The organism is Desulfobacula sp., assembly GCF_030145145.1.
Lineage (GTDB): Bacteria > Desulfobacterota > Desulfobacteria > Desulfobacterales > Desulfobacteraceae > Desulfobacula.
This window is the reverse complement of sequence record NZ_JAQYWD010000034.1, coordinates 1-57671: the sequence shown is the minus strand read 5'-3', so window position 1 is coordinate 57671 and position 57671 is coordinate 1. Positions and strand designations below refer to the sequence as shown.

General features: G+C 45.1%; 53 protein-coding genes (1 of these 53 running past the window's edge). 23 read left to right on the top strand and 30 right to left on the bottom strand.

Going from position 1 to position 57671, the window contains the following annotated elements; genetic code table 11:
- A protein-coding gene (locus tag Q1Q15_RS18550; RefSeq protein ID WP_300463343.1) for a GspE/PulE family protein crosses the window boundary here: on the bottom strand, nucleotides 1-690 show its 5' end (the start). The gene continues 1134 nt to the left of window position 1, outside the view; the window shows 690 of its 1824 coding nt (coding positions 1-690); the start codon lies at nucleotides 688-690; its stop codon lies beyond the left edge, outside the window.
- Nucleotides 691-866: 176 nt separating this feature from the next.
- Here Q1Q15_RS18550 and Q1Q15_RS18545 point away from each other — a divergent pair, with 176 nt between their 5' ends.
- Nucleotides 867-1745, top strand: a complete 879-nt coding sequence (locus tag Q1Q15_RS18545; protein ID WP_300463341.1) for an EamA family transporter — start codon at nucleotides 867-869, stop codon at nucleotides 1743-1745.
- A gap of 205 nt (nucleotides 1746-1950) precedes the next feature.
- Here Q1Q15_RS18545 and Q1Q15_RS18540 read toward each other — a convergent pair whose 3' ends face one another.
- The 3 genes from Q1Q15_RS18540 to Q1Q15_RS18530 form a co-directional block, all read right to left on the bottom strand.
- Entirely contained in the window at nucleotides 1951-2139 is a 189-nt protein-coding gene (locus Q1Q15_RS18540) for a 4Fe-4S binding protein (protein ID WP_300463339.1), read from the bottom strand.
- Between the two features lie 110 nt (nucleotides 2140-2249).
- Complete coding sequence (locus Q1Q15_RS18535) at nucleotides 2250-3218, bottom strand: hypothetical protein (protein ID WP_300463337.1); 969 nt, start codon at nucleotides 3216-3218, stop codon at nucleotides 2250-2252.
- Nucleotides 3215-5500: a cysteine synthase gene (locus tag Q1Q15_RS18530; protein ID WP_300463335.1), complete on the bottom strand. Its 2286-nt coding sequence runs from the start codon at nucleotides 5498-5500 to the stop codon at nucleotides 3215-3217. Before Q1Q15_RS18530 ends, Q1Q15_RS18535 begins: the two co-directional genes overlap by 4 nt.
- Nucleotides 5501-5620: 120 nt before the next feature.
- Here Q1Q15_RS18530 and lptD point away from each other — a divergent pair, with 120 nt between their 5' ends.
- From lptD to Q1Q15_RS18490, 8 genes are all read left to right on the top strand, one after another.
- The gene (gene lptD, locus Q1Q15_RS18525) at nucleotides 5621-7843 is read left to right on the top strand and encodes an LPS assembly protein LptD (RefSeq protein WP_300463333.1); all 2223 of its coding nucleotides are present in this window, start codon (nucleotides 5621-5623) and stop codon (nucleotides 7841-7843) included.
- Entirely contained in the window at nucleotides 7840-8364 is a 525-nt protein-coding gene (locus tag Q1Q15_RS18520; protein ID WP_300463331.1) for a UpxY family transcription antiterminator, read from the top strand. The genes lptD and Q1Q15_RS18520 overlap by 4 nt, the downstream gene beginning before the upstream one ends.
- Nucleotides 8365-8446: 82 nt before the next feature.
- Complete coding sequence (locus Q1Q15_RS18515; RefSeq protein ID WP_300463329.1) at nucleotides 8447-8722, top strand: HU family DNA-binding protein; 276 nt, start codon at nucleotides 8447-8449, stop codon at nucleotides 8720-8722.
- 3 nt (nucleotides 8723-8725) lie between these two features.
- On the top strand, nucleotides 8726-9778 hold the full coding sequence (locus Q1Q15_RS18510; protein WP_300463326.1) for a DNA polymerase III subunit: 1053 nt from the start codon (nucleotides 8726-8728) through the stop codon (nucleotides 9776-9778).
- The gene (locus tag Q1Q15_RS18505; RefSeq protein ID WP_300463323.1) at nucleotides 9771-10583 is read left to right on the top strand and encodes a stage 0 sporulation family protein; all 813 of its coding nucleotides are present in this window, start codon (nucleotides 9771-9773) and stop codon (nucleotides 10581-10583) included. Before Q1Q15_RS18510 ends, Q1Q15_RS18505 begins: the two co-directional genes overlap by 8 nt.
- A complete protein-coding gene (gene metG / locus Q1Q15_RS18500; RefSeq protein ID WP_300463320.1) occupies nucleotides 10580-12508 on the top strand; it encodes a methionine--tRNA ligase in 1929 nt (642 codons plus the stop codon). The genes Q1Q15_RS18505 and metG overlap by 4 nt, the downstream gene beginning before the upstream one ends.
- Before the next feature lie 72 nt (nucleotides 12509-12580).
- A complete protein-coding gene (locus tag Q1Q15_RS18495) occupies nucleotides 12581-13930 on the top strand; it encodes a penicillin-binding transpeptidase domain-containing protein (protein WP_300463318.1) in 1350 nt (449 codons plus the stop codon).
- A gap of 32 nt (nucleotides 13931-13962) precedes the next feature.
- The gene (locus Q1Q15_RS18490; protein ID WP_300463315.1) at nucleotides 13963-17661 is read left to right on the top strand and encodes an SIS domain-containing protein; all 3699 of its coding nucleotides are present in this window, start codon (nucleotides 13963-13965) and stop codon (nucleotides 17659-17661) included.
- 21 nt (nucleotides 17662-17682) lie between these two features.
- Here Q1Q15_RS18490 and Q1Q15_RS18485 read toward each other — a convergent pair whose 3' ends face one another.
- Entirely contained in the window at nucleotides 17683-18897 is a 1215-nt protein-coding gene (locus Q1Q15_RS18485; protein WP_300463312.1) for an ATP-binding protein, read from the bottom strand.
- Between the two features lie 36 nt (nucleotides 18898-18933).
- On the opposite strand from Q1Q15_RS18485, the gene Q1Q15_RS18480 reads away from it, so the two are divergent.
- The 3 genes from Q1Q15_RS18480 to Q1Q15_RS18470 are packed head-to-tail and all read left to right on the top strand — an operon-like array spanning nucleotide 18934 to nucleotide 21217.
- Nucleotides 18934-19287 (top strand): hypothetical protein, encoded by a 354-nt coding sequence (locus Q1Q15_RS18480; protein ID WP_300463310.1) that lies wholly within the window; start codon nucleotides 18934-18936, stop codon nucleotides 19285-19287.
- A 54-nt stretch (nucleotides 19288-19341) separates the two neighbouring features.
- Nucleotides 19342-20268, top strand: a complete 927-nt coding sequence (locus Q1Q15_RS18475; RefSeq protein ID WP_300463307.1) for a glycine cleavage system protein H — start codon at nucleotides 19342-19344, stop codon at nucleotides 20266-20268.
- Between the two features lie 28 nt (nucleotides 20269-20296).
- Entirely contained in the window at nucleotides 20297-21217 is a 921-nt protein-coding gene (locus Q1Q15_RS18470; RefSeq protein WP_300463305.1) for a glycine cleavage system protein H, read from the top strand.
- Here Q1Q15_RS18470 and Q1Q15_RS18465 read toward each other — a convergent pair.
- Both Q1Q15_RS18465 and Q1Q15_RS18460 read right to left on the bottom strand, forming a co-directional pair.
- The gene (locus Q1Q15_RS18465) at nucleotides 21198-21767 is read right to left on the bottom strand and encodes a hypothetical protein (RefSeq protein ID WP_300463302.1); all 570 of its coding nucleotides are present in this window, start codon (nucleotides 21765-21767) and stop codon (nucleotides 21198-21200) included. The genes Q1Q15_RS18470 and Q1Q15_RS18465 overlap by 20 nt on opposite strands.
- Before the next feature lie 5 nt (nucleotides 21768-21772).
- A complete protein-coding gene (locus Q1Q15_RS18460; RefSeq protein WP_300463299.1) occupies nucleotides 21773-23116 on the bottom strand; it encodes a sigma-54 dependent transcriptional regulator in 1344 nt (447 codons plus the stop codon).
- A 553-nt stretch (nucleotides 23117-23669) separates the two neighbouring features.
- Between Q1Q15_RS18460 and Q1Q15_RS18455 the strand changes: the two genes are divergently transcribed.
- Nucleotides 23670-24893: a hypothetical protein gene (locus Q1Q15_RS18455; protein WP_300463297.1), complete on the top strand. Its 1224-nt coding sequence runs from the start codon at nucleotides 23670-23672 to the stop codon at nucleotides 24891-24893.
- 147 nt (nucleotides 24894-25040) lie between these two features.
- Here Q1Q15_RS18455 and Q1Q15_RS18450 read toward each other — a convergent pair whose 3' ends face one another.
- Entirely contained in the window at nucleotides 25041-25931 is an 891-nt protein-coding gene (locus Q1Q15_RS18450) for a uroporphyrinogen decarboxylase family protein (protein ID WP_300463295.1), read from the bottom strand.
- Between the two features lie 638 nt (nucleotides 25932-26569).
- Between Q1Q15_RS18450 and Q1Q15_RS25545 the strand changes: the two genes are divergently transcribed.
- The gene (locus Q1Q15_RS25545) at nucleotides 26570-26806 is read left to right on the top strand and encodes an ASKHA domain-containing protein (protein WP_363321017.1); all 237 of its coding nucleotides are present in this window, start codon (nucleotides 26570-26572) and stop codon (nucleotides 26804-26806) included.
- Between the two features lie 95 nt (nucleotides 26807-26901).
- Here Q1Q15_RS25545 and Q1Q15_RS18440 read toward each other — a convergent pair whose 3' ends face one another.
- The 8 genes from Q1Q15_RS18440 to Q1Q15_RS18405 all read right to left on the bottom strand — a co-directional run bounded on the left by Q1Q15_RS18440 (nucleotide 26902) and on the right by Q1Q15_RS18405 (nucleotide 37119).
- Complete coding sequence (locus Q1Q15_RS18440) at nucleotides 26902-27282, bottom strand: ester cyclase (RefSeq protein ID WP_300463289.1); 381 nt, start codon at nucleotides 27280-27282, stop codon at nucleotides 26902-26904.
- Between the two features lie 83 nt (nucleotides 27283-27365).
- Nucleotides 27366-28664: a TRAP transporter large permease gene (locus Q1Q15_RS18435; protein ID WP_300463287.1), complete on the bottom strand. Its 1299-nt coding sequence runs from the start codon at nucleotides 28662-28664 to the stop codon at nucleotides 27366-27368.
- On the bottom strand, nucleotides 28661-29167 hold the full coding sequence (locus tag Q1Q15_RS18430) for a TRAP transporter small permease (protein ID WP_300463284.1): 507 nt from the start codon (nucleotides 29165-29167) through the stop codon (nucleotides 28661-28663). Before Q1Q15_RS18430 ends, Q1Q15_RS18435 begins: the two co-directional genes overlap by 4 nt.
- A 154-nt stretch (nucleotides 29168-29321) precedes the next feature.
- A complete protein-coding gene (locus tag Q1Q15_RS18425; protein ID WP_300463281.1) occupies nucleotides 29322-30347 on the bottom strand; it encodes a TRAP transporter substrate-binding protein in 1026 nt (341 codons plus the stop codon).
- 214 nt (nucleotides 30348-30561) lie between these two features.
- On the bottom strand, nucleotides 30562-32148 hold the full coding sequence (locus Q1Q15_RS18420; protein ID WP_300463278.1) for a long-chain-fatty-acid--CoA ligase: 1587 nt from the start codon (nucleotides 32146-32148) through the stop codon (nucleotides 30562-30564).
- A 114-nt stretch (nucleotides 32149-32262) separates the two neighbouring features.
- Complete coding sequence (locus Q1Q15_RS18415; protein ID WP_300463276.1) at nucleotides 32263-33459, bottom strand: thiolase family protein; 1197 nt, start codon at nucleotides 33457-33459, stop codon at nucleotides 32263-32265.
- Nucleotides 33460-33547: 88 nt separating this feature from the next.
- Entirely contained in the window at nucleotides 33548-35590 is a 2043-nt protein-coding gene (locus Q1Q15_RS18410) for a 3-hydroxyacyl-CoA dehydrogenase/enoyl-CoA hydratase family protein (protein ID WP_300463273.1), read from the bottom strand.
- 26 nt (nucleotides 35591-35616) lie between these two features.
- Complete coding sequence (locus Q1Q15_RS18405; RefSeq protein WP_300463270.1) at nucleotides 35617-37119, bottom strand: AMP-binding protein; 1503 nt, start codon at nucleotides 37117-37119, stop codon at nucleotides 35617-35619.
- Nucleotides 37120-37833: 714 nt separating this feature from the next.
- Between Q1Q15_RS18405 and Q1Q15_RS18400 the strand changes: the two genes are divergently transcribed.
- Nucleotides 37834-38301 (top strand): MarR family transcriptional regulator, encoded by a 468-nt coding sequence (locus Q1Q15_RS18400; protein WP_300463267.1) that lies wholly within the window; start codon nucleotides 37834-37836, stop codon nucleotides 38299-38301.
- Between the two features lie 3 nt (nucleotides 38302-38304).
- On the opposite strand, the gene Q1Q15_RS18395 is transcribed toward Q1Q15_RS18400, so the two are convergent.
- On the bottom strand, nucleotides 38305-38775 hold the full coding sequence (locus tag Q1Q15_RS18395; protein ID WP_300463265.1) for a MarR family transcriptional regulator: 471 nt from the start codon (nucleotides 38773-38775) through the stop codon (nucleotides 38305-38307).
- A 571-nt stretch (nucleotides 38776-39346) separates the two neighbouring features.
- Between Q1Q15_RS18395 and Q1Q15_RS18390 the strand changes: the two genes are divergently transcribed.
- The 5 genes from Q1Q15_RS18390 (at nucleotide 39347) to Q1Q15_RS18370 (ending at nucleotide 43962) form a co-directional block, all read left to right on the top strand.
- Nucleotides 39347-40096, top strand: a complete 750-nt coding sequence (locus Q1Q15_RS18390) for a DUF169 domain-containing protein (protein ID WP_300463262.1) — start codon at nucleotides 39347-39349, stop codon at nucleotides 40094-40096.
- 153 nt (nucleotides 40097-40249) lie between these two features.
- A complete protein-coding gene (locus Q1Q15_RS18385) occupies nucleotides 40250-41266 on the top strand; it encodes a TRAP transporter substrate-binding protein (protein WP_300463259.1) in 1017 nt (338 codons plus the stop codon).
- Nucleotides 41267-41524: 258 nt separating this feature from the next.
- Nucleotides 41525-42052: a TRAP transporter small permease gene (locus Q1Q15_RS18380; RefSeq protein ID WP_300463257.1), complete on the top strand. Its 528-nt coding sequence runs from the start codon at nucleotides 41525-41527 to the stop codon at nucleotides 42050-42052.
- Nucleotides 42049-43347, top strand: a complete 1299-nt coding sequence (locus tag Q1Q15_RS18375; RefSeq protein WP_300463254.1) for a TRAP transporter large permease — start codon at nucleotides 42049-42051, stop codon at nucleotides 43345-43347. Before Q1Q15_RS18380 ends, Q1Q15_RS18375 begins: the two co-directional genes overlap by 4 nt.
- A 3-nt stretch (nucleotides 43348-43350) precedes the next feature.
- Nucleotides 43351-43962: a TetR/AcrR family transcriptional regulator gene (locus Q1Q15_RS18370; protein WP_300463251.1), complete on the top strand. Its 612-nt coding sequence runs from the start codon at nucleotides 43351-43353 to the stop codon at nucleotides 43960-43962.
- Between the two features lie 25 nt (nucleotides 43963-43987).
- Here the strand turns inward: Q1Q15_RS18370 and Q1Q15_RS18365 are convergent, their stop codons facing one another.
- Genes Q1Q15_RS18365 through Q1Q15_RS18330 form a run of 8 tightly spaced genes read right to left on the bottom strand, consistent with a single transcriptional unit; the run spans nucleotide 43988 to nucleotide 49725 of the window.
- Nucleotides 43988-44758 carry a ComF family protein gene (locus tag Q1Q15_RS18365; RefSeq protein WP_300463249.1) on the bottom strand — a complete coding sequence of 257 codons (771 nt, stop codon included), beginning with the start codon at nucleotides 44756-44758 and terminating at the stop codon, nucleotides 43988-43990.
- The gene (gene rlmB / locus Q1Q15_RS18360; RefSeq protein WP_300463246.1) at nucleotides 44755-45498 is read right to left on the bottom strand and encodes a 23S rRNA (guanosine(2251)-2'-O)-methyltransferase RlmB; all 744 of its coding nucleotides are present in this window, start codon (nucleotides 45496-45498) and stop codon (nucleotides 44755-44757) included. The genes Q1Q15_RS18365 and rlmB overlap by 4 nt, the downstream gene beginning before the upstream one ends.
- Nucleotides 45495-46064, bottom strand: coding sequence for a guanylate kinase (gene gmk, locus Q1Q15_RS18355; protein WP_300463245.1), 570 nt, complete (start codon nucleotides 46062-46064; stop codon nucleotides 45495-45497). The genes rlmB and gmk overlap by 4 nt, the downstream gene beginning before the upstream one ends.
- Before the next feature lie 4 nt (nucleotides 46065-46068).
- Nucleotides 46069-46329 (bottom strand): DUF370 domain-containing protein, encoded by a 261-nt coding sequence (locus Q1Q15_RS18350; RefSeq protein WP_300463242.1) that lies wholly within the window; start codon nucleotides 46327-46329, stop codon nucleotides 46069-46071.
- A 27-nt stretch (nucleotides 46330-46356) separates the two neighbouring features.
- Nucleotides 46357-47238 carry a YicC/YloC family endoribonuclease gene (locus Q1Q15_RS18345; RefSeq protein ID WP_300463238.1) on the bottom strand — a complete coding sequence of 294 codons (882 nt, stop codon included), beginning with the start codon at nucleotides 47236-47238 and terminating at the stop codon, nucleotides 46357-46359.
- Complete coding sequence (locus Q1Q15_RS18340; RefSeq protein WP_300463236.1) at nucleotides 47231-47779, bottom strand: DUF4416 family protein; 549 nt, start codon at nucleotides 47777-47779, stop codon at nucleotides 47231-47233. Before Q1Q15_RS18340 ends, Q1Q15_RS18345 begins: the two co-directional genes overlap by 8 nt.
- Nucleotides 47780-47782: 3 nt before the next feature.
- Complete coding sequence (locus Q1Q15_RS18335; RefSeq protein WP_300463234.1) at nucleotides 47783-47950, bottom strand: Trm112 family protein; 168 nt, start codon at nucleotides 47948-47950, stop codon at nucleotides 47783-47785.
- An 11-nt stretch (nucleotides 47951-47961) separates the two neighbouring features.
- A complete protein-coding gene (locus tag Q1Q15_RS18330) occupies nucleotides 47962-49725 on the bottom strand; it encodes an ABC transporter transmembrane domain-containing protein (RefSeq protein WP_300463233.1) in 1764 nt (587 codons plus the stop codon).
- Between the two features lie 64 nt (nucleotides 49726-49789).
- On the opposite strand from Q1Q15_RS18330, the gene Q1Q15_RS18325 reads away from it, so the two are divergent.
- Nucleotides 49790-51070: a glycosyltransferase N-terminal domain-containing protein gene (locus Q1Q15_RS18325; protein WP_300463230.1), complete on the top strand. Its 1281-nt coding sequence runs from the start codon at nucleotides 49790-49792 to the stop codon at nucleotides 51068-51070.
- 176 nt (nucleotides 51071-51246) lie between these two features.
- Nucleotides 51247-51864, top strand: a complete 618-nt coding sequence (locus Q1Q15_RS18320) for a GAF domain-containing protein (RefSeq protein WP_300463227.1) — start codon at nucleotides 51247-51249, stop codon at nucleotides 51862-51864.
- Nucleotides 51865-51953: 89 nt separating this feature from the next.
- Here the strand turns inward: Q1Q15_RS18320 and Q1Q15_RS18315 are convergent, their stop codons facing one another.
- Complete coding sequence (locus Q1Q15_RS18315; protein ID WP_300463225.1) at nucleotides 51954-52997, bottom strand: NAD(P)H-dependent glycerol-3-phosphate dehydrogenase; 1044 nt, start codon at nucleotides 52995-52997, stop codon at nucleotides 51954-51956.
- Nucleotides 52998-53319: 322 nt separating this feature from the next.
- On the opposite strand from Q1Q15_RS18315, the gene Q1Q15_RS18310 reads away from it, so the two are divergent.
- A complete protein-coding gene (locus Q1Q15_RS18310) occupies nucleotides 53320-55236 on the top strand; it encodes a PAS domain S-box protein (protein ID WP_300463222.1) in 1917 nt (638 codons plus the stop codon).
- A gap of 24 nt (nucleotides 55237-55260) precedes the next feature.
- Here Q1Q15_RS18310 and Q1Q15_RS18305 read toward each other — a convergent pair whose 3' ends face one another.
- The 4 genes from Q1Q15_RS18305 to Q1Q15_RS18290 form a co-directional block, all read right to left on the bottom strand.
- On the bottom strand, nucleotides 55261-55935 hold the full coding sequence (locus Q1Q15_RS18305) for an HAD family hydrolase (RefSeq protein ID WP_300463219.1): 675 nt from the start codon (nucleotides 55933-55935) through the stop codon (nucleotides 55261-55263).
- 32 nt (nucleotides 55936-55967) lie between these two features.
- Nucleotides 55968-56609, bottom strand: coding sequence for a UbiX family flavin prenyltransferase (locus Q1Q15_RS18300; RefSeq protein ID WP_300463217.1), 642 nt, complete (start codon nucleotides 56607-56609; stop codon nucleotides 55968-55970).
- Between the two features lie 32 nt (nucleotides 56610-56641).
- Nucleotides 56642-57292, bottom strand: a complete 651-nt coding sequence (locus tag Q1Q15_RS18295) for a CBS domain-containing protein (protein WP_300463214.1) — start codon at nucleotides 57290-57292, stop codon at nucleotides 56642-56644.
- A gap of 62 nt (nucleotides 57293-57354) precedes the next feature.
- Nucleotides 57355-57671 (bottom strand): Tm-1-like ATP-binding domain-containing protein (locus Q1Q15_RS18290; protein WP_300463211.1); only part of this gene is annotated, 317 nt, incomplete at its 5' end.

Sequence of the window (57671 nt, the reverse complement as noted above, 5' to 3'; positions counted from 1 at the left end):
CAGGTGATTGACGGCATTGACAATATGCTGATCTGTTGAAGGCAGGTCATCAAGAGAGGTTAAACTTACAAATTGTTCAAGATTACCGATATCAATCCCTTTGGTTGAAAACAGATCTTCTGCTGCGGAAATGGAATACCGAAAACCAAAAAATTCATTGATCAGTTTTTCAACATCTGATTTTGAGCTGACCACTGTCTTTACTTTCAGTTTTGACACCATCTCAATATCTTTAATGGCCTCATAATTAAACGGATCAGGAGTTGCCACAATCAGCTTTCCCTCCTCAACCATTAATGGCAGCAACAAATACTTTGCGGCAAATGATTTTGATATGGTCCCTGTTACAAGACTCAATTCAAGTTTCAACGGATCAATTTTTTTATACGGGACCTTCCAGGCTTTCGCCAGCGTCTGGTAGATCAAATCTTCATCCATTATTTTGCCGGGTTGATCCTTCCGTTCTATTTTCATATACAAAATAACATCAACAAAAGAAATCCGGGTGGTTTTCCGGACCCTTGACAGTTCTTTATCTGATGGTTTGGCCTGTCTCTTGAGAAGAATATTTTTGACCCGATTCTCTTTTTTCAAAAGGTCCCGGGCCTGCTCCCCGGTCATCAATTCAGCAGCCATTAGAATTTTACAGATGGTTTGTGAAGAGAATCGTTTGTCTCGTTGATCCTGCATAAAAATAGTTGTCCTGAAAAATATAGGGTTAGCTTCGACTGTTATATATATAATGGATAGCAATTGAATTTGTAAAGGTCTAAACTCAACTCTTTCGGACTTACCGCTCTTTTCCTTGACATTCAAACCGTTGTCTGTGCAAATACAAAAATCATTTCCATGGAAAGGAAAAACCTTTGATATATTTTAAACTGATATTGACGGCCGTGTTCTGGGGGGGGACCTTTATTGCGGGAAAATTCATCTCCCACACGATTGACCCCTATTCTGCGGCGTTTATAAGATTCTTAATCGCCTCTTTTTTTCTCATCCTTTTGACCGTGAAAATCGAAGGACATCTGCCCAGAATTGCGCCCAATAAAATATGGATCATCTGTTTATTAGGGTTAACCGGTATCTTTTCCTATAACCTGTTTTTTTTCTCAGGGCTGAAGTATATCCAGGCCAACCAGGCTTCGTTGATTATTGCCAACAATCCTATTTTCATCAGTCTTTGTGCTGTCCTCTTTTTTAAGGAACGGCTGAATACCCTGAAGATAGCCGGGCTCTGTCTGTCTGTCACCGGGGCCTTGATTGTTATATCAAAAGGAAACCTTTTTGATATTTTAGCACTTAAGATTGGAAAAGGAGAATTGCTCATTTTTGGGTGTGTGGCCTCCTGGGTAACCTATTCGATCCTGGGGAAAAAAGCCATGAACGATTTATCCCCCATTGTTTCGGTTTGCTATTCATCCATTGCCGGGACCCTGCTGCTGTTTTTCCCTGCTTTTTTTAAGGGGGTCTTTTCAAACATGGCATCGTACCAGCCCCTTGAATGGGCAAGTCTTTTTTACCTGGGCTTTTTCGGTACGGTGCTTGGATTTTTCTGGTACTATGAAGGGATCAAACAAATCGGTCCCATGAAAGCCGGCATTTTTATTAACTTTGTCCCCATCAGCGCCATTGTTCTTTCATTTTTCATTTTAAATGAGCCAATGACCCTCTCTCTCATTATCGGCGCCATTATGGTCATCACAGGGGTTTACATTACCACTACCGTTAATTTTAAACGGTAAGGACTGCAGATGAGTCAAAGGGCAAGTCATTTCGCCCAGCTTATACTTATAAAATTTGTGGTCCTAAGAACTGTGGGAGGATATGGGGCAGCGGGTGTGGTGCCGGATAGAAACGGAATTTGGGAAACAAACCGGTTAAAAAATGCCGGGAAAGAGGATACCCCACACCCGGCATTTTACTGTATTGTCAGACGGTATTTTTTATTTAATCTTCTTCAATGGTAATAGCGTCTTCTTCACAAACTTCTACGCAACTTTCACAGCCCATGCATTCTTCTGCATTAACCGGGAAAGATTTTTCATCCTGCATCTCAAAAACTTCTACGGGACAAACGTCTACACACTCTTCGCAGCCAACACATTTTGCTTGATCAACAATTGGGTGAAATGCCATTTTAATAGCCTCCTTAAAAAATTTGAACAATTATATTATAAACTCATCTCTCAACTATCATCTGTACAAAAAATGCTTTTATAACATGTAATTAATTAAAATCAAGTCTTTTATCCCTTTAATTTGATCAAACACACAGGTATTTGCTCGTCTGATATATTAAAGAGAGTATTAATATTACGCCCGGAAAAAAAACCAAATTTCATCTGCCCGGAAAGAGAACATCCGTCATTCACTTCTGGCAAATCATTTTTCCGGTTGCCATCACCTTGAATGACCCCCATCAAATACTCACAAAATTGATGTTGCCATTCGCTTTTATTTTCACAATAATTTTCATGCACTTTTATCTGATCAATGTCAAGGGTATTTACAACATCTTCGCAATTAGACGTCATATAGTCAAAAACCGCTTTGCTGGTAGTGACAAATAAACGGCGGCGGCTGTCTGCTTGTTGCCAGATCCCTTTCCGGGCCATACACCCTGACCAGGCCATAATCCGTTCCCGGGTCATCATTGCCCCGAAATCGTTGTGGTCTTCTGCCGGGCTGTTTTCGGTTTCAGTGGACACGCTTTCCAATCCTCGCAAGGTTGAAACAAGCTTATCCCGGTCCTTGTCCAGATCTTTTAACGCCAGATCAATCCGCTCATTCTGCATATCAAACAACTGTGCCATCTTCAAAAACAACCCATCGCGCTGCAGAACGGACTCATCCGTCAAAGATGCTGAGGGGTCATCTTTCATCCCTTTGATCTGCGATTTAATGGCCGTCACATGGGTATCATTCGTAAAATAAGGGGCATTCTTTAAAAGAGATTTAAGATTCCCCTTATTTCCCTTGTGGATCTGGGCCCATGCCAGATACTGTTCAACTTTCAGTTCAACACTTGAAATTTCCTGGGGAGACGAAAAAACCGGAATAATTTTTCCCTGTTCACATAATGTCTGCAAGGGGAGATCGTGTTTAAAATCTGCACTAATCGGAAAATGTTGAAATGATGGGAAAAAAGCCAACAGGGTGTTCAACTGATTTCCGGTGATATGCGTAAATGGGAAAAATAAACATCTGATTGTCATACATCCGCCTTTTTATCATGAACGCTTATGCCCAGATCGGATAGCTGTTCCCGAATCTTATCTGACAGTTCCCAGTCATTTTGATCTCTTGCACGGTCACGTTCCTTTATTAAATCTTGTATTTTCTCTGAATATTCCGCTTTTTGATTAAAATCAAATATCTGAAGAACAGAATTGATGTCTTTAAAGCAATGCAACAATTTCCGGGCGCTACCCAAATCAATTCTGCACTGATTGATCCGTCGGTTAATGGTTTTCACCGTTGCCAGCAAGGAAGAAATGATACCGGATATTTTCAAATCATCTTCCATGAAGTGAAGAAAAGATGATTTTATATCATAGACAAATTGATCCAGTTCTTCAAAAGGATGCCCCTCTTTAATGGCACTCAAGGTTGCAAGACACCGGTTAATTTTATCCAGTGTATACTGAGCCTGATTCAAGGATTGTTCTGACAACACAAGGGTTTTTCGATAATGATTGGAAATCAGCCAAAATCGAATGGTTTTAAGGGTCCACCCCTGATCAACAAGGACATCAAGGGTCAGGGATTCAATGGTGGACGTCCCTAAAGACCCATCATAACGAACCGGATCACAGTGCACCCAATACCTTGCAAGACTTGCCCCCTTTGCTGCCCGGGAAATGGCAACTTCGTTTTCATGATGGGGGAATATCAGTTCCCGGCTACCGGTTTGAATGTCAAAGGTATCTCCTAAAAACTTCATGGCAATGGCCGCACACTGCAAATGAAGAGAGGGTCTTACATTTCCCCACCGGGTCTTAATCCCTACGCCTCTTTTGAGTTCTGAAAGGCGAACGCGTTTTAACAATGTAAAATCCTTTGGGTTCAACTTTTCATACGCATCAAGATCAACCGTTGCACCGACCTTTATTTTATCCAGATTGATGCTGGAGAAATCACCATACTCGGGTAGACTGGCAATATTAAAATACAGAGAATGCAATTTTTCATAGGCATGTTGTTTTGATTGCAGCTGTGTTGCCACATCAATCATTTCATCAAAATGATCTGATACTTTTGGATACGCATCTGCTTCCCGAATATTTAATTTCAACATATCTTTCTTAAAAAAATCAATATACATCTGGGTAAACTCAGAATTCGTCATCCCTGCCGCCTGGGATCCCTGGATGGTCTTATCATCATAGTCTGTGATATTGACCACATGGTTGACACTAATTTTATGATACTCAATGTATCGGATGAGCAGATCCGTAAATGCATATCGTCTGAGCTGACCGACATTGAGTCTTTTATGAACAGTGGGACCGCAGGTATAGACCGATATCTTTTCTTTTTCAAGGGCTTCAAATGGCATTTTGGATTTTGTAACGGTATTAAAAAGGGACAGGGCAATGGGCTTTTCCACAGAAAAAAGACTGGTGGACAGATAGCGTTCACCACTATCCGGAAAAATAACCACGATAACACCGTTTTTAATCCTTTGAGCTTCCTCAATGGCAACTGCCATGGCTGCGCCACTGCTCATGCCCACAAAAAGTCCTTCCTCTACCGCAAGCCTGCGGGCAGTATCAAACGCTGTTTCATCGTCAATATTAATTTTTTCATCCAGACGATTTTTATCCATGATCTCAGGGGTATAAGATTCTTTCATGTTTTTCAGCCCCTGGATCTTATGCCCAAGATACGGCTCAGCACAGACAATCCGGATATCCTTATTAAATTCTTTCAAACACCTGGAAAGCCCCATGAGGGTTCCGCTGGTCCCTATGGTGGCGACCACACTGGACACTTTACCGTTGGTCTGTTCAATGATTTCAGGTCCCGTGGTATAATAATGCGCTTTCCAATTGGCTTCATTATTGTACTGGTCGGTGAGAAAATATTTATCCGGGTTTTCCCGGGCAAGCCTGTAGGCTTCCTCGATGGCACCATCAGACCCCAGATGCTTGGGGGTCAAAATAAGTTGAGCCCCCCTTGCGCGCAGGATACTCTTTCGTTCAACACTGGCATTTTCTGCCATGGCCAGTGCGATTTTATACCCTTTAACCGCACAAATCATCGCCAGTCCGATACCTGTATTTCCACTGGTGGCTTCGATAACGGTTTTATCGTGGGTCAGTTCACCGGATTTTTCTGCCGCATTGATCATATAAAGGGCTGCCCGATCCTTAATGGAACCGCCAGGGTTCATATACTCAAGTTTGGCAAAAATCTTAACCCCTTTTTCAGGATTCATGTTTGTTATCTCAACGATGGGGGTGTTACCAATAGAATCAATAATTGATATGGTCATTTTATATTTGCCCTCTGCCCTGTGATCTATCCAAGCCCTTCATTCAGACTTGACTTTTAAAGTATAAAATGGCTTTATACAATAATTTTAATTGATGTGCAATTTTTTACTGGAAAGAACATGCTCTGTTGGTTTAGGCAAAACCACCCGTCATTTTTAGCGGCCGTTGTTTTTTTTATGCTCTTTATTTCAATCAAAAGACCTGCAGCCGCAAATGCCCTGTCTCAAAATCCAAAAGAGATTTCCTGGCATATCTCCGCCCGGACCGTAACCTTTGATAATCAACGAAACCTGTATATTGCCGAAGGCAATGTTTTCATAACCGGCGGAAAAACACGTCTTGAAGCAGATTATGTTGAATTTTCAAACAAAACAAAGGATGCATCAGCCCAGGGCCATGTGCTGTTTATATCCGGAGAAGACTCCATTTCCTGCAATGCGATGCAAATCAATCTATCAACACAGATCGGCACCATTGACAAAGGGACCATTTACCTTCAAAAAAATAATTTCTATGTCCAGGGTGAAAACATCAAGAAAACAGGACGGTTTTCCTATAGTGCGGATAAAGGATCCATCACCTCCTGCCCAGGCGACTCACCCGACTGGAAAATCACCGGCGAAAACATCAAAGTGACTGTTGAAGGATACGGCGTTGCAAAGCATACCGTTCTCTGGGCCAAAAAAATCCCCACCCTTTATAGTCCTTTTCTGATATTCCCCGTCCAGACCAAACGACAAACCGGTCTTTTAACCCCGCGAATCACTTCCTCCGACAGAAAGGGATTTGAGGTTGAACAGCCTTTTTTCATCGCCATATCAAGAAGTTCTGATGCAACATTTTATACCGATTACATGACGGATCGGGGCACAAAACTGGGGGCTGAATACCGATATATCCTGGACAACACGTCAAAGGGGTCCATGTTCCTGGATGTGCTCGAAGATGACAAGATTGATGACGGAACAGATCAAACAAAAGATTATCGTTTTTCTGAAACCCCCCAGAGAACCAATACCGACCGGTTCTGGTTCAGAATGAAACACAACCAGAACTTTGACCATGGGGTTACGGCAAAGCTGGATATCGACGTGGTCAGTGATGAAGATTATCTTCAGGAATTTAAAGATGGATTTACCGGGTACACTGAAACCAGTGCCTATTATGAAAAAGAGTTTGGCCGGGACCTGGATGAATATGATGATACGATCCGAAAAAACCGGCTGAATATCAGTAAATCCTGGTCTACTTATGCATTCAATGCCGATGCCGTATGGTATGACAATGTTTCTGCCCGGCGGCAGAATACGGCCGACACCACCCTGCAGACGCTGCCCAGCATTCAGTTTGACGCTGCAAAAGAAAAAATCGGGGCTTCAAACTTCTATTATTCGCTGGATAGCGAGTATCGTTCTTTTTACAGGAAAGACACCACCTCAACGCTTGTAAACGGCCAGCGAACCGACATCTACCCCAAAATATATCTACCGATAAAACTGGGCAATTCTGTTCATTTTGAGCCGTCCGTTGGTATCCGGCAAACCGCCTGGCATACCAATGATTTCACGGATATCAATGGTCATTCAGACAGTCTCAGAACACGACAGATGTATGATATCGGTGCATTATTGTCTACAAAACTTACAAGGATCTTTAATCCCAATACCGCGTTTGCAGATAAAATCCAGCATGAGATCATCCCGGAAATAGACTATGCCTTCACCCCGGATATCTTTCAAGATGACCTGCCTTACTTTGATGACTTAGACAGGATTGAGGAACAAAATCAGATCACCTGGTCGTTGATTCAAAATTTCACTTCCCGGAAATCCAGTTTAACCCCTGAGGGAGAAGAGGTCCTCACCTACCGCAATTTTGCGTATATCAGGCTCTATCAAAGTTATGATATCAACAAGGAAAGGGACCACGAATCACACCCGTTTTCAGATATCGCCCTTGATACAGAGCTTCCCTTAAACGATTTTATCCGTGTTGATATGGATCTTTCCTGGTCTCCCTATGACAACCAGTTTAATTCTTTTAACATCGGGAACACCCTCAAAGACAACCGGGGTGACCAGTTAAGGACGGAATATCGATATGCCGGCAGTCTGTCAGAATCGCTGTACGCCAAAGTCAATGTCACCTTCACAGATGAATTCACCGCATATACTTCGATTGAAAAAAACCTCAAGAACAACAATACCTTGGAAACACAGGCCGGATTATCCCTGAAAAAATCCTGCTGGACGTTTCATCTTTATTTTGCAGACTCCCAGGACGAACAGAGTATCACCTTTCTAATAAATCTTCATGGCATCGGAGAGTTGGGCACAAAATGATTGAAAAATTAAACTGGTTTGCGCTTCTGACCAGAAGCAACTTTGAGCAAACCGTCTACACGAGTATGGTTAAAAAAAAAATCGAAGCCTTTTTACCCACAACCCGACAGAAAAGCCGACGAAAAGATAGAAAACTCATGATAGAACGGCCGCTTTTCCCGGGATATATTTTTGTAAAATCCACGTTTGAACCGGCCTTCCAGCTGAATATCCTGAAAACGATCGGGGCCGTCAGACTTTTAGGCAATACATCCGGACCGTTATCCATACCCTCAACCCAGGTTGAATCCCTGAAAATTCTGACAAGCGCAAATATGGATTTGATTACCGGAACAACGATTCGAATGAAAAAGGGTGACCCTGTAATGATTTTAGAAGGTCCCATGGCAGGGGCAAAGGGAGAGTTCATCACCTATAGAGGCAAGGGCCGCGTTGTTATCAAAATCACTGTTCTAGGGCAGTATGCCGGAGTGAATATATCAGAAGACAATGTTGAAAAACTCCCTGAATTATTAGCATAACCCCTTGACTTTTTATCAAATCTTAATTAGAACCATTGTAAAAACCAACGAGATTGTACCCTTCATTATAGAAAGAGGACGTATGAATAAACTTGAATTAATTTCCACATTAAAAGAGCGGGCAAACCTGACAAAATCCGAGGCCTCAGAAATCATTAAAATATTTTTCGACTCATTGGCGGAATCCTTTGCAAAAGGGGAACGGGTGGAAATAAGGGGATTTTGCAGCTTTCATATCAAAGAGTACAAAAGCTATACCGGCAGAAATCCTAAAACCGGTCAAAAAGTCACCATACCGCCCAAACGGTTGCCATTTTTTAAATGTGGGAAAGAGCTCAAGGAGCGAGTGGATTATTAACCCATGGGTATGGATCAAACCATGTCTGATTTTGATCACCTGCAATACCAAGCAACCGTCCTCCTGGAGTTAAACCATATCCTTCAGACAAAAAAAATCCCCAATGCGTTTCTTTTTTCCGGGAGTGAGAATACCGGAAGAAAACAAGCCGCATATTTGTTTGCAAAGGGATGTAATTGTTTGAGCGGGATGGACCTTGCCTGCAACCATTGCACGTCATGCCGCAAAATTGATGCCAAAAGCCATCCCGATATCCTGTGTCTGACCCTTCAACAGGGGAAAAAATCAATTTCCATATCCCAGATTCGTGAAATGGGGGTAACCCTTTCTTCCAGGCCCAATGAGGCCAGGTTCAGGATGGTATTAATTTTAACGGCAGACCTGATGAACCGTCAGGCCCAGAATGCACTGCTGAAAATGCTTGAAGAGCCGCCGGAACGGACCTTTTTCATCCTTGTTGCCCACAAGGTATCTTTTCTTTTGCCAACCATTGCTTCAAGATGTCGTAAGATCAGATTCAAGCCCCTGACGGACACGGTCATTGAGCAACATCTGATCCAGCATTTCAACGTTGACAACCCCCTTGCCCATATTGCATCAAGAACAGCCGATGCTGATCTGAAAAGGGCCATGATGTATGTAAACCAGGATACAGAACAACGAGAGGTCGACTGGATCAAACGGCGATTATGGTTACTGGATACCCTGGCAAGTATGATCAGAACAAAACCGGCCAGGGGCATATCAAACGGGTTGATGCTGTCACAACGGTTAAGCCGTGACCCCGATCTTATGCCTTACACAATGGCCATTCTAACCACTTTTTTCCGGGATCTGATGATTTTTAAATTTGATCCCAAAAAAATAGTTAACCTTGATTTTTTTGATACTTTTGCCGATATTAATCAGCGGGTACCCTCCCATAACTTTTTAGAATGGATAAAAATGCTTTATGAAACAGAAAAAAGGGTAACCGCAAACAGTACGCTCAGATTAACATTGGATAGATTTTTCCTTAAAATTGTTACGAACAAAGGAACGGGTGTTTATGGTTAAAGTTGCTGGTGTTAAATTTAAAACAGCAGGAAAAATATATGATTTTAACAGTGGTGCTTTTGTACTGAAACAAGGCACCGCTGTAATTGTAGAAACTGAACAGGGTTTAGGGTTTGGTAAAATTGCCATACCACCCGTTGAAGTTGAAACTGTTGAAAAAAAATTAAAACAGATTGTCCGTATTGCCACCAAAGAAGACTTTCTTAGAAGAGAGGAAATACAAACGCTTGAAAAAAAAGCGTTCACTTTTTGTATTCAATGTATCACTGATATCGGTCTGTTAATGAACCTGTTCAGTGTTGAGAGCACCTTTGATCGAAACAAGTTGACTTTTTTCTACACAGCCGATGGCAGAATTGATTTCAGAGAATTAATCAAGCTGCTGGTAAAAGAATTCAGTATTCGAATTGAAATGCGCCAGGTGGGAATTCGCAATCTGTCTAAACATTGTGGGGGGGTTGGCAAATGCGGAAGAGAGCTTTGCTGTTCCTCTTTTATGCACACGTTTGAGCCGGTTTCCATAAAGATGGCAAAAGAGCAGGGACTGTCTTTGAATCCCACTAAAATTTCAGGGGTTTGCGGCCGGTTAATGTGCTGTCTGACCTTTGAAAATGAAACCTATAAGAGCCTTAAACGCCAGATGCCCAAACTGGGAAAATCCATCACCTTAGAAGAGGGCAAAGGAAAAGTGGTCCGCCAGAATGTGTTAAAAGAAAGCATCACCGTTCGGTTAGAGGATCATACGGAAATCGAAAAAACCATCCAGCAACTGAACGAATCAATAACAGGATCCCCCAGACGATGAACACCCAAAAACAATATTTTACAACCCCCATCTATTATGTCAATGCCAAACCCCATCTGGGGCATGCCTATACCTCCATCTCTGCTGATGTTTCAACCCGATTCAAACAGATGGATGGCCATGAAACATTTTTTCTAACCGGAACAGATGAACACGGAGATAAGATTGTTCAGGCTGCCCAAACCCAGGGAACAACCCCCAAAGAATATGCAGACAAGATCAGCCGTCTGTTTCAGGATCTGCTACCGGTATTGAACGTCAATAACGACCGGTTTATCCGCACAACCGATCCCGGGCATATTCAGGTGGTCAAACAGGTTCTCTCAAAAATCCATGCGTCCGGGGATATTTATTTTTCAAGCTATGAGGGGCTATATTGTTTTGGATGCGAACGCTTTTACCAGGAAAGAGAGCTGGTTGATGGCAAATGCCCGGACCATGGGGTAGCTCCCGAGGTGATCAAAGAATCCAATTACTTTTTCAAAATGAGCAAATACCAGGCGTGGCTGATCAACCATATTAAAACCAACCCGGATTTTATCCAACCGGCGCAATACAGGACTGAAATCCTTTCTTTTTTAAAAGAGCCCTTGGAAGACCTCTGCATTTCCCGGCCGAAATCCCGACTGACATGGGGTATCACCCTGCCCTTTGACGAAGCGTATGTCACCTATGTCTGGTTTGATGCCCTTGTAAATTATATTTCAGCGTTGGGATACCCGGATGGGGAACTGTTCAAAAAATTCTGGCCCACAACCCGCCATTTTGTGGCAAAAGACATTATCAAACCCCATGGTATTTACTGGCCCATCATGCTGAAAGCTGCCGGTATACCGATTTATAAGGGCTTAAATGTCCACGGGTTCTGGAATGTCAAAGGCAGCAAAATGTCAAAAAGTATCGGTAATGTCACAGACCCCCTGCAGGTAACCGCGGCATACGGAGTGGATCCGTTCAGATACTTTCTCATGAGGGAAATGGTGTTTGGCCTGGATGCCAATTTTACAGAAGAAACCCTTGTGTCCAGAATCAATTCAGACCTTGCCAATGATCTTGGAAATGTTTTTTCAAGAATCCTTTCCATGAACCAGCGATATTTCAAGGGTGAAGCAAGAGAACCGGACACACACATTCAACAAGAAAAATCCCTGTCTCTGGCATCTGATGCAAAGACTGCCATTGACAAATTTCAACAGGCCATGTCGGTGTGTGAATTTCATAAAGGTGTCGGGGCCATCTGGCAATTTATCAGTATCATGAATAAATATATTGATACAAATGAGCCCTGGAGTTTAGCCAAGAATGACGACCTTACGCCGATCCTTGAAACCGTTCTCTATAACTTGATCGAGGGGTTGCGGGTCGTTTCCTGCCTGATTTATCCCATTATGCCGGCGACATCCTATAAAATGCAGAAAACCCTTTGCATGGCAAAAAAGGATAATGGGTTTTACACGTTGGCGGAAACCATTCCCTGGGGGCAGACCCGGAAAGGAACCTGCATTGCAACCCCAGACAGTTTATTTCCCAGGATTGATACAGATAAAACCAGACCCCAGGCCCCTGCCATCATCACCAAAGCGTTTAAACCGGCATTAAAAAAGCAGATCACCATTGATGATTTTGCAAAAATTGATTTAAGGGCCGGGATCGTCATGACAGCGGAACGAATCGAAAAATCCAAAAAGCTCTTAAAACTTACGGTGGATCTGGGTGCTGAGGTAAGGCAGGTCATTGCGGGTATTGCAAAGGATTATGCCCCGGAAGACATCATCGGCAAACAGGTCATCGTGGTTGCCAACTTAAAAGAAGCAACGCTTATGGGAGAGATTTCTCAAGGCATGATCCTTGCCGCAACCCATAAAAAAAAGCTGGTACTTTCTGGTTTTGACAAAGAACTTTCACCGGGAAATCCTGTAAAATGATGGCTTTTATGACCTTTGCGCCATTGCCGGTAATGGATATGGTCAAAGACACGATCCGTGTTAGGGGTTCCGTTGTATATCGATAAAAAAGAACCCGCCTGGCGGAATTTTCAATCTGGATATCTGATCAACAAAAGAAAATCCCGATGGGTTTCTAAAACGGCAAAAATACTGGTCGGTTTGGCGATCCTCCTGCTTTTGATTGCGGGCATCTGTTTTTACGGGAGCGATGGTCCGATCAAAAATGAGTTGACTGCCAGCATTCCGGAAACACCTGAACCACAAACCCGTTTGTCAAAAAATCAATTAAGCCATATGATCGGCACGACGAATTTTATCCAAACGGATAAAAACACCTTGTTTGTGGATGCCCCGGAAACCCGTTATAAAATTACCACCAGTATCGATGTTGATCTTCAGGAATATTTATTGTCGGTGTTGGACCGGCTCAAAACCCTGACCCGGGGAAAACCCCAACGGATCGCCTTTGTGGTCATGGAAGCAAATACCGGTAAAATCATTGCCATGACAGGGTTTGATCTTGAAAATCCCGATGCCAACCCCTGTATTGAATCCAACTATCCCGCAGCCAGCATCTTCAAGATCATAACCGCCTCCGCAGCAATTGAAACATTAGGCTATACGCCTCAAACGCCATTGTTCTTTAATGGGAATAAATACACATTATACAAACGCCAGCTCAAGGGGAAAAAAAACAAATACTCGTATAAAATTTCTTTTTCCAGTGCGTTTGCACAATCCGTAAACCCGATATTCGGGAAAATCGGGAAAAATAGCCTGGGAAAAGAAAAACTGGAGTCTTATGCAGACGCTTTTGGGTTCAACCAGGTCGTCAACTCGGAAATTACCTTTGTTTCAGGTGCATTTAAAACCAACAGCAAAGACTACCACCTGGCTGAACTTGGATGCGGATTTAATCATGAGACCACAATCTCCCCGGTATTTGGTGCCATGCTCACCTCGGCCATTATCAATGCCGGCAATATCATGCTGCCCAGTATTGTTGAGCATGTAACAGATGCCAGTGGCGCGGTCATCTACGCGAACAAAGAAACCGCCTATAAAAACGCCATACGTCCGGAAACGGCTGCCACCATGATGCAGTTGATGGAAAAAACCATCTCAAAAGGGACTGCCAGAAAATCTTTCAGAGGGTTTTCCAAAGATGCCGTTCTTTCAAAACTATTGATTGGCGGGAAGACCGGGTCCCTTTACAACAGGGCGCACACGGTTAAATACGACTGGTTCACCGGTTTCGGAGCTGAAAAAAAAGGACCTAAAAAAATAGCCCTGTCCGTTGTTGTCGGCCATCGGAAATATATTGGGACAAGAGCCGGGACTTATGCAAAAAATATTTTAAAAAAATATTTTAAAAAAACCGCTGTCACCGCACAATTGTGATGGGCAAAACCGTTTAGATGAGAGGGGAAGAAATGATGATGTATGGAACCGCTTTTTTGAACCGGATTAAACAACTAATGTCACTGACCATTGAATTTGGGAAACCCATAACCACTGCCCGGGAAAATACCCTCATCTTTTTTCCGGATCAACCCAATACCTTGTCCTGCGGTATTTCTGCCTTTGTTGCCTTTAAGGGAAACAGCATTCCCCAGGCGTTTCATTTACACGAAATAAACGAAATGGCCCTTTCTTTAAAAGACAACTGCCTGTCCTCCCCTGCTGACACCATCTGCAACGACTTTCTTTGCGGTGATGATTTTTTAAACCGGTTATTTGAACGCTGCCAGGAATTCAAGCAGGAAAATATTTTTTTAGATCTTTATTTCAACAAAGAAAAAAAAGAACGGCTCGCTTCAATTATAACGAACATGGAACAATTGATTGAAGATCAAACCGGTTTGTTTAAACGAAAGATTTCAACACTTTCATCCTCAGATGTTGATACGATTTCTCTGCGCCTTGAAAAACTTCGGGATATTCACTGGTGCCTTAAAAAGGAAATTATAGATAACATCGCTGCCATTGGCAATCTTTCCACGGGTCTGGCAGCTTCAGCAAACACGGGGGCATTAACGGTCTTTAAACGGATAAATGCCGTGTTAAACAGTATTGACCGGCTTGAAGTCCGGGGAAGGGATTCTGCCGGAATATCCGTCATTCTCACCTTTCCCAAACAGGGGTTTGAAAATTTCAGAGAGGATCTGATCAAGGAAGGCCTTTCGGAACGGCTGAAACAGAGAACAAACCACCTGATCCTGGCCAATAACAGTATTACCATAAATGATACGTTTCCGGAAAATGGTGAGCATTTGGTTACCATTTCCTTTGTCTATAAATTTGCAGCGGAGATCGGTGCCCTGGGGGACAATGTCACGTTTATCCGCAGCCAGATTAAAAACGATCTTTTGCTCCAGTTGATCGCCCAATATCCTTTTGTGGCAAATTCCGTATCCGCTCACACCCGATGGGCATCTGTGGGAGACATTTCCCTGGCCAACTGCCATCCCCAGGACAACACCCCCACGGTTAAAGAAATCGGCAAATCAGGCATCATCCATGTCTGTTTAAACGGTGATATTGACAATTATCTTGAATTAAAAACAGAGTATGAGGCCAGGTATGATAAAATCCATACCGATATTAATACAGACACTAAACTGATCCCCCTTCAAATCGAGCATTACCTGAAACAACATCACCCCATTGAAGATGCGTTCAGGATGGCGGTCAATGATTTTGAAGGCTCCCATGCCATCAGCATGCATGCCGATTTAGCCCCTGGAAAATTGTTTTTAGCCCAGAAGGGAAGCGGCCAGGCGATTTTTGTCGGGATTGCCAAGGATCATTATATTGCTGCATCAGAATTGTACGGCATTGTCGAGGAAACCCAGGATTACATCAAGCTCAACGGAGAGGATAAAGGCCAGATTGTCATTCTTGACCAGCGATCAGAAGGCGGTGTATCCGGTATCCGGTCCTTCTACTATGATAATACCTTGATCAACCTGGAAGAAAATCAGGTGCTCACAAGCCAGATTACATCCCGGGATATTGACCGACAAAACTTCCCTCACTATTTTTTAAAAGAAATTTCAGAATCCCCGGGCTCGGTGGAAAAAACCCTGGAAAACAAAGTCAAACAATCCCCGGGCACTCACCTGTTTACCACATGTCTTGATGAGACGGTCATCCCATCATCCCTGGAACAGGACTTTAAAAATGACCGGATCAAAAAAGTCTATTTTATCGGTCAGGGCACAGCTGGAATAGCTGCCCAGGCCTGCTCTGATCTGTTGAATGTCTACCTGGGTGATAAGGGGATTGATACCAGAGCCTTAAAATCATCAGAGCTTTCCGGATTCTGTCTGGTAGAAGGGGAAGGTGCTGAATGCTCCATGAACAACACACTTGTGGTGGCCATCAGCCAGTCCGGCACCACCACCGATACCAACCGAACAGTGGACATGGTCAAAGCCTGTGGTGCAAAAACACTGGCCATCGTCAACAGGCGGGATTCTGATCTGACCTTTAAAACCGATGGTGTGTTATACACCAGCTCCGGCCGTGACATTGAAATGTCTGTGGCATCCACAAAAGCATTTTATTCACAAATTACTGCCGGGGCTATTTTAGGCCTCCACTTGGCCGGCATTGCCCAAACAAGATCCAGTGAGTTTATTACCGAACAGATCAACGAAATCATGAGCCTGCCGGATAAGATGAGAACCATTCTGGGAATGAAAGATCAGATCAAAGATTCAGCGTTCCGGCTTGCCGTCGCAAAACAATACTGGGCCACTGTGGGATCCGGATCAAACAAAACATCAGCAGATGAAATCCGGATCAAACTCAGTGAACTTTGCTATAAAACCATTTCATCGGACTTTATTGAAGATAAAAAACATATTGACCTGTCCAGTGAACCCTTAATCATCATTTGTGCTGCCAGCACACGGGAAAGTGTGTTGGGCGATATCATCAAGGATACCGCTATTTTCCATGCGCACAAGGCCACACCAGTGGTCATCACCACCATTGGAGAAGACCGGTTTGACATTTATGCCCGGGATGTATTTAAAATTCCTGCGACAAAAGAACACTTTGCCCCTGTCCTGAACACCCTTGTCGGACACATATGGGGGTATTACGCGGCCCTTGCCATCAATGAGGGGTCCAGATTCATGTACAAAGGAAAGGCTGAAATACAGGAGCTTTTAGACGAATATACCTCCATGGGACATGATGTATATGAAGTTCTCCTGGAAAAAAAATTCAGGGAAACCATTGCCCTCTTCTATAACAAATTTTCAAAAAAACGGCGGCAAGGTGAATTTCCGGCTGCCATGGGGCTGGATACGGTGGCCAACCTCACACTGCTGTTAAAATATTTGTCCGGCAGATTACCGGTTTCAGATTTTGAAATTGATTTTGAAACAAAGGGAACCCCTTCCAACATGTTACAGACCTTTTTCGATACCATTGGCCATGCCATTAACACCTTGGCAAGGCCGGTGGATGCCATCAAGCACCAGGCCAAAACAGTCACCGTCGGCACCAGCAGAATCAGTGAAAAATTTGAAGGCCTTGTCTTTAGTGAACTGGTGGCCAATGATATTCACATTGCCCAGATCACCAACAAAAATGTCCTGGTGATTAAAAATCTCCAGGAGGTCATTGCCGGCATCAATGGCGCCCTTCTCTACCAGATCTCAGGATTAAGCCTTTTAGGAGAAGTGACCCAGGAGACCAAAATAAAAATAAAGAATAAAACCGGTTTATTAAAAGATGAACACTCAAGAGTAGAAACAGACCCCAGACTTAAAGGAACAAAAAATATCATTGTCAGGGAGGGAAATGTGTACATTGGGAAGGGCAGAAAAGACAATAAAAACATCCTGGTCATTCCGGTTATTTCTTCAAATCCTGCCACCCCCAACATCATTGAATACATCCTGTCTTTAAATATCTGTTTTAAACCCTCCAGCGACGTACCGCTTTTGAAAAAAATAAAAGCCCTGGGCGGCAAATACAACCGTCTCAAAGACTGGATTCTTGAAAGTGATAATTTTCAATGGGATGACAAATATCTTAACCTGGTGGAAGTTGAAACCCTGTTTGGTGATACCGCAGAAAAAGTAGTTGAAAAAATTCTTAATAAAATAAATTAAAAGAACAGGCTCCTTTATCATTCAGCCGGCTGATCCGGGCGGAGATGATGCTGACGCTTTTCTGTTACCATCAAAGTCCTGGAAAAGGGTGATGGAAAACCGGGTCCCTTTTCCCGGTGTTGAATCCACATACAACTGGCCGCCATGTTCCTTGATAATCCCATATACCACGGACAGGCCAAGTCCAACCCCTTTGCCGTTCTTCTTGGTGGTAAAAAACGGTTCAAATATCTTTGAAATCGTTTCCTGGCAGATGCCGGCGCCGGTATCTGCCACCTGAATTCCCACGGCTTTTTTTTCAGGTTTACCAAAGGTTTTGATGGTCAACCGTTTCGTTGAAGCCGTTGACATGCTTTCCACTGCATTGGAAATCAGATTCATGATCACCTGCTTGAGTTGATCTTCAGAGGCACTGATTAACGGCAGGTTATGTTCAAGCTCTTCTATGACCCGTATTTTATTTATTTTTAACAAATTTGAATTCAGGATCAATGTCTGTTCAATCAACTCATTCACATCAAACTTGACCACCTTAAATTTGGACTGCCGGGCAAAGACCAGAAGATTACTGACAATCCGACCGATCCGCCGAATTTCTGTTTCCATTAGCCCCAGGTATTGATCAAACAGATCCAGCTCGTCCTGTTTAATCTCATCTTCCTTGAGAATGCGTTTGGACAGCATCACCAGGTTCAAAATCCCGGCCACCGGGTTATTGATCTCGTGCACCACACAGGAAGACAGCTTTCCCAGGGAGGCCATTTTATCCTGGTGAAGCAGCCGTTCATGGGTCTCTTTCAGCTGTCTTGTGCGGTCCTCCACCATTTTGATCAGATAATCCTGATTCTGCTTTTCATCAATTTTGCGCTGGGTAATATCCCGGCTGATTTCAATGAATTTGGAAATTTTCCCCTTCTTCTCCCAGACCGGGAAAATCGTCAATTCCGTGTACCTGGGGTTGCCGTCATTTCCCAGCCGGATCAATTCTGTCTGGCAGTGCCGCTTTTCACGGATCACTGCTTCCAGGGGGCATTTTTCATGACAATTGCTGCTTTTCCGAGTGGCTTCTTTGAAGACTTCATGGCATTTCCGGCCTAGGACATCCTCCCGGGCATAATTCATGTGCTTTAAAAAGGCATCATTGACTTCCAGAATTTCCCGATCAGGGGATATGATCAGAATAAAATCCCGGATACCATTAAGGATCGTTTCCATTTCAGTTTGAGGAAGGGTCATGATGATTTCCTTTTGAAACGGGTGAAAAAGCGTGGAATGATTTTAATTTTTACCATAGAACCGTGTATGGGGGCAAGATCTAATTCCTTTCAGATTCCTGACACCGGGAAAACACCCCTTTTTGGAAACCAGTGGGGGGGACTGGGGGAAATATCGACACGCCTGGGGCAAAATCCAACAGGTCCCTTATCCCAGTGCCTGGCAAAGGATTCCAGTATCATTGCCGGTTCAGGACACCCCCTGTTGTTGCAAAAAACCCCATCTTCTGAAATTCTCGAGTTTTTCAAAAAAGTCCGATCCTCCCTGAAGCAGCCCGGGAAAAAAGGACGGTTCAATTATTATGCTTGTCAAAACAACGGATGGCCTCCTTTTTGCTATATATGTCCTTAAGATTCATGGAAAGACCAAGAAGAAAACAAACCCGAATTAAAAAGGAGGCCCCAGATGACTGAGACCCTGAAAACCCAATCAAAAGAAACCCCTTATTCAAAAACCCCAACCTTGTGGCCATCTGGAAAAGATAAATGCCCGCATCCCTGTATCTGGATGCAGGCAGGCGTGGTTTCCAAAAAGACCTGTAACCATTATCATGACTGCACCTCCTGCAAATATGATGCAACAATGGGAAAACTTGCAAGTGCGGGAAAACATCTGTCCTGGCAGGATGCCATGCGGCAGAGGGACAGCAGGGACAGGACCTGTCGCCATACCCTGACCGGCAGAACGGATCACCGGGCTTGTCCCATGAATTATAATTGTGACAGGTGTGAGTTTGATCAATTGTTTGAGGATTGCCTGTCCCCCGGCTCAGGCCATACCCGGTTGGAGATGGGGGATGTAAAAGGATTCAAGCTTGCCCATGGGTATTATTTTCATTCCGGCCATACCTGGACCTGCGTTGACAGCGGCGGCATCATGCGGGTGGGTATGGATGATTTTGCCTTCAAGGTATTGGGGGGACCGGATGGGTTTGATCTACCGTTGATCGGCCAGGAGCTGAACCAGGGCAAAGCCGGCTGGGGCATCCAGCGCAACCAGAACCTTGCCGATATCCTGTCCCCGGTCAACGGGGTGATTACCCGGGTGAATCCTTCCGTGAAAACCGCTCCGGATCTTCCCGGAAAACGGCCTTATCAGGACGGGTGGCTGTTTACGGTTCATAATTCCGATATCAAAGGGGCAGTCAAACACCTGATGGCAGATGAAAAGAGTGAGGCCTGGCTAAGCCGGGAGGTGACCACCCTTGAAGAAATGATAGAGGATGTCACCGGTCCCCTGAGTGCGGATGGTGGATTTCTGACCCGTGATGTCTACGGCAATCTTCCCACCCTGGGATGGAAAAACCTGACCCAAACTTTTCTTAAGACCTGATGACCATTTGAACAAAGGAATGACACCCATGGATATTGTATTAAAACAATTGACCTTACCTGCCTGCCTCTGGATGCAGGCAGGGGTGGTCAAAAAAAAACACTGCTATAAAGACTTTTTATGCATGGACTGCCGGTTTGACAGGGCGTTGACCAAGGTCTGCCGGGCCAATGAAACCCTTAAAAACCAAGGCAACGCCGTGGAAGGAAAACAAAGGGGCTTTGTTTTCTGGGAAGAGCGGCTCCGGAAACTGCCCCCTGCCCAGCGGCCCTGTATCCATCACATGAAAGGTCATATTGGATTTAAAAACTGCCCGAAATCCTATCAATGCGCTGATTGTGAATTTGACCAGTATTTTCAGGATCAGTTCAAGGTCCATACCGTTTTAAAACCAGTGAACTTTGAGGATATCAACGGCATTTCACTGCCCATGGGCTACTATCTTCACCCGGGGCACACCTGGATCAAAATTGAAGACCAGGGCATGGTACGCGTTGGGATTGATGATTTTGCCTGCAGGTTATTGGGCGAATTTGACACATTTACCGCCCCGTTGATGGGGAAAAAGCTGACACAGGGCATGCCGGCCGTCACCCTGTCCCGGCAGGGGCATGACGTTTGTTTTCTATCCCCTGTCAGTGGAATCATCACAGCGGTGAATGCCCGGGTCAGAAAAACACCCGGCCGAATCAACCAGTCCCCTTATACGGACGGCTGGATGTTTATCCTTTATTGTCCCGGCCTGAAACAGGATCTTAAACAATTGATGTTCATGGAGTCCTCCAGGGGATTTATGGAACAGCAGGTCCACCGACTGTACACGTTTCTTGAGGAAAAAACCCAGGTCAAGGCAGCTGACGGCGGCACCCTTGTGTCTGATCTTTTCGGCAACCTTCCCGGAATTTCCTGGAAAGCCCTGGTAAAAAAATTTATCCCCCAAGGGTCTTGATATAGTCGGCCAAAAGAATCGTACAATACCGGCAGAATTGATCTGATTTCAGGTCCACATCCGCCAGCTTGCGACAATAGTGCATGATACAGTGGTCATCTTCACAATGCCGAAGGTCAAAGGCATGCCCCAGTTCATGCGCGGCTTCCTTGATGATTCGGCCGCGGCTTTTTTCCCGGGAGCCGACATCCGGATATGCCATGAGCCGGGCAATGGAAATAATACTGGCAATTCCCCCCAGTTGGGCTTCCCCATAGACATGGGTCAAAATGGGAATAAACAGATCCTCCCGTGTCACTGCCAAAAGTTTTATGCAGCCTTTGGGTGCCCTGGCCGCCAGTGCCTCTAAAATAACGGTGGAATAATACTGGTTGCGTTTCTGATCATACGCAAAAGAAAGGTTGTCCAGCAACGGCGAAACCCGGGTTCTGAATCCAAAAATCGCCTTGATCCTGTCGGCAATGATGGCGGTGATCCAAGAGGGGATATCCCCCACCGGTGAGATCAGAATGCTCCCTGATGGATGCATATGCCTTAAGTTGGAAATCACGCAGTTCAATCCGGTTTCAATTCGTACCGTTTGATCTTATTGTAAAGGGTTGATCGGTCAATCCCAAGGACGGCAGAACTTTTGGAAATATTCCAGCCGGTCTGTTCCAGAATTTTTCGGATATGCTGTTTTTCCACGTCATTCAAGGAAAAATACCGGGTTTTCAGCTCCTCTTCCAGGGAGGCGCCAATGGGAAGGTCATGGGGGGTTATGGTGCCGGTCTTGCATACCACCACCGCCCGTTCAATGGCATTGGACAATTCCCGGACATTTCCCGGCCATTCATACAGCATCAGCTCGTCCATGGCATCCCGGCTGATCCGTTCCACCCCCCGGTTTACCTCCTGGGTAAACTGGGTCAGAAAATGTTGCGCCAGAAGCGGGATATCTTCTTTCCGTTCCCGAAGGGTCGGCATGGTAAAGGAGATCACATTAAGGCGGTAAAACAGGTCCTCCCGAAAGGTCCGGTTGCGTATGGCCTGTTCAAGGTCAGCATTGGTGGCGGCAATCACCCTGAAATCAGCAGTAATGGGCTGGGTTCCCCCAACTCTGTAAAAAATCTTATCCTCCAACACCTGGAGCAGATCGATCTGCATCCGCATGCTGATCTCACCGATTTCATCCAGAAAAAGGGTACCCCCGCCTGCCATTTCCAGGCGACCCTTCCGGGTTTCCCTGGCATCGGTAAAAGCACCCTTCCGATGGCCGAACAATTCACTTTCCATGATATGCCTGGGAATGGCGCCGCAATTCACACTGACAAAAGGGCCATTCCTGGCCCGGCTGTTGGAGTGAATGGCCTTGGCAGCCAGACCTTTTCCGGAACCGGTTTCACCGGTGATCAAAACCGAGGAGGTCACCTCCCGGATGTCCTGGATGAGGCTGAAAATCTCCTGCATGGGTTTTGACTGGCCGATCATGCTCTCAAACCGGGTTCGGTTTTCATATTCTTCTTTTAAAAAAACATTTTCTTTCTTCTGGGCCCGGTGGTCTATCAGTTTTTCGATCAGCACGCCCAGCTCATCCGGATCAAAGGGTTTTAATATATAATCAAATGCATGGGATTTCATGGCCTGAACTGCGGAAGGGATTGATCCGAATGCCGTTATCATGATCACATCGATATCATCATACTCTTCTTTAACACGGCTGAGAACATCCAGCCCACTGATCCCTTCCAGTTGAATATCCAACAGCAGGATATCAAAACTTTGCTGTTTTAATATGGCAAGGGCGCCCTCCCCGCTTTCCACCGTGCTGACCTGATGCCCGTCTCTCTTTAGCCAGCCGGCCAGAGATTCGCGGATCACCAGCTCATCATCTACCACCAGAATTCTGGCCTGCTCCATACGTTTTCTCCTTATCCGATTGTTCATAACTCAACTTTCGGACGTTAACGTTAATGGACGGGGTCAGGCTTTTTTTATTGGCAGCTGAATCTTTTATCAGGCTCCAATAAAAAAAGCCTGACCCCATGTAAAAATGACCAACTTTGAAAGTTGAGTGCATAAAGGATATTCAAAGTATAAAGAATTCTTCACATAAACAAAAGTACTTATCAAAATTTCTTTTTCTCATCAGTGAGAATCGCCGGTGAGCTTGCAGCAATTCTAATTTTGGCATTTTCTTGAACGGATCAGGCTTGTGTTATTGGAGGCTGAATCTTTTATCAGGCTCCATGCTTTTTATCAAAAATCGGTTCTTGAAGAGGCTAAAAGCGCAATAAAGCAAGCCTGACCCTGGCCTGATGTTTCATATTTAGAATTGCTGGTGGGCTTGGGCAGGTATTGCATTTTTTCATGACATATGTTACCTAAAAGTACATGTCATCAAACCAACAATTTGTATCCTGGGAATTTTTGAATGCTGTTATAACGGTCAAGGTTAACCATGGAAAATAAGATGCCTGAAAAAGCAAACCTGCTGGAAAAACTTCAAAAAATTGGATTTAATGTTCCGGAATTTATTTATGTGCCTGCAGAAAAATTCATCAATGAAGACTTTCAGCAACTGGATTCATTTTTAGATAAGCACCGGGAAAGTTATAAAGTCATTGCAAGAAGTGCCCACCCCCTGGAATCAAAGTATAAAGGCGGTACCTTTGATTCTCTTGAAACATATGCAGATATTGGCGGCATAAAATACGCAAGAAACCGAATCATCAAACTGGCCCAAACCTCAAAACGGCTTTCCATCCGGCGGCAGCAGCGGTTCAACCATGCACCGGATTTTGATATGAATGAAATGGGCGTCATTGTCATGCCCTTTGTCAACGGCTCCAGCGTTATGGCAAAAATGATCGCCAATCAATGGGAATTTGGCTATTGCAAAAACCGCGACCACAAGGTTCAAAGAGAGCCTTACATCACAAGGGTCCCCCATGACCGAAAACTTGTGAAGTTGTCAATAGACATCCAAAAAGCCCTGGGGTTCAGATGCGAAATTGAGTATATCATCTCCACGGAAGGCGAAATTTATGTTGTACAGGCCAAAGACATTTCAAATATTGAAACCCTGGAAGAAAAAGAGAGCGAACGATCCATCAAGCTGGATGGCATCCGGCGTATCCGAAAACGGAAAAATTACAGGGAACGGCCGGTGTATGTGATGAACAACAAGGCTTTTTATATCCATATCATCAGCCTGTGCGAGGATCTGCTTCAGGAGAGCAAAAAAACAAAGCCGGACATCAATGACATTCTTTCCAGCATACGCGCCTATGAAAAAGGACTTGAATCTTTCGCTCTCAGGCATCCGCGGTTTGCCGTTCTGGGCTTTTCCATCCAGGATACCGGTGAGCTCTACCAGATTGCCAGCCATTACCTGGACGATTCCCCTGAGCTTCAAAAAGAACTGTCCCAAGCCCTTCACAACTTCCTTTATAGAATCGATATTTTCCTGGCCGAAGCAGATACATTAATCGCCAAAGACAAATTCAGAATCAACCTGTGCAGCCATGATGCCTATGGTATTGACTCTGTGCGGAATCCCCTCTGGTCCGTCTACTGGCACATTGACCGACACGACAGTGTGGTCAAGGAATTTTCACGTCTTGGATTTAAAACAGGCGATACCATCGGTATTGATATTGATGCGGAAGGCCACCCCATTGTTTGCCGGCATTAATCCGGGCTGGAAACACATCGATTTTTAGCCACCCCTTTTTCAACCCCCTCAGCATTGACGGATAGGGTGTTTTTATGGGTCATCCGGCCCTGCCTGAAGCAACCCATATTGTTTTTAAAGAAAATCCCGGTTAATATAAGGCTTAGATCAGTCCTCGACAAGACGGTCTGCCATGGCATAAATCCTTTGAATCCGTTCAAAAAAATCACCACTGTAAAGGCCACAGCTGGAGCTGAGAATCAGTCCGCCGCCAGGCGCCAGGGAAGTGATAAGATTCTCGAAATCTTTCAACACGTCCGGCCGAGGGTCATCCGATGCCAGCAACTCGGCATCGATTCCGGCCATGATCACCAGGGAAGACCCCAAGGCGTTTCGCAGCCCCGGAAGATCATTGGCACGATGCTGCACTGACGCCAGGCCGTCAACCTGCCACGTCTTGATCAGTGTTATCAGTTGCGTAATATTGCCGCAGGAGTGTAAAAACGCCCGGGCGTTTGCCTCGTGAATGATCGGAACCGCCCGGGTGTAGAAGGATGAACAGAGGGTTCCTATATCTGTGGGACTCATCAGCAGCCCCTGATCAGCAGCAAGATCTTCTGCTATGACCACGGCATGAACCCCCTGGTCCAGGCACCCGGAGATCAACTCCAGCACTTTTGTCTGTTCCACTGCATAGGCCCTGGCCATCTCCGGCCGCTTTTGAACCCACCCTGTCAAAACTGCCATCAATCCCATCCGGTTGGTCAATTCCTGGAACGGACCGTCCACAACCGCAGCCACGAATCGGTCCCGGTTCCGGGTCGCTTGGTTAAGGTCTCGGCAGTCAAAATATCGATACCCCAGGACGGGCCTGTGGGAGGTGTCATCGGCAATCGGCAGGCAGATCATATCCTGGCCCAATTGATCCACCAGACGAAAGTGATTTTCAAGCGTATCTGTATAACCCGCTCTTTTGAGAAGGTCGGTTCCGAGCCAGAGTTCACCCCTGGGAATAGAATGGACAGGCCGGTTTGACATACTAATGTTTATTCTGTTCATTGAGTCGTGCATAACATCTCACATCATATTTAAATTGTGTTTAGACGAAAACTCACCCATCTGCTGCGTTGCTGCAAAACTCTGAAATCCTCATGTACAGCGGTACACTCCGGTTTCAGAGTTTCTTGCGCCTTGCATATGGGCAACTTTTCGTCCAAACACGGGTTTCCGTCAGGCACTAAATCGGGTCTTAAAAAGTACCAGCATGATAGCAGAATCAACTTCTTCTGGCCACTCTGGAATCGTCCTTTATTCATGCTGGACCCTTGTTCACTGTCTGGAGGCTGACAGACGGTTATTTGTGCTAACTGCATTGACATGTGTGTCGAAATAGTTGATTTTATCGTGTTTTATAAAAGTCGTACCCCGTTGGAAAGGTCATTTTGAAAAATCAAAAAAACTGACCGCACATATACCCGTTTTAATACCGGAGGGTTTAAATGATCAGTATTTTGGTGGAACCGTTGGGAATCACTGTTCAGATAAAAAAAGGAGAAAACCTGCATGACTGACTTGAAAATGCCGGCATCAGCATTGAAAAACCCTGCGGTGGGTTAGGCATTTGCGGTGCTTGCAACGTGTGGGTGAACGCTCCGGATAAAGTACCGTCAACCGCTGCCGGCCCGTCCTTTGAAGGTATGGGGCTGTCCTCGGGCATGCGTGGCACAGATGGTGCTGTTGATCGGGTCGACTGCCAGGCTGGCACCCTTGCCTTTCACACCATTGGTGACAGCAGGATCAAAGAGGTCTGCGGCAGCGGTATTGTTGATTTCATCGTCGCACTCCTGAAATCCAACCACCTGGATACGTCTGGCAGGCTTCATAAAAAAAACGCCCTCCTGGATTATTTTGCCGAAAGATCTCAAGGCTGCTGAGGCCTACCCCTCAAAAAAAATAGCCTCAAATCCTTGAATATTTGTTATTCAGCTCTCAGACTTCAACTTTGATGGACGGGGTCAAATTCTCATTATTAGAACATCCCATTCTCATTGGCCGAGGTTACAGGGATTTCCTGAATAACGTCCCAGTGCTCGTCAATCTTGCCGTTTTCCAGCCGAAAGATTTCAATAATGGCACGGTGTACGGTTGGTGAACGGGTTGAATGAACATGGAGCACGACATAATCCTCTTCAGCGATGACTCGCTTGATGTCACTTCGGGCTTCCGGATAATTTTTTTTAAGGAATTCTATAAATTCCTTGAGCCCTTCAGGACGATCTTTAACAAGAGGATTGTGCTGTTTGTAGCGCGGCCCGATATACGGTCTGGCGGCTTCATAATCTTTTTTGTTGATAATCAAGTCATAAAATTTTTTTACGATGTCTTTATTGATTTCCTGAACGGATGTCATATTGGTTCCTCCTTGAGAAGTTTTGAAAAATCACCCAGGGAAACAAACGATCCCTGAACATTTCTATATTTATGCTAGTTTGATTACATTTTTGATGGAAGAAACAATGCAACCTGGGGAATGAGAATGATGATGGCAATACAGGCAACGGCAGCAATCATAAACGGCCAGATACCCCTGAAAATTGTGGTTAGCGGCACATCCGGGGCGGCCCCCTTGATCACAAAAACATTCAAGCCCACAGGAGGGGTTATGAGCCCGACCTCCAGCACAATCACCATGATAACGCCAAACCACAAGGGATCGAATTCCAATGTCTGAATAATGGGATAAAGGATGGGAACCATTAAAATCATGATGGCAAAACAATCCATCACACAACCCAGGGCAACAAAAATCAGGATGATAATCATTAGAATCGCTAATTTGGGCAAAGCCAGCGTGACAATGGAGTCGGCCAGTAACATGGGGATACCCGTCAATGCGAGAAAAGACGAAAATATATTGGCACCGATAATGATCAAGAAAATCATGGCCGTCATATTCCCTGTTGCCAACAGGCTCTCAATAAAGACCTGCCAGGAAAGCTTTCGCTTGACAACGGCGATAACAAATGCCCCAAAAGCACCAATCCCGGCTGCCTCGGTGGGAGTAAAAATGCCATAGTATATCCCCCCCATCACCAGGGCAAACAACAATAGCATGGGCCAGGTGCTGTACAGGGATTTAAACTTGACCAACCATGTGGTGGGTTCCGCCTTGGGTCCTGCCTGGGGATTTAGCCGACATTTTACATAAATTGCCAGCATAAAAAGAGCTGCCAGTAAAACGCCCGGTAAAATCCCCGCCATAAAAAGTTTGCCAATGGATTGTTCCGTCAGAATACCATAAATGACAAACCCGATACTGGGCGGGATCAGGATGCCGAGGGTACCGCCGGCGGCAACGCAGCCCGTGGATAAACTGGGATCATAACCGTACTTATCCATTTCAGGTATGGCTACCCTTCCCATGGTGGCACCGGTGGCAAGGGAAGATCCGCATACGGCTGCAAAACCGGCACAGGCCATAATGGTTGCCATGGCCAGCCCTCCCCGAAGATGTCCCATCCAGGAATTGACTGCCTTGTAAATATCCTGGCTGATGCCGGAAACAAAGGCAAACTGTCCCATGAGAACAAAAAGCGGAATAACACTCATGGTATAAGATGATCCCTCTGACCAGGGTACCATTCCCAAGATATTCAGGCCGGCATTCACATTGATGATTAAGCTGATGCCCACAAACCCGATCAGGGCCATGGCCACACCAATATACATCTTGAATGCCAGAAAAACAAATAATGCTACAACACCTATAATTCCGATCATCTCTGGGCTCATTTAATCATTTCACCTTTTTTTCGTTTTACAATTGTTCTAATGATATCTCTTATAAATTCAATGCACATCACCGCACATCCCAGGGACAGGAAAAAAACAAACGGATAATCAAAAACGGGAAGATTCATGGGTTTTTCTCCGGTTTCAAGTGCTTCCAGTGCTTTTTCAAACCCTTTCCATGATATCAGGAAAAGGAGGATGACACAGACCGTATAATTAACCAGATTAATCAAGCCCTGGAAATTTTTCGGAAAGCGGTCAAATAAAATATCCACGGTAACATGTATTTTCTGGGATTGTGCATATCCAAGAAAAGAGAAAACCGTTATCGACACAAGGAATTCGGTGAGTTCAAAAGCCCCCAGGATGGGGGAATTGAAAACATACCGGCCCACAACATCCACAACCGTCAAGCACATCATGGCAAAAAGGGACACACACCCCAGCCTGGACAGGTAATGGCTGAATACTCCCATTATATTTACGCTGTTTCTAAAATTCATATACCCAAACTTTCTATTCTGTCTAAAAATAATATCAAAAAAACCCACTGAAATTCCGGCAGCGCAGGGGGGACAAGCCTTCTTTGAAATTCCCCCCAAAAAAAACGCTGCCATTGGTGTCTTGCATCGCCCCGGGGACGATTCAGGTAGTTTCCTATTCCACGCCAAGAAAACCCAGCGCCGTATCCAGAACCTGTTGTCCGGGCAATCCCTTTTTTTCCATATCCTTGACCCATTCCGCTCTCAGGGGCAGGACTGATTCTTTCATTTTTGCCATCTCAGAAGGCTCCATGATAATCTCTTTTATCCCTTTTTTTAAGGACATTGCCCTGAAAGGGACTTCCAGGTTGTCAAATGCCTTGCCGGAAGCGGAAGACATCTGCAATCCCGTCGTGCTGTCAATCAGCGCTTGCACATCTGCGGGAAGCTTTTCCCAGCTGTCTTTGTTCATGACAATCATCATGGGCATGGTGTATAAGTCGGCAATTGTGGCATATTTTGTCACTTCATTCAATTTAAAGACACCCATGCCCTCCCAGACCATAACCGTTCCATCAAGCACATTTCGTTCCAGGGACTGATAGGTTTCAGTAACGGGCATGGACACAGGGATGGCTCCCCAGAGCTTTAATGCATTGCTGATGCTGGGATTTGCCGTCCGCATTTTCAAGCCATTGAAATCAGACATAGTGTAAATGGGTTTTTTTACGGTATGAAAATGGCCGCCTGAATGGCAGAACAATGCCAGAACTTTGACTTTGCTGTATTCTTCCCGGAATTTGGGTTCCTTTTGATAAGTTTTCCACATGGCCTCGGAAGCGATCTGGCCGGACGGGATAACAAAGGGCAGGGAAAAAACAGTTGTCATGGGAAACCGCCCGGGAGTGTAATCCGCCAGGTGATAGGATAGATCTGCGATACCTTTTTCCGCAAGATCATAAGAATCCGGCGCTTTACCCAGGGCACCGGCAGGATATAACTTGATATTGACCTTGCCTTGGCCTTTTTTGTTGATCTCTTCAATCCAGGGCACAATTATTTTTCCGGTAATGACCTGCATGGTGGGGAAACCACTTGCAAACCTCAGAGTAATCTGTTTTGCGCTGGCCGGAGACATCCAAAAAACAAGTACACCCAACAAAATAAAAACAAAAATACCTTTTCCTGTAACACTTTTCATGCTCACACCTCCAAAAAAAACGTTATTATTTGTAATCCGACACAAACAGCACAGCAATGAACACTTCATCATACACCCGAATGCTATTTTCCCCCAAACGAGGCATCGGAGATCTCAACACTGGAATTTCCTTTCCAAAACTATCTATAAAAATATCAGAAGAGTCAAGATCAAAGGAAGATCCGATCCCTAGGCAATTTCTTTTTTCAAATCATCAAGAACTGAGTCTTTTCCTGATCTCCTTTTTGAGAACCTTCCCCTGGGGACTTTTGGGCAGGGATTCCACGAGCTCTATGGTCTTTGGTGCTTTGTAACTGGCAATATTTTCCTTGCAAAAATCAAGGATATCCTTTTCAGCTACCTGTGCCCCTTCTTTGAGAACCACCACGGCATGCACACTCTCAACCCAATACGGGTCCGGAATACCGATTACAGCGGCTTCCATGACCAGCGGATGTCGGTAAAGAATCTCTTCCACCTCTTTGGGGTAGACATTTTCCCCCCCCGTAACGATCATATCCTTTTTTCTGTCAGCAATATAGATAAATCCCCGCTGGTCGCAATACCCCATATCCCCGGTGTACAGCCATCCGTCTTTTACGGCATCTTCCGTTTCCCGGGGCTTGTTCCAGTACCCGGTCATATTCCGTCTGCTGTTTATGATAATCTCACCGATCTGACCGGCCTCAAGATCGTCCCCCTTTTCATCAACGATCCGGATATGCACCCCGAGACATGGCTGCCCGCAGGATTCCAGCACATGGGGATTTTCTTGGATTTCTGCGGCAGTATGGTTCGCCTGCTTGAGAACCGTTGCGTGGGGGCCGGATTCCGTTTGCCCGTAGCCCTGCATGAATATGGGGCCAAAGATGGAAAGCCCCTGTTTGATAATCTCCACAGGCATTGGAGATGCTGCATACCATACCCGCTTCAGGGTTTTGAGTTCAAACTCCCGAACACTTGGAAAATTGATTAGAGAAACCAGCTGGGTGGGAACGATATGAATGTCGGTAATCTGCTCCTTTTCAATGGTCTGGAGTGCCATCTCCGGATCGAATGAAGCACTGGGAATAACCACATTACAGCCACCCGTTAAAAAAAAGGGCCAGATATGGCTGTCCCCCCCCACGTGAAACATGGGGATCACCACAAGATGCCTGTCCCCGAACTGAACCCCAATATCCAGGGCCTTGGAAATAGTACTCTCCATCTTCTGCCTGTGCGTGTAGACAGCTCCCCGGGGAATACCGGTGGTTCCGCTGGTATAGAGTATCGTCACGGGATCATCCTCCATGACATCGACATCAGGTTCATCCGGGGAATTCCCCTGGAGAAAGGTCTTGTATTCCGACATATTTTCACGGGGTGGGTCAAAGAGGATAATCAGTTCTGTTCTGGTGAATTGATGTCTTATCGTTTCTATTACTTCTACGAATTCACCGCCTATAAACAACACACGTGCCATGGAATCCTCAATCTGATGAAGCAGCTCTTCGGATTTAAGGCGGGGATTCAGATGGGCCGCAATATATCCTCCCTTCATTGCCGCCCCAAAAACCTCAGGGTATTCATTCCGATTCCAGGAAAGTATCCCCAGGACATCTCCCTTCCGGATACCCCTGGCGCCGAGACCGTTTATGAGACGGTTCACTCGCTCGTTGAACCGCCTGAAACTGATCCTTTCGGCGCTGCAGACAAAGGCCTCTGCTTCGGGGTAAAGAATGGCATTCCGATATATTAAATCTGCAAAAGTCCCCAGCCGGTAGCGGCTCAATTCCTTTAAAACATATTTTCCCTGCATACGATCCCCTCCCCTCTTTAAATAAGTGAATCAAAACGGGTCCATTATGGAAAAAAGGGCCCGTTTTGATAAAAAGTTCATCCGATGCCTACCGCTCGTTGAGACGTGGTCTGGTTAACTGACCTTAAAAATCATCCCCACACCGGTGTCACCGGCAGCACACCCTGCAAACATGCCGTATCCACCGCCAATGAGGGCTAACTCTTCAATGAGTTCACAAATCAGACGACCGGCAGTGGGCCCCTGGGGGTGACCGAAAATCAGACTGCTGCCGTAGTTGTTCATTTTCATGACATCAATGTTCATCATCTTTGCCAGGTTAAGGTCGTTGATGGCAAATGGGTTATGGGTCTTGATGGCCTTGATGTCATCCATGGTAAGACCCGCCTGGTCCAGTGCCATTTGAGCAGCAGGCACCGGTGCAGCAGGCATGAAGCCTTTTTTTACCCTTGCGAATCCGTACGCAATAATCTGAACTTCAATGTTCTTGTCCGCGCTGAGTTCTTTTGCTTTGTCCTTTGTCGTAACAATGATACCGCAATTGCCGTCGGCGGGATGGGTCTGGGAACCGAAGGTGTGAATGCCTCCCTGTTCGACGGGTCTCAGTTTTGCAAGACCATCAGCCGTGCAGGGCGTTATGCCTTCATCCGCTTCAACAACAATGGTTTTTTTCCGGTTTACCTGTATTTCCACGGGCATCATATAGCGTTTCTGGAAAGCCCGGTCATCTTTCAGGGCATCCAGGTACTGCTCATAACGGCGTAGGGTCATGGCATCCGCTTCTTCCCGGGTGGCACTGACTTCCCTGGCAACGTTTTCACCGGTCTGGACCATTTTCAATCCGGCATTGGGATCAAAATTCATGTTGTCCATATTCCAGTTTTCAGAGATCACCTCTCCCCCCGGTCCTTTAGGGTTAGGCCAGATGGTATGCGGACCATTGGAGCATCTGTCGGACATCAGTGCAAACCCTGTGTCATAGATACCGGCTTCAATATTTAAAGCGGCCAGGTAGATACAGGTGGCACTTGTTGAACACGCCTGGTGTACAAACAGGCCAGGCAGATTCTTTTCATTGTCCACCACCATTGCAGCGGCCCAGTTGTGGCCGTGAAAAATGCGATGCTGGGCCACGGTATTGCCAAAATACAGATAATCGATAATCGTGGGGTCTATGTTTTTCTTCAGCAGCCATGAGCGGGCTGTTTTTGCCCCTAACTCAATGGCGTTCTCATTCTGGAAACTGCCTTGCCACTTGCAAAATGGAGATGAATAATATCCGTTAAACGGAATATAGGATTTGTTAAACATATTTAGGTTCCTTTCTCGTGTGATCTTACACCCGATTGAAAATAATTGCATACGGGCGGCTTCCAACCCGCCTTACATCTATTCGGCCTTATTTACCTGCGTATTGTACTTTTTTCCCAATATTGGTCAATCCGAGGAGGGCATCCTCTGTGGAAAATATCTCGTACAGGTGGGCCAGTTCTTCTTTCAAACCGTCTTTTAAGGACATCGCATACCCTTTATCCATGATTTGATTGGATAATGTTAAGGCAAGCGGCGCCTTGGCCGCAAGGATTTTGGCAATTTTGGCTTCAACCTTGTCACTGCTGCCGGCATATTTTCCTTTCAGCAGGCCGTCAATGTTCTCGTCGGCAAAAAGTGCTTTGATCTGTTTCCATTCAGCCGGCAGTTCATTGTCCGCACACCCTTTTTGGGGCTTCAGGGTGCCGGCGGTAATCATTTCAACAATTTTTTCATCAATTTCATCCGGATTGAATACATAATCTACCAAACCAATGGCATTGGCATCAACAGCCGAAATCGTGCGGCCTGTGAACACAAGATATTTGCCCAGTTCCTTGCCGACAAATCGACTGGTTCTCTGGGTTCCGCCAAGTCCCGGCGTAATGCCGATGCCTGTTTCGGGAAAACTCATCACCACTTTGGGCGTGGCGACCATGACATCCGTTGACATCGCAAGTTCCAGACCGCCACCCAGTGCAAGGCCTTCCATTTTGGCAACAACCAGCTTTTTGCTGTCATCAATGCGGTTAAGGACTTCCTGTCCATAAGCGGTAAACGCATAGTTGTCATCAAGCTTATCCCCTTTGATGCAGTCCACGAAAAACTTGATGTCTGCACCGGCGACAAATGCCTTTCCGGCCGCTTCCAGGACAATGGCGGTGGTCTGGGTATCTGCTTCTGCCTGGGCAAACGCCTCATCCAATTGTTTGACAACCGCATGATTCAAAGCGTTAAGTGCATCTGGGCGGGAGATCCTTACTCGGCCGATGGCGCCATCTCTTGTATATTTGACATATCGGATATCCCAGGGTTCGCCTTTTGCTTTCTGGTCTTTGAGTACCTGGGGAACGTCCAGGTTCGGGTAAGGTGCCAGGACTTTTTCCACCATGGCATAGGATTTATCAATGCCCAGTTCATTCATCATCTCAAAGGGTCCCTTACGCCATCTCAACCCCACTTTTGCCCCCACGTCCGTATCCAGGATATCGGTAACGCCATCCTGGAGTAAAGAGACCGCATCATAGAAAACCGATCCCAGCAGACGGTCAGTAACCTGTTCAAATTTACTTTCGTCCACTTCACCGTCCAAAGGCCAGTCTTCTTTAAGGTCGATCTGTTTTTTCAAAATTTCAGCCGGTTTAAAAAATTCACCCAGTTCCTGGTGCAGGGTCACCTGTGCATGCAGGGCAATGGGAACCCCTGTTACGTTTACCAGCAGAAAGGGACCCATACCGACATTGAGCATTTTTTTAAAGGCTTCATCAATGGTGACGGTATTGGCAATGCCTTCTTCAAGGACCCGGAACGCTTCGTTGTTCAACGGGGTAAAAAATCGGTTGACGGCAAATCCCGGCGAGTCTTTAACCGTGATATCGGTCTTTCCCGTGAGTTTGGAATATTTCTGGGCTGCTTTAATGGTGTCATTTGAGGTCTGGGGACCGGGGATAATTTCAAGAAGACGGTTTTTTGCCGGATGGTAAAAAAAGTGAAGCCCGACGAATCGATCCGGCCGATGGGTTGCCTTGGCCATTTCTTCAACGGAAAAAGAGGAGGTATTGGTCGCGAGAATGGTTTTTTCATCACAAATCTTGTCAAGATTGGCAAACAACTCTTTTTTCACGTTCATGTCCTCGAAAACCGCCTCGATAACCAAGTCACAATCTTTTACGTCTTCCATATTCGTTGTACCCTGAATACGCCCCATGATGTCTTCCACCTGTTCCGGCCGAAGAATTTTCCGCTCAACAGCTTCGGCAAAGGTCGTGCGAATGGTCTCCAGTCCCCGCTGAACAAAATCTTCCTTGATATCCAGCATGACCACTTGCAATCCTTCCATGGCAGTTTTCTGTACAATCCCACTGCCCATGTTTCCGGCACCTACAATGCCAATTTTATTCATCTGTGTCATTTTTTCTCCTTTAATTCTATATTGTATCATTTGTTTGTGTATTCTGGTTTTTCCATCGCTTGTTTTTTAAGTTCGATCTTTGACAATTTCCCGGCACTGGTTTTGGGAAGTTCCGGAACCGAGATAAACGCCTTTGGCACTTTAAAGGGTGACAATTGCGTTTTCAGATACGCCTTGAGTTCAACCCCATCAATTTTCTGTCCGGATTTAGGGACCATATATGCCACAATCCTTTCTCCGTATTCTTTATCGGGAAGCCCGATAACCGCACATTCTTCTATTTCATGGCGCGTATATAAGATCTCTTCAACTTCCCTTGGTGAAACATTCTCTCCACCGGTTATGATCAATTCTTTGATCCGGTCAACAATATAAAGGTAGGAATGATCATCGATAATACCCACATCCCCGGAACGAAACCATCTGCCCCAGAAGGCATTCTGGGTATCTTCCGGCCTGTTGAGATATCCTTTCATGATATTGGGGCCGGATATACAGATTTCTCCTTCTGTATTTTTCTCCAGCACATTTCCATTTTTATCCCGAATCTGTACTTCAACATTGGCCACCGGCGTACCCACCGATCCCACCACATGGGTATAATAGTGATTAAAAGTGACCATGGAGGCACTTTCCGTCATTCCGTAGGCTTCATAAATATCCAGTCCGGTTCGTGTTTTCCATTCCCGAACCAGTTCGCTTGCCATACTGGCTGCGGCGGAAAAACAATATCGTACCGACCCCAGTTTTTCTTTAAGATCTGAAAGCGTCAGCAGACGGATGTAAACCGTTGGTACCGCGTAAAGCTTGGTAACGCTTGATTCCGAAATGGCACCCAGCAAAGCGTCCATATTAAAGGAAGGTAGGATAACCAACCCTCCTGCACTGTATATGGTGGAATTCATAATATGCATTTGAGCAAAAACATGGTTAAGGGGAAGAAAGCATAACGCCCGATCTTTTTCATTGGATCGTTCATTGTGGGCAACATTATATGCTGATGTCATGATATTTTTATGGCTCAGCATCACCCCTTTGGGGACACCGGTTGTCCCGCCCGTGTAAAGGATTGCAGCTGTTTCATCCGGATTTAGATCCACGGCCGTGAAGTGATGGGTTCCGTTTGACAGCATCTTTGCATAAGACATATCACCGTGTTCACATATGATTTTTCCCCCATGGGATTTTTGATCTAAATCATCCCTTTTGGCGTCAATCGTAAAAATAATTTTGGGTTTGCAATCCGCCAGAACAGGCCGCAATTCATTACGGGTCATGGCATAGGGAAGTGTTACAGCGACACCACCCATTTTAAGAATGCCAAAATAAAACCCAATCCATGCGAACGAATTGGGGGCGCATAATGCAATGTGGTCTCCGGGCTGCACGCCCATTTTTTGCAATGCCAAGGCAATTTGGTTTGATTCCTGATTCAATTCCTGATAGGACAATTGATTTTTCCCATCAATCAAAGCAATATTTTTCGGGAAATGGAAAGCAGCATTCTCCAGATTGTTTGCTATATTCATTTTTTGAAATCCCCTTCTTTGTTGAGAATTATTGACTATTTCCCCATAAAACCGTCCAAGTCGAATTCATCTAACATTTGTTAGTTTTTTTTATCGTCCGACAAATAATAAATAGCATAAAAAAAATTTCATTGTCAATAATTATTCTCTCCAGACAAAACAGATTAGGGAGCGGCAAACAAATAATTATACAAAATATGACTTATGGTTTCAGGGATTGAATCAGATACGGGCTTTGAAATGAAGTATACAATTCGTTTTTTCCTGCCATGTTCTCTTTCCTAATGAAGATTTACCCTTAATAAAAATTAAATTGAAATATAAATTTCATATTAAATCTATTTATTGTTAATATATTAAATACTTATTGCCAAGTATAATTTCCCTAATGAAATATATTATAAATAGCCCATTATACCAGTAAGTTATAATAAGTTATATCCGTTTATAGTCTGATGGTTTCTAACATCGGCTCAGGGCATTCCATGTGATGAAAAATATCCTTGATGGTTTTGCTGATATGAATTAGTCGTCCATACCAAGCCAACTCATGTCAGGTTAATTCAAAGGCCGATCCAAGTTCGAATTCAAATACACAATCCATTATATTTCAGTGTGTTATTTGTTGTTTGACTTCAAAACACATCTATAATATGCTTGTCAATTATGTTCTATATTATCTATTAATCATTCATCTATTAAGGATTTTTTCGTATGTCACACAAGCAAACAGATAGAGGCGGGTACAAAAGCAATGCGAATACAGATGAAAAAGTAATGATGTCCATTGTAAGGACGGCAGAACTTTTCAAGAAAAAGATGGGTGCCATATTCAAAAACTATGGGTTAACGTTTTCACAATACAATGTTCTCAGGATACTGGACACTTCAACAAATGGCATGAATACCATCACCAATGTCAGCCGATTGATGTTGGTTTCAGGTGCCAACATGACAGGGGTAGCCAAACGGATGGAGAAAAACGGATTTCTTATCAGACGGAGTGATGCCAAGGATGAGCGAATAACCTTACTGGAAATCACCCCCAAAGGAAGAGAAACCTTAAAAAATATCCACAAAGGAAAAGAGGATCACTTAAAAGAGTTCATGATCAGTGCCTCCTTAAACAGAAAAGAACAGATGCTGGCAGAACTTAAGCAGATCAGTAAGTCCCTGGGATAAGTGTTACGATATGCCGTCAGGGCTCCTGCCATTTTTCATCAACTGCCGTGTGTATCGGGAAAGCATCTTTTTTTCCTCCGAGGAAATCCCGTTCATGATGATGGCCAGGTTCTCATCTTTTTGATGCTCTATTTTTAATAATATTTTTCTCCCTTTGGGCGTTATTTCCAACAGGGTGACTCGCTCGTCAAGGGGATCCCCTTTTCGAAGAATAAATCCGTTTTTTTCCAACCGCTTGGCAATGCCGGTCATATTTGCCCCGGGTGAAAGCATGATTTTACTGACGGTTGTGATCTTGTTCTGACCGTTATGTGAACAATCCAGCACCCGGAGCATATTGTACTGGGGAAATGAGAGATTGTAATTCTTAAAAATTGCAGCTTGAGCTCTTTTAAAAAGTTCCGCTGCCCTGACAATGCCCATCACCACCTTTTCATTCTCAGTCAAATCGCTTTTATAACCGTTTACATCCACTTTTCTTTTTCCTATTTGGATTGTCATTAAAGATTTATACGATAGAAATATATACTACATTAATATATTGATTAAAATCAATAACAGCAATTCTCATTATAAACGCAATAGTCGCCGAACAATGGTGTTGCATTATTGACACTTTTGCCGGCTGATGCCCTTAATTGTGAAGGGTTTGGTCAAAAGCATGGAGTCTGATAAAAGATTCAGCCGCCAATAACACAAGCCTGAACCGGTTTAGTTATCGCCATAATGAGAATTGCGGAATCAATAGGGTTAATTTATTTAATTGCAGTCAGTTAGTATTAAAAAAATTTCACTGGGTTGATACGTCTTTCACACAAAAAACGGATAGAATTACCGGAATTCGCCTTCAGGATATTTTTTTTCTTTTCCTTGACAAAAATCACAATTTTACCATACATATTATCATATGTTTATTAACATATGATAAAAAAATCAAACGACTGTTAGGTTATTGCGCCCGGATGGATCGTCATGGGCAATAGACGATGCTTTCCAGGCAAAAAAACCTTTACCCATAACCCTCCATTGGAATGAGGAGAATTTTATGAAAAATGAAAAAGCGTTATCCATATTTGAAAGGTTTAATTTTGAATATCAACCCGTAGGCGTGAAATTCTTATTAACAAAACCTGAAGGCCTTTCCAGGCTTGAAAAGAAACTGGCTTTTTGTGAAATGCTTAAAGAGGCACAGGACTCAGCCCCTTTTTATACGACAAAAGACAATCATGAATGCAAAGCAGGTCCTTTTCTGCTGGGCATGGAGTCGTCTAATCCTATTTTTGAAAGTGGACAGATCGGACCCAAGCTGGGTGTTTATGAAGATCCACGGGCGAATCGCAAGATTTATATGGACATGCACAAAATGGCAAAAGACAGCGTTAATTATGTCGCTTTTTCTTCTCTGGACAAGTTGTCTTTTGACCCTGATCTATTGATCATTACAGCAAAACCAAGCCAGGCAGAAATTTTGCTCAGGGCCCATGGCTATCGAACCGGTGCGGCATGGAATGCCAAGGGAACCTCTGTGGTGGGGTGCGCTTATCTGTATATGTATCCCTATGCTACCGGAGAATTGAATATGATGATTACCGGACTTCTTCATGGCATGACAGCACGGAAGACCTTTCCTGAGGGGTTAATTTTGTTAACCATTCCATATAACCTGATTCCTGAAGTTACAAGAAATTTACAAGTAATGGAATGGGAATTGCCGCAGTATTCCTGGGGCAAGACCGCACACGTGAAGCGGATGAAAGAAATCGCACAGGAAGTAGCGGCGGAACTCAAGGAATAGTCCGGTACAGAGCGTTCACCATACCGGATATGATAGAATGCCGTTATTGAAAGATGACTATTGACAACAAAATATTGTCATGATATTTTTTCTTACGGATGATAAATAACTCTAACGTTTGTTTGATTAACTAAATTATTAGGAGAATGCCAAATGAAATTAAAAGCCGGGTTTGCATTATTTATTTTTTCAGTTTCCGTTGCGTTTTTCGGAGTATTTGCCGGAACGGTCACTGCCAAGCCAATCGAGATTAGTTTTAGTAACTTTTTTCCCCCATCACATTTCCATGGTAAATTGGGGCAGGAATACTGTGACGCTATAGAAAAACGCACCAACGGCAAGGTGAAAATGACCTATTACCCGGGGGGGTCCCTGGTTACCGGCGCCAAGACCTATGGCGCTGTCCTTGACGGTATTACCGACATCGGCTTTTCCGTACTGGGTTATAGTCGGGGGGTCTTCCCGGCCCTGGAGGCCATTGACTTACCCCTTGGATATAAAAGCGGCAGCCAGGCAACACGGATCATCAACGCCTTCGCTGAAGAATTCAAACTCAAAGAGTTAAACAAGGTCAAGGTCATGCTGTTTCATGCCCATGGTCCTGGATTAATCCATAGTAAAGATCCCGTCAGAAAACTTGAGGATCTAAAGGGCATGAAAGTCCGCTGTTACGGCTTCAGCGTTAAAATCATCGAGGCCTTAGGCGGCGTGCCCGTTGCCATGGGCCAGAGCCAGGCATATGAAGCCCTGCAAAAAGGTGTCTGCAATGCCACCCTGGTGCCCATTGAGGCCCTAAAAGGCTGGAATCAGGCTGAAGTTATCAACTATACCTCTGAAACCACTTCCATTGGCTACACGTCGGGTCTATATGTTTTCATGAACAAAGACAAATGGGCCTCCCTTCCCAAAGATGTTCAGGCCGTTTTCGAGCAGGTGAACAAAGAGTGGATTGATAAATTTGGTGCTGCATGGGACGCCAGCGACGCAGCAGGCCGAGAATATACCCTGGAGAAGGGCAATGAAATCATTCCAATGACGGCAGAAGAAAATGCCCGCTGGAAGGCTGCCGTTCAGCCCGTTATCGGCGACTGGGTAAAGGACGCCACTAAAAAAGGCCTGCCGGCCCAGGAATATGTCGACTTCCTTAAAGAGGCGGTAAAAACATATTGATACGACCTCAAAAAGGTGACAACGATTCTTCAACCGGGTTGTGCTGAATCATCCGCATATCCTCAAATCCGCCGACAAAATGCCGACGGATTTGAGAAGTTACCGACCCAGGAGGTGCGGTTATCCGTTGATGGACAATCCGTTTGGGAGGATCATTCCCGGCCTTAATGAAAAGTTTTGAGCCGGGATGGAGGGGGCTTTGATACGATATCTATATAGGCCTGTAACCTGTGTTGAAAATTTTGGAAACCCTGATATATGAAACAATTTGAAAATAGTGTCAATGGAATGGCACGGTATATGTACTATATTGCCGGTTTGGCGATTGTGTTCATGATGGTCATCACCACCACGGATGTGGCATTAAGATTTTGCGTGACCCTTTATGCGACCTTCAAATGGCCGTTTATGGAATCCTGGCGGCCTTTTCCGGGAACCTATGATTTGGTGGCAATGTTCGGGGCGGTTGCCGCCTCCTTTGCCATGGCTCACACCACTGTGGAAGCCGGACATGTCGCCGTCAAATTGCTGGTTCGGACCTTGGCAGAAAAAACCCAGACCATTTTCAAACTGACAACCGATACATTGTCAGGCATTTTGTTCGGTGTGCTGGCCTGGCGTTCAGTGATATACGCCAGGCAGTTAAAAGAAAGTGGTGAAGTTTCCATGACCATGGAGCTGCCGTTCCATCCGTTTGTTTATATGCTTGCTTTCTCCGCATTAGCGGTGACGCTTGTATTTCTGGTAGAAATAATCAAAGACATTAATAAGGTGCTGGACAAATGAGTTTAACAACAATTGGCGTCATTGGGATCATTGTTCTTTTAATTTTACTGTTTTCAAACATGCCTGTTGGATTTGTGATGGCCATGATAGGGTTTTTAGGGTTTGCCTATCTCAAGGGTTGGGGACCCGGATTTAGTGTGCTGACCAAAGATTTCTTCCAGATGTTTTCCGCCCATAGCTTGACGGTCATTCCATTGTTCATGTTCATGGGCCAGATCTCATTTTATTCGGGAATCAGCCGACGGCTTTATGATTCTGCCTATGTGTTGATGGGCGCACGAAAAGGGGGTCTGGCAATGGCCACAGTGGCTGCCTGTGCAGGGTTTGCAGCCATTTCCGGTTCAACCAATGCCACCGCAGCCACCATGGCAACCGTTACCCTGCCGGAAATGAAACGCTTTGGTTACGACATGGGACTGGCCACAGGCGCCGTGGCGGCAGCGGGCAGCCTGGGGATTCTGATTCCCCCCAGTACATTGTTTATCGTCTATGGCATCCTGACGGAACAGTCCATCGGCAAATTATTTGTGGCGGGCATTTTGCCCGGCCTCTTGCTGGCAGCCCTTTTCATGCTGGCCATTTACTTGCGCGTTAGACATAATCCTGCTTTGGCACCTGCCGGGCCCAAAACCACTTTCATCCAAAAGGTCAAATCCTTAACCGGTGTTCTCGAAGCACTGCTGATTTTCGGGGCGGTCATGGGGGGGCTTTTTGTCGGCCTTTTCACACCCACCGAGGCTGCGGCCACCGGGGCGTTTTTTACGCTTTTATTGTCCGTGATCCGGCGACAATTGTCCTGGAAAGATTTTTTAAAAGCCATTGCCGATACCACCCGCTTAAGCTGCATGGTAATGGTGATTGTGGCAGGTGCGACGGTTTTCGGCCATTTCATGGCCGTTACACGGATACCCTTTGACCTGTCAATCTGGGTGGGAGGCCTGCCGTTACCCCGCATGATGATTATGATGGTCATCATTTTAATCTATCTGGTCGGCGGCTGTTTCATGGACGGATTTGCCTTGATCATGCTCACAGTGCCCATCTTTTTTCCGGTGGCCCTGGCCCTTGGCTTTGATCCCATCTGGTTCGGTGTTATTATCGTACTGATCGCAGAAATGGGGGTCATTACGCCGCCGGTGGGAATTAATGTGTATGTGGTTTACGGTGTCGCCAAAACCATACCGTTACAAACCATTTTCAAAGGGGTGATGCCTTTTTTACTTGCACTGATTATCTGCAATGTACTCTTACTGATATTTCCTCAAATAGCACTGTTTTTACCGGGATTGATGTAAGCCATGAAAGAATATAAAATAAAAGAACATGAACATAGAAGAAACAGGGTGTATCGGATTGCAACAAAAACCCTGTTTCAAAAAGGCTATGATAAGACAACCATCCGGGATATTGCCAAAGCAACGGAAATGACCACCGCTGGGCTGTATTATTATTTCAAAAGCAAAGAAGATCTTCTCTTTCAAATTTTAAACAACCATATGGACGATGTTTTAGCCGGACTTGAAAAAATTCCCTTGGACACCAGCCCATCGGAACTCATCAAACGCTATATTTATTATCAAGTAAGTGGCTATTGCAATGATAGATATCGATTTAAATTATTGCTCAATGATGACGATTGCCTGACCGGCGACTGGTACAAACAGATCAAAAAAAAACAAAGAAAATCTCTATCATACTGGAGAAACGCTTTGGAAAGATATTGCCAGGAAAAAGGCCTGTCTACTGATCATATTGCCATTGACGCCCATTGCCTCATGGGGATGTGCAACTGGATTTATCGATGGTACGATCCCAAAGGAGAAATCAGCCCGGAAGCCTTATCCTTAAAAATTTATGAAACGTTTCTTCTCGGACTTGGCAACAAAGGGAAACTTTCTTCAATGGAATAAAAGCCTTCATAACATCAATGGGGTGTCAGGTTCGGGCCAGCACCAGTGCATCCACTTTTTCGGCCCCGTGGTTCAATAATTCCCGGGCAGCTTCATTGCAGGTGGCCCCCGTGGTAAACACATCATCTATCAACAGGATATGTTGGTTGTCAATTGTCTTTTGACTGACAACCTTAAATGCATTGTTTAAATTGCATTTTCTTTGTTCAATATCAAATCCGGTTTGCGATGGTGTCTGTTTCAGCTTGACAAGGGAGCCACTATCGATTCGCCACAATGGCCGCTGTCCGAAATGGTGTTGGTAAAGTTTTACAAAATTTCGGATGACCAGATATGCCTGGTTAAACCCCCTTTGTCTCAATTTTTTCCGGTGCAATGGTATCGGCATGATCAGATCAATCCGGGCGGTGGCATAATACGCCAGGAAGGCCTGAAACAAAAGGTGCTCAAACACCCGGGCAACGGCCAGTTTTGAATGATATTTAAACAGCTGAATGGCCTCTTTGGTGATGCCTTTATACTCGGCCACAGCCCTGACCCGATCAAGCACCAAAGGGGTTTTCACACAGGCTTCACACCGGTGATTTCCAGCGGCTCCCTGTTGGACCTTAGCACCACATTTGGGGCAGAATGGGGCTGCCATGGGATAAAATCCTGCAGCCATGCAGCGGTCACAAAAACAGGCTTCCAGAGAACAGGGATCCACCGTATCCGGATCAATATAGGCGCCACATTTTAAACACTTTAAGGGATATAACAGCTGTTCAAAAAAATGGAGGGTGCCTTTCAGCTTCACTGTCGCTGGCGAAGGGCTTCAAACATGGCAATGCCGCCTGCCACAGAAGCATTCAGGGAATTAATGGTGCCTTTATTGGGAATAGACAATAAAAAATCACACTCTTTTTTCACAAGGGGCCTGATGCCTTTGTGTTCCCCACCGATAACCAGGGCGATATTTCCTGTCAAATCCGCATCAAACACAGATCTATCCCCGTCTGCATCCAGGCCGGATATCCAGACCCCGTTTTCCTTCAATGCTCTTAAAATAGACGCGGTATTGGTGATCATATAGATATCCGCATGCTCCATGGCACCGGCAGAACTTCTGGAGACAGTTGAAGAAGGCCCAACAGACCGGTCCTTTGGGATGAGAACACAATCAACGCCGGCACATAGTGCCGTTCTGATTAATGCACCGAGGTTATGGGGGTCTTCAATATTTTCCAGGATCAGGATAAAACAGGGCGATGGGCTTTCACTTATCCTGCCCAATACCTCCGAGGCTTTTTTAACCGGAAAAAAAGACGTTTGGGCCACCATGCCCTGATGATTTGCGAAATGGGTCATCTTGTCCAGACGTTCAGGATCAACCCCCTGGATGGGAATATTTCTTTCCCGGGCAAGGGCTTCGATTTTTTCCGTTCTGCCGGGGGATCGTTTTTTTGACATCAGCAGCTGATAAACCATTCTTTTCTTTGCCCGCAATGCTTCATACACGGAATGGAACCCAAACAGGATATCGGTCTTCTCATTCATGGCTCACCCATCTCTCGTTCAAAAATCGAACAAAGTGCTTCAATGGCTTCATCAAGATCATCATTGATCACCACATATTGATACCGATCTTTTTGAGCCATCTCAGCTGTTGCATTCTCAAGACGTCTGGTAATCACTTCTGTGTTGTCCGTTCCCCTGCCCGCCAGCCGCTGGGACAAAATGTCAACGGACGGCGGCATAATAAATATGGACACCAGGTCCATATCTGATGCCATGATCTGTCCGGCACCCTGGACATCAATATCCAGGAGAAGACTTTGGCCCTTGGCAAGGCTTTTTTTTACAAATTCCCTGGCAGTTCCGTAATAGTGCCCATGAACCTTTGCCCACTCAAGCCAATGGCCTTGGGCTATTTTTTGTTCAAACGCCTGGGGACTGATAAAAAAGTAATCCCGCCCCTCCTGTTCGTTCGTTCTTGGGTGCCGGGTGGTGTGAGACACAGAATATGAAAGAGATGTAAACCGGTTTAATACCTTTCTGATCAATGTCGTTTTTCCGGCCCCTGACGGGGCGGAAATGATAAACAGTTTTCCAGTACCTTTCATGGGATTAATCTTCTTCCGGGTTCATCAAAGACTCAAACCGGTTGGATATCGTCTCCGGTTGAATCGCTGAAAGAACAACATGATTGCTTTCCATAATGATAATGGCCCTGGTTTTTCTACCGTGGGTCACGTCAACCAGACGTTTTTCCTCTTTGGCTTCATCCTTGACCCGTTTCATGGGAGAAGAGTTGGGAGACAAGATTGCCACGATTTTACCCGCCACCACCGTATTTCCAAATCCTATATTTAAAAGGAGTTGTTCCATGGCCCCCCCCTTCTTAATAAACCACTATTATTCAATATTCTGTACCTGTTCCCTTATCTTTTCAAGTTCTGATTTCAGATCAACCACCTGATGGGACAAAGATGCATTACCCGCCTTTGACCCGATGGTGTTAAACTCCCTGTTAAATTCCTGGATTAAAAAATTGAGTTTTCTCCCTCCGGCATCCTCTGAATCCAGGATATCCCGAAACTGCTTGATATGACTGTAAAGTCTAACAATTTCCTCGGACACATCACTCTTGTCGGCCAGGATAGCGGCCTCCTGGGAAATCCGGACCGGGTCCAGTTCTTCGGTATCAGCGGTCAGATAGGAGATTCTATCCATGAGCCGCTGCTTATAAATCAGGGGAATATTTGCTGCCTCTGTTTCAATCTGTGCCAAATTCTTTTCAATATAATCCATTCTTGCCGTCAAATCTGAAAAAAGGTTTTTCCCTTCCGCCCTGCGCATGAGATCCAGATGGATGCTGGCCGTTTCCAGGCAGGGTTTGATGGCCTGCCACAATTTTTCTGTATCCTGCTCTTTTTTGGACGGCACAATGACATTACGGGCGGTTAACATATCACCCATGGAGATGTCGGCAACCAGGTTTAAATCGTCTTTTATCTTTTTTAAAGCCTGAAAATAAGCCGTTGCTTTAGCCATGTCCACATCAAACTGATCCAGATCCCCTGCATCATCCTGGACAGATAATCGAATCTCAATTCTTCCCCGGGCATGGGTTTTGGCGATGATTTTTTTAATATCCTCTTCAAACACCTGGCAGGATTCCGGGCCATGAAAGGCCACATCAAGATAGCGTGAATTATAGGACCGGATGGTAACATCGGCTGTGATGGTGTCCCAGGTCTGTAACCCCTGGGAAAAAGCCGTCATGCTTTTAATCATTTTTTTTTCCTTTGCTTGCCTTCAAGTCCAGAAGGTATTTATCCCGAACCTTTGATAAAAACGACATCATGGTGTGGGATGCATAATCCGGATATGTCCAGTCCAGGGTTTTAAACCCCTCTTTTTTCGAATACATCAAGGTCAGATCTGCATAAATGTTACGACCGATATAAATTCTGTGGGAATATTCTTTTCCCGTGGCCAGGATAAACCGTGAGGAAACAAGATATCCCGGATCAATATTCACTGTTCGCTTTCCTGATCTCATAAACCGGGTTTCAAGATCATTGGTCTTTTCTTTGATCAACGCCAGGTCATCTTGGGCAATCAGGTGCTTCAAAACAAAAACCTTTCGAAACAACGGAGATCCCATTTCCTTGTAATAATAGTCAGTATAAGCGAAATCAAGCCATCGGCTGATCATGTCCACCGGACCGAATGTCTCTTCTATCAAGGAAAAGAGCTGCTCAATAGCGGCCTTATCGTTCATAATACAGCCCACCACCAGTTTTGCCGGGTCAGGATTTTTGGGAATACTCATCTGTTAAAGCGGCTTTGCTTCGTCAATCAGCATGATGGGAATATCATCTTTTATTTCATATACAAGGCGGCAGGCCTCACAGACTAGCCCATCTTTTTTTTCATTCAAATGAATCTCACCCTTGCATTTGGGGCAAACCAGGATTTCCAACAGGTCTTGGGAAACGGTCATTCTTTTCTCCTTTACGCAACCAACCCCTTGGTTGACTGCATGGTTTGAAGTTTAAAATAGTCGCCTTTTTGGGCCATTAACTCATCATGGGTGCCTTGCTCTTGAATGGATCCGTTTTTCAACAGAATGATCCGGGAAGCATAATCAATGGTGGACAGCCGATGGGCGATCACAAAGGACGTCCTTCCCTTCATCAAATTCTCCAACGCCTTCTGGACAACCCCTTCCGCCTCTGAATCCAAGGCAGAGGTTGCCTCATCCAGGATCAGGATCGGTGCATCCTTGATCAGGGCCCTGGCAATACAGATCCGCTGTTTTTCTCCCCCGGAAAGCCGGGAACCCAACTCCCCGATTATGGTATCAAACCCCAGGGGAAATCCCTGAATAAAATCGTAGGCATAGGCTGCCTTTGCAGCCGTTTCGATTTCAAGATCCGTTGCATCCATTTTGCCGTACCGGATATTGTCTCGTACCGATTCATTAAACAGGATCGGTTCCTGGGTCACAATGGAAATATGATCCCGCAAAGATTTAATGGACAGCTCTCTAATATCTTTTCCGGCAATCAACACCCGGCCATGGGTGACATCATACAACCGGGGGACCAGATTGACAAGACTGGTTTTCCCTCCGCCGCTCATTCCCACAAGGGCCAGGACTTCCCCGGGTGCCACCGTTAGATTGATATCTGTTAATGCCGGCGGTTCATTGTCATTATAAGCGAAACCCACCCGGTCAAACTCAACATTAAAGGTGCTGCCCGTTAGACATTGGGGTGTTTTTGTTTCCGTAATGGGTGACGATTCTTCCAGAACATCAAATATCCTTGTGGCGGAAGCAATCCCTTCTTGAATGGTATTGTTCAGTTTGGACAATCTTTTCACTGGATCATAGAGCATCATCACCGCTGTCAGAAAAGAAAAAAATGTTCCCGGTGTGGAGGTGCCGTTAATCACGCGAAGGCCGCCAAACCAGATGATAAATGCAATACCCAGCCCCCCTAGAAATTCCATGACAGGTGAAGACAGGGCTTTGGCAATCGTTTTCTTCATCTCAAGCCTGAACAGTGCCTGGGTTTTCTTTTTGAACCGATTTTTTTCAAAATCCTGGAGGTTAAAAATTTTAATAATCTTGCTGCCGGTAAAGGTTTCGTGTAAAAATGAATTCAAATCCGCCATGGTTTCCTGGGTACCTGTGGAAAATTTTCTAACCCGCCGACCAAACAGGACAATGGGATAAAATGCCAGGGGCAGTACAATAAAGGCGCCCAATGCCAGTTGCCAGTCCCGGTAAAAAATAACAAATAAAAAGGCTATCACTGAAAAGAAATCCCTGAACACATTGATCACTGCCGTTGACACCATGCCCTTAACGATGTTCACATCATTTGTGATCCGGGACATCAAGGCCCCTGTTTTTTCTTTGTGAATAAAAGCAATGGGAAGATCCGTAATTTTTTCATACAAAGAATCCCTGAAAAACCGGATAATTTTTTCCCCGATATAATTCATCAAATATTCTGATCCATAAGAGCCCACCCCTTTCAGAAAAAAAATCAGGATGGCGATCCCGGGAATTATCAAGAGCATTTCCCTGTTCTGACGGATGAAGATATCGTCCATCACCGGCTTGACTAAAAGCGCCATGGCTCCGTTGGCAGCAGCAACCACTATCATGCATGCCGCCGCCAGGGAAAGCCGCTGCCAGTAGATGAAAACCAGGGAAACAATCTTTTTTTGCCGTGGCTGGGTCAGTTTGGGATTTTTCTTTTCCATAGCCCTTATTTAATATTTCCCGGGGTATTGTCAATAGTTAAAAAACATGAGAGCATATGTTCCCATGACAGAGAACGCCCTTATACTCAATTTTTTCAAACTTTACAATATGCTCTGGAATCTGAGCCTGCCTTTTCTTGCCAGAAACAACCGCTTGAAACAGGGATGGCAAAAACGGATTTCTTCCGGCCACCACTCAAGGGCTGATATCTGGATTCAAGCCGCTTCGGCAGGTGAAGCCTATCTTGCTGTCCATATTCTCAAGACCTTGTTGCCCAAAACACCCCTGAACGTGTTGGTCACCACGACCACATCCCAGGGGATGGATATTTTAAAAAAGGGGTTAACCAGAGAAATGCGCCACCATCGGATAAATCTAACCATTGAGTGGTTTCCCTTTGATCGGCCACACACCATTGAAAAAGCGGTAAAAACTATCAATCCTTGTATTATGGTATTGCTTGAAACCGAAATCTGGCCCGCCCTGCTCTATTTTCTGAAACGAAACCAAACAAAAATTTTCATCATCAATGCCAGGCTGTCCCGTAAAAGTCATCTCCTTTATCTGAAAACCAAATGGTTATGGAAGCATCTTGAACCGGATGTTATCCTTGCAACGTCCAGGCAGGATGCCAAAAGATATGCGCAACTGTTTGAAAAAAAAATCGTTAAAACCATGTCAAATATCAAGTTTGAATCCATGGATACTATGGTGCCTGATTCAAGACTCCTGCTGGACATCAAGCGAGTTCTCCCCCAGACCTTACCGCTGACCCTTCTGGCATCGGTGAGACGGCAGGAAGAAAAAGAGGTATTGCTTATGGCAAAAGAACTTTTAAACGCCTTCCCAGACCAGGTCATCGCCATTTTCCCCAGACACATGCACCGGATCAACGCCTGGAAAAAAAAATTGACGGCCCAGAAGTTTAATTTCCACTTAAAATCCAACATCCCCCCGCACCTGGATAAGCCAGGCATTATTTTATGGGATACGTTTGGGGAACTCAAAACCGCCTATGCGCTTGCTTCGGTTGTCTTTGTCGGCGGCAGCCTGAAACCGCTGGGCGGACAAAATTTTATTGAACCGGCCCTGCAAGGCGCAACGACAGTCATAGGACCCCATTATGACGATTTTGCCTGGGTAACAGATGACATTTTCAAAAAAAGAATTGTCATTAAAAAGACCCATTGGACGGCGGTGGTCCAAACCATCCTGACCGCCCTTGAAACACCGGAGAATAGATCTGACCGCAAACAGGTGGCACAAGATTATATTATCCGGCACCAGGGCGGTACCCGGCAGGCGTGCGATGAAATCTTAAAAGCCTTTGACGAATTTATTTGATTGATATATACTGATTTATATCTTACAGACAGATCCACTCTTTTTACTTTGATTCATTTTGTGCAGCGTATATTCTTTCGTTTGTCAGCTCTTTTTTTACAACTGAAGTTTAGGGTTACCCGGTACCAGGATACGATCCGGGTGCTATTTAATAATCCAAAGGGAAGGAGGCCTTTATGGAAAATCACACCATGTATTATGACACGATTACCCGATTAACAACTGCTATTTCTCAATGCAAGGACCCGGAAGAAGTGGCCCTGATAACGGCAGAGAGTGTGAAAACGGCATTCAATGCCAAAGGATGTGCTGTCTTTCTGGTGGACAGGGAGACCACAGAGCTGTCCCTTGTTGCGGCATCAGGATTGAGCACTGAGTACCTGACAAAGGGCCCGACCCATTTTATGCAGAACATTAAGGAAGCAAAGGATGCCGTCCCCATTGCCATTTATGATGTAATGGATGATCCGAGAATCAAATATCCTGACGAGGCCAGAAAAGAGGGCATTGCATCCTTGTTGGGTGTCCCCATTATCAGCCATAATAAAATCATCGGTGCCCTTCGGGTCTACACGAAAAACCCATGGGAGTTTTCGATAAATGATATCACCCTTGCCCAGGCCATTGCATTGATATGCGGCATGGCCATGGATACCTGCAGGATGTATAAAGGGTATAAAACGAGCATTGAAATTTTGAAAAACATGAGAGACAAAAATACCTATGGGTCAAACAAATGGACCCCCTTTGAAGGGGTGCCGAAAAGTGTGGACAAGTCCATCTGTGATTATTAGGCCTTAAATCAGGTGATCATCCTTCCAGGCAGCTTGCAGATGGGACCTGGGCTGCCTGGAAATTCATCAGCGAAAGGATGTCTAAAGGATCAACTGTCCAGAACCCCATGCAGTTCATGTTTTAAAGAACGATTCATCAGACGTTTTACCGTCTCTTCCACAGAAAGACCTTCAAAAAGGATCGCATAGACTTCATTACAGATGGGAAGATCTATTCCCAGCTTTTTTGACAGGTTGTACACGGAACGGGTTGTTTTAACCCCTTCTGCCACCATTCTCATTTCGGAAATGATTTCCTCCAGATGCTTACCTTGCCCGATCTGTTTGCCCAATGTATAGTTACGACTGAGTTCGCCGGTACAGGTTAATAAAAGGTCACCTACCCCGGCAAGCCCCGACAGCGTCAGGGGATCAGCCCCCAATTTTGTTCCCAGCCGGTTCATCTCGGTAAGCCCCCGGGTAATCAACGCTGCTCTGGGATTCAAGCCCATTTTCATCCCATCACAAATACCGGCAGCAATGGCCACTACATTTTTCATGGCGCCACCGATCTGGGTGCCGATGGGGTCATCATTCACATAGACCCTGAACGTGGGACAGGAAAATATTTCTTGAACATATTCAGCCACCTCCCGGCTGATGGATGCGGCAGCAACAACTGTCGGCACACGATTGGCAACCTCTTTGGCAAAACTGGGTCCTGAGAGTACGGCAATATTTTCTTTGGGAATAAAATCAATTTTTTCTTCAATAATCTGGGTCATGGTCAGGTGGGTTTTGTTCTCGATTCCCTTGGACGCAGTGACAATGATGGTCTCAGGGCTGATAAAATTTTTCATCTGGCCTGCCACATCCCGGGTAAAATGAGAGGGGACCACCACAAGTACAAGATCTTTTTCTGTTACCACACTCTCAAGATCATTGGATGGAATGATATTATCCGGCAGTTTTATATGGGGAAGAAAAATTTTATTTTCCCTGTCCGTTTCAATCTGTTCTTTTACGTCCTGTTCAAACACCCAGAGATCCAGAACAAACCCTTTATCTGCAAGCAATTTAGCAAGGGCAGTTCCCCAACTTCCAGCCCCCACGACCCCTATCCGGGTGTTTGCTATGTCAACCTTTTTGCTCATGCGTTAAACGTCCCTTTCAGATCTGACAAGATCCTGATATTATGTCATTGCCTTCTAATTGAGCATAAATGGGTGTTTATACACTATATCCGTGTCAGGAGCAACCCTGCTACAATAAATTGCAGGATAGGTTGATTTCCTCCGCATTTAAAATCTTTCGTACCGTTTCAGCCATTTCAGACTGACGGCTGAAGGCAAGGATTTGTTTCACCAGATCACTGCCCCTTTTTCCAGTTTTTTTTGTTTTGTAAATTCAAGTTAAAAATGATAGAAAATTTAGCAACGATACGATATTGAAAATAAATATTTTTTAAAGATAATAATGTTAAGTGATCTGATTGCCCAAAACATCCCCATGGGAGTCATTTTGACCCAGGATGGCAATATTTGCCATATGAATAATTGGGCCTATACCTTTACCGGATATTCAGTTACAGAAATCGAAAACCGATCTTTTCTTGAACTGGTCCACCCTGAAGACCATGAAAGTCTCATCACCCGATACAATGCGATAATGACAGGTCAGGACCACCCCGGGGGACAGCGGTATCGAATTTTAGGCAGAAAAGGGGAACTCTTTTGGGTTCGCTTCAAATCCCGGATCGTTGAACACTGCGGAAGACCGGCCCTGATCTCATTTATGGTTGATGAAACCCAAAGCAAAATACATGAGGAATCATTAAAAAAAAGTGAGGAAAAATATCGGGACCTGATGGAAAACCTTGCTGAAGGCATCGTGGTTGTGCGAGAGGGTAAAATTTGTTTTATGAACAAGCCCTTAAGAAACAGACTGGGATTACCGCTGGAAAGCATTGCTGGAACTTCTTTTTTAAGGTTTATACATGTTGATGATCAGGCAATCGTACTGGACAACTACCACCGCCGGATCAAAGGGGAAAAATTACCGGATGCCTATGAGGTAAAGATGGTAAAACCCGATGGGGAAGAACTGGTTTGTGAAATAAGACCGTCTTTAATTTCCTGGGAAGGCAAGCCGGCAACCCAGACCGCCATTCTTGACATTACAGACAGAAAAAAATCTGAACAGGAAAAAAAACAATTGGAAAAAAGACTGGCCCGCATGGAAAAAATGGAGGCATTGGGTCTTCTGGCGGGGGGGGTTGCCCATGATTTAAACAATGTCCTTTCAGGGCTTGTCTCTTATCCTGAGCTTTTATTGATGGGCCTTCCCAATGATCATCGGTTCAGGAAACCTTTGAATCTGATTCACACCTCCGGTCTGAAGGCATCTGCCATAGTGAACGATCTTTTGACGCTGGCCCGGCGAGGGGTAATGGCCACTGAAATATTAAACCTGAATACGATAATTAAGGATTACTTGAATTCTCCTGAACATCATAACCTGCTGGCCTATCACCCGCGTATCCGGATAACCACCCATCTTAACCAGAACCTGGCAAACATAAACGGGTCGGAAATCCATCTGCAAAAGACCATCATGAACCTGATCGCCAACGCTGCAGAAGCCCAGCCGTCCGGGGGAGAAATTATCATCTCTACCCGGAACCAGCATATCAATACTCCCATACACGGATATACGTCCATAAAAAAAGGCGCCTTTGCCGTTATTACCATAGAAGACAACGGGATCGGGATCAACGCTAAGGATCTGCAAAGAATATTTGAACCTTTTTATACCAAAAAAATAATGGGGCGTAGTGGCACCGGCCTGGGTATGGCCGTTGTGTGGGGAATTGTTCAGGATCATTATGGCTATATTAATGTTAAAAGCAAGGAAAACAAAGGCACAAAATTTTCTCTGTATTTTCCCGTTGCAAAACAGCCAATAACCCAAAAAATAGCCCCCCTCCCCATGGAAGCATACCTGGGAAATAAAGAAACTATTCTTATTGTGGACGATAGTCTCGAACAAAGACAGATTGCAAAAACCATTTTAAACCGACTGAACTACACTGTTGAAACGGCTTCCAGCGGAGAAGCGGCTGTTGAATACCTGAAAAATCATTCTTGTGATCTGCTGGTGTTGGATATGATAATGGATCCCGGTATTGATGGGCTTGAAGCCTATAGAAGGATCATAAGACGAACCCCAGGGCAAAAGGTTGTCCTTACCAGTGGGTTTTCAGAAAGCGAGAGGGTAAGAAAGGCCCAGGCACTGGGGGCAGGCCAATATATCAAAAAACCGTATTCCGTTGAAAAAATCGGCGTTGCCATCAAAAACGCACTGGAAAACGACCTCTCACCATTCGTTTATTAGCAGCATCTAACCCATTTCATACCATCAGGGGATCAGCATATCCACAAGCCCTGAAAGCGAGGTGATCTGAAAAGTTGCCATCCGACCGTCCTCTCCGGTCACCTTGCTTTCTCCGCCGGACAGAAAACACGACGGCATGGGGACTTTATTTGCAGCCAGGATATCATTGATTGAGTCACCGACAAACAAAGTTCTATCAGCGGGCACATCAAGTTTTTCCAGGGCCAGGTTCAATCCTTCGGGAGAGGGTTTTAAATACAAGACATCATTTCTTGCCAGGGCTATCTCAAAAAATTCAGCCAGATTGAATCTTTCCAGGACGGTATCTGCGGCATGGGATCCACAGTTGCTCACCACACCCATCCGGTATTTAAAGGCGGAAAGCCTTTCCAGTGAAGACTGTGCATCTGCATAGGGCGCCCACCGGATCAAGGCATCCCGGTCGTACGTCTCATAGATATCCGCCAATTGTTCAAACAATTCATCGGCTTTTTGAGGATCCCACGCGCGGGTAATGTCCCGGGTGGTATTGTAAATACCGGCATAGCTTGGAGACGCTCCGTATCGGGAAGGCTTAATACCTGCCTTGGATAGAACCGGAAGGAGCTCTTTGACGGCATCTTCCAGTCGCCATTGGAAATCAACCAGAGTGCCTTCAAGATCAAACAGAACGAGTTCAAATTGTCGGTCGTCAGTCATGGGGCAATTCCTCCTATGGGTTTTAGCTGTTGTTATTTCATCGCAACCACTTTCTCGTTTTGTATTTTCTCATTTTTGCTGGTTGTGGTTTGGTTCATCCGCTTATCCAGTTCAGAATTGTCCCAGCGCTTAAACAGGTCATGTTCTATCCCCATATAATCCAGGACCTTTCCCACGGACTGGTTAATGATATCATCAATGGTTTTGGGGTGATGATAGAACGCGGGCACCGGTGGGATAATATGGGCGCCCATATCAGCAGCCTGGGTTAACAGCCGCAAATGACCCGTATGCAAAGGGGTTTCCCTGAACAACAGGGCCACTTTGCGTTTTTCTTTTAACTGGACATCTGCGGCCCGGATCAAGAGATTTTCATTATAGGAATTGGCAATTCCCGAAAGGGTTTTAACCGTACAGGGGGCCACCACCATACCCATGGTCAGAAATGATCCACTGGCAACCGATGCGACAATGTCTTTATTGTTATAGGTGACATCAGCCATGGCAAGGACATCATCCACATCATAATCGGTTTCTATCCGGATATTGATTTTGCCGGCCTCGGAAATAATCAGATGGGTTTCAATACCCCTGTTTTTAAGTACTTCAAGCATTCTGACGCCATAAATCACACCACTTGCCCCGGCTATCCCTACGATCAATCGCTTTGCCATATCTGACTCCTTTGGATGTTGTCGGTTAACCCCTATTGGTCGTGTTTGACCACTTCTATTAAATTATATCCCTTGTCTTCAATTAAAGAGACAATCCGTTTCAGACATTTTGCTTCAAACCGGATGATCAGGCGTTTAACCCCAGTATCAGGGTTTTTCAATGTAAACAGGCCCTTGATTTCAAGGCCCATCTCAAAAATATCTTCCAGGACTTTTTTTATGGTGACCTTGGTATCCCCGTTGATCTCAATGGACGCGCTGTGCAGTCCCTCATAGGTGCCCAACAGCTGGCCCAGGGCATGGGTAAAATCCCGGTTGGCAAGGCTTCCCACAAGGGTGTCACCGTCCATGACCGGCAAAAAGCTTCTGCCGAACCTTTTCCCCTTTTCAATGGCGGTTTCCACGGAATCCTCCACAGAAATGGTGACCGGTTTTCTGACCATGATATCTTTGACTTTCAATTGTTCGTTAAAATATTCCATTTCATAAATATCCTGGGTGGATATGGCCCAGGCAGCCGCCTCTCTCAAATCCCGCCGGGCAATCAGTCCTCTGAATTTACCCTTATCCACCACAGACATAAAAGGGACATGTTTTTCTTCAAATAGGGTCATGGCCTCTCTTGCTGAAAGATCACTTGACATTGTATCAGGATTTTTGGACATCCAGTTTTTAACAATCATCTTCATCTCTCCATCGTTTGGGTTGAGTTAAAACGCCTGTTCAAAGAACAGGTGAAAAATCGCTAAAAAAGTGCCAACGCGGCCTGGGTCACCTGTTCACTGAAAACAGAATCTTCCATGTTCGCATCCACTTCAATAATTTCTATCCCGGGATCCAGCAGCCCCTTCAATGTCTCAACAAAAATACGGTCTTCTTCCGGATTAAAGGTGGGATTGCCCTCAGCATCCACGGACGACCATCCCCGGGAGGGGATCATAATTTTCACCGGGGCTTTTGCCCCATTGAGCTTTCTGGCAAATTCAGCGGCAACCTGTTTGAGCTCATCAGGATTAAGGCGAATCCAGGTCCTGAATTTATCCAGATCATACTTGGGTCTGT

Bases quoted from the DNA above. Each gene is read 5' to 3' on its own strand.
- Q1Q15_RS18540 (WP_300463339.1), bottom strand. From the start codon at position 2,139: ATGGCATTTCACCCAATTGTTGATCAAGCAAAATGTGTTGGCTGCGAA.
- Q1Q15_RS18535 (WP_300463337.1), bottom strand. From the start codon at position 3,218: ATGACAATCAGATGTTTATTTTTCCCATTTACGCATATCACCGGAAAT.
- Q1Q15_RS18530 (WP_300463335.1), bottom strand. From the start codon at position 5,500: ATGACCATATCAATTATTGATTCTATTGGTAACACCCCCATCGTTGAG.
- lptD (WP_300463333.1), top strand. From the start codon at position 5,621: ATGCTCTGTTGGTTTAGGCAAAACCACCCGTCATTTTTAGCGGCCGTT.
- Q1Q15_RS18520 (WP_300463331.1), top strand. From the start codon at position 7,840: ATGATTGAAAAATTAAACTGGTTTGCGCTTCTGACCAGAAGCAACTTT.
- Q1Q15_RS18515 (WP_300463329.1), top strand. From the start codon at position 8,447: ATGAATAAACTTGAATTAATTTCCACATTAAAAGAGCGGGCAAACCTG.
- Q1Q15_RS18510 (WP_300463326.1), top strand. From the start codon at position 8,726: ATGGGTATGGATCAAACCATGTCTGATTTTGATCACCTGCAATACCAA.
- Q1Q15_RS18505 (WP_300463323.1), top strand. From the start codon at position 9,771: ATGGTTAAAGTTGCTGGTGTTAAATTTAAAACAGCAGGAAAAATATAT.
- metG (WP_300463320.1), top strand. From the start codon at position 10,580: ATGAACACCCAAAAACAATATTTTACAACCCCCATCTATTATGTCAAT.
- Q1Q15_RS18490 (WP_300463315.1), top strand. From the start codon at position 13,963: ATGATGATGTATGGAACCGCTTTTTTGAACCGGATTAAACAACTAATG.
- Q1Q15_RS18485 (WP_300463312.1), bottom strand. From the start codon at position 18,897: ATGACCCTTCCTCAAACTGAAATGGAAACGATCCTTAATGGTATCCGG.
- Q1Q15_RS18480 (WP_300463310.1), top strand. From the start codon at position 18,934: ATGATTTTAATTTTTACCATAGAACCGTGTATGGGGGCAAGATCTAAT.
- Q1Q15_RS18475 (WP_300463307.1), top strand. From the start codon at position 19,342: ATGACTGAGACCCTGAAAACCCAATCAAAAGAAACCCCTTATTCAAAA.
- Q1Q15_RS18470 (WP_300463305.1), top strand. From the start codon at position 20,297: ATGGATATTGTATTAAAACAATTGACCTTACCTGCCTGCCTCTGGATG.
- Q1Q15_RS18460 (WP_300463299.1), bottom strand. From the start codon at position 23,116: ATGGAGCAGGCCAGAATTCTGGTGGTAGATGATGAGCTGGTGATCCGC.
- Q1Q15_RS18455 (WP_300463297.1), top strand. From the start codon at position 23,670: ATGCCTGAAAAAGCAAACCTGCTGGAAAAACTTCAAAAAATTGGATTT.
- Q1Q15_RS18450 (WP_300463295.1), bottom strand. From the start codon at position 25,931: ATGAACAGAATAAACATTAGTATGTCAAACCGGCCTGTCCATTCTATT.
- Q1Q15_RS25545 (WP_363321017.1), top strand. From the start codon at position 26,570: ATGGGGCTGTCCTCGGGCATGCGTGGCACAGATGGTGCTGTTGATCGG.
- Q1Q15_RS18440 (WP_300463289.1), bottom strand. From the start codon at position 27,282: ATGACATCCGTTCAGGAAATCAATAAAGACATCGTAAAAAAATTTTAT.
- Q1Q15_RS18435 (WP_300463287.1), bottom strand. From the start codon at position 28,664: ATGAGCCCAGAGATGATCGGAATTATAGGTGTTGTAGCATTATTTGTT.
- Q1Q15_RS18430 (WP_300463284.1), bottom strand. From the start codon at position 29,167: ATGAATTTTAGAAACAGCGTAAATATAATGGGAGTATTCAGCCATTAC.
- Q1Q15_RS18425 (WP_300463281.1), bottom strand. From the start codon at position 30,347: ATGAAAAGTGTTACAGGAAAAGGTATTTTTGTTTTTATTTTGTTGGGT.
- Q1Q15_RS18420 (WP_300463278.1), bottom strand. From the start codon at position 32,148: ATGCAGGGAAAATATGTTTTAAAGGAATTGAGCCGCTACCGGCTGGGG.
- Q1Q15_RS18415 (WP_300463276.1), bottom strand. From the start codon at position 33,459: ATGTTTAACAAATCCTATATTCCGTTTAACGGATATTATTCATCTCCA.
- Q1Q15_RS18410 (WP_300463273.1), bottom strand. From the start codon at position 35,590: ATGACACAGATGAATAAAATTGGCATTGTAGGTGCCGGAAACATGGGC.
- Q1Q15_RS18405 (WP_300463270.1), bottom strand. From the start codon at position 37,119: ATGAATATAGCAAACAATCTGGAGAATGCTGCTTTCCATTTCCCGAAA.
- Q1Q15_RS18400 (WP_300463267.1), top strand. From the start codon at position 37,834: ATGTCACACAAGCAAACAGATAGAGGCGGGTACAAAAGCAATGCGAAT.
- Q1Q15_RS18390 (WP_300463262.1), top strand. From the start codon at position 39,347: ATGAAAAATGAAAAAGCGTTATCCATATTTGAAAGGTTTAATTTTGAA.
- Q1Q15_RS18385 (WP_300463259.1), top strand. From the start codon at position 40,250: ATGAAATTAAAAGCCGGGTTTGCATTATTTATTTTTTCAGTTTCCGTT.
- Q1Q15_RS18380 (WP_300463257.1), top strand. From the start codon at position 41,525: ATGAAACAATTTGAAAATAGTGTCAATGGAATGGCACGGTATATGTAC.
- Q1Q15_RS18375 (WP_300463254.1), top strand. From the start codon at position 42,049: ATGAGTTTAACAACAATTGGCGTCATTGGGATCATTGTTCTTTTAATT.
- Q1Q15_RS18370 (WP_300463251.1), top strand. From the start codon at position 43,351: ATGAAAGAATATAAAATAAAAGAACATGAACATAGAAGAAACAGGGTG.
- rlmB (WP_300463246.1), bottom strand. From the start codon at position 45,498: ATGAATGAGAAGACCGATATCCTGTTTGGGTTCCATTCCGTGTATGAA.
- gmk (WP_300463245.1), bottom strand. From the start codon at position 46,064: ATGAAAGGTACTGGAAAACTGTTTATCATTTCCGCCCCGTCAGGGGCC.
- Q1Q15_RS18350 (WP_300463242.1), bottom strand. From the start codon at position 46,329: ATGGAACAACTCCTTTTAAATATAGGATTTGGAAATACGGTGGTGGCG.
- Q1Q15_RS18345 (WP_300463238.1), bottom strand. From the start codon at position 47,238: ATGATTAAAAGCATGACGGCTTTTTCCCAGGGGTTACAGACCTGGGAC.
- Q1Q15_RS18340 (WP_300463236.1), bottom strand. From the start codon at position 47,779: ATGAGTATTCCCAAAAATCCTGACCCGGCAAAACTGGTGGTGGGCTGT.
- Q1Q15_RS18335 (WP_300463234.1), bottom strand. From the start codon at position 47,950: ATGACCGTTTCCCAAGACCTGTTGGAAATCCTGGTTTGCCCCAAATGC.
- Q1Q15_RS18330 (WP_300463233.1), bottom strand. From the start codon at position 49,725: ATGGAAAAGAAAAATCCCAAACTGACCCAGCCACGGCAAAAAAAGATT.
- Q1Q15_RS18325 (WP_300463230.1), top strand. From the start codon at position 49,790: ATGACAGAGAACGCCCTTATACTCAATTTTTTCAAACTTTACAATATG.
- Q1Q15_RS18320 (WP_300463227.1), top strand. From the start codon at position 51,247: ATGGAAAATCACACCATGTATTATGACACGATTACCCGATTAACAACT.
- Q1Q15_RS18315 (WP_300463225.1), bottom strand. From the start codon at position 52,997: ATGAGCAAAAAGGTTGACATAGCAAACACCCGGATAGGGGTCGTGGGG.
- Q1Q15_RS18310 (WP_300463222.1), top strand. From the start codon at position 53,320: ATGTTAAGTGATCTGATTGCCCAAAACATCCCCATGGGAGTCATTTTG.
- Q1Q15_RS18305 (WP_300463219.1), bottom strand. From the start codon at position 55,935: ATGACTGACGACCGACAATTTGAACTCGTTCTGTTTGATCTTGAAGGC.
- Q1Q15_RS18300 (WP_300463217.1), bottom strand. From the start codon at position 56,609: ATGGCAAAGCGATTGATCGTAGGGATAGCCGGGGCAAGTGGTGTGATT.
- Q1Q15_RS18295 (WP_300463214.1), bottom strand. From the start codon at position 57,292: ATGATTGTTAAAAACTGGATGTCCAAAAATCCTGATACAATGTCAAGT.